This window comes from Arthrobacter sp. CG_A4, from assembly GCF_035985125.1.
Classification (GTDB): Bacteria; Actinomycetota; Actinomycetes; order Actinomycetales; family Micrococcaceae; genus Arthrobacter.
Genome location: NZ_JAXCID010000025.1, coordinates 1 through 56,269, shown reverse-complemented (window position 1 = coordinate 56,269; position 56,269 = coordinate 1). Strand labels below are relative to the sequence as shown.

The window sequence follows — 56,269 nt, the reverse complement described above, 5'->3', positions numbered from 1 at the left end:
CACCGATCTGCGCCTCCGCGTCGCCGTGCAGCCCGGCGGCTGCTCCGGCCTGATCTACCAGCTTTACTTCGACGAGAGGGTCCTCGACGGCGACGCCGTCCGGGACTACGACGGCGTCGAGGTTGTAGTCGACAAGATGAGCGTCCCCTACCTCAGCGGGGCCAGCATCGATTTCGAGGACACCATCTCCAAGCAGGGCTTCACCATCGATAACCCGAACGCCGGCGGCTCCTGCGCCTGCGGCGATTCCTTCCACTAGGGCCGGGAAATCGCCCGGCCCGGGGGCCGCAGGAAGCACAACGAGCGGGCGCAGTAAAAAGGTCCCGACGCACGGCGCGGACTTGTGGGCGAAAACTCGCGGGGAGCGGTAAGCTCTACATCGAGTAGTAAAACTTTTCGTGTGTCCTGACCGCCACTTCGCGGCCCGGGCGACAGCAACAAGTAGGAAGGTCCGTCTGTGAGTTCGCAGAACCGAACCGGCAGCCGACGCAAACAGATCACTACGATCACTGGCTTGGCACTTGCCGGCGCGTTGGCTTTGACTGGATGTTCACCAGAGGTACAGAAAGGGTGGCTGCCCACTGAACGTGGCACCACCAGCAACACTGACCGCATCATGGACCTCTGGGTCAACTCATGGATCGCCGCGCTGGTGGTCGGGATCATTACCTGGGGTCTGATGATCTGGTGCATCGTCGCGTACCGGCGGCGTAAGGGCACTGTTGGGTTCCCCCGGCAGAACAGCTTCAACCTGCCCCTCGAGGTTTTCTACCTCACGATCCCGCTGTTTATGGTCCTGGTGTTCTTCTACTTCACCGACCGCGACCAGCAGGCGATCGACAACCGCGCCCAGCCCGCCGACGTCGTCGTGGACGTCCGCGGCAAGCAGTGGGCCTGGGACTTCAACTACAAAAAGGGCGACGTCATCCGCGAGGATGTCTACTCGGCAGGCGTCCAGACAAATCTCACCGGCGAGGCTGTGGACAAGGAAAAACTGCCCACCCTCTACCTGCCGGTAAACAAGTCTGTCGACCTCGAGCTGAACGCCCGCGATGTCATTCACTCTTTCTGGGTTCCCGCCTTCCTGCAGAAGCGCGACATGATCCCCGGGAAGACCAACTACATGAGGTTCACCCCTACCAAAGAGGGAACCTACGACGGCAAGTGCGCCGAACTCTGCGGCGAGTACCACTCCGAAATGCTGTTCCGCGTAAAAATCGTCTCCGACGCCGAGTTCCAGGCACACCTGGAGAAGCTCCGCCAGGACGGCAACACCGGCGCGCTCGGCGAAGAGTACGACCGCAACCCGGCCCCGACCGAAACCAAGTAAGGGGAGCGACGTGGCAACCACCTATTCTCAGCCCTCCGGGACCCTTGAGGCTCCCGTAGTACCCAAATCCAAGGGACGCATCGTCGTCAACTGGATCACCTCAACCGACCACAAGACCATCGGGTACATGTACCTGATTGCGTCTTTTGTGTTCTTCTGCTTCGGCGGTGTGATGGCGCTGCTGATCCGCGCCGAGCTGTTCGAGCCCGGCATGCAGATCCTGCAGACCAAAGAGCAGTACAACCAGCTGTTCACCATGCACGGCACCGTTATGCTGCTGATGTTCGCTACCCCGCTCTTTGCCGGCTTCGCCAACGTCATCATGCCACTCCAGATAGGTGCCCCGGACGTTGCCTTTCCGCGGCTGAACGCACTGGCCTTCTGGTTCTTCCTCTTCGGCTCCACGATCGCCGTGTCCGGCTTCGTCACCCCGCAGGGTGCGGCGTCGTTTGGCTGGTTCGCCTACGCGCCGCTGTCCAACACGACGTTCAGCCCGGGCGTGGGTGGGGACCTCTGGGTCTTCGGCCTGGCGCTCACCGGCTTCGGAACCATCCTCGGTGCAGTCAACTTCATCACCACCGTCATCTGCATGCGTGCCCCGGGCATGACCATGTGGCGGATGCCGATCTTCACCTGGAACATCCTCGTCACGTCAATCCTGGTCCTGATGGCTTTCCCGCCTCTGGCCGCCGCCCTCTTCGCCCTCGGCGCTGACCGACGCTTCGGTGCCCACATCTTCGACCCGGAGAACGGCGGCGCCGTCCTCTGGCAGCACCTGTTCTGGTTCTTCGGACACCCCGAGGTGTACATCATCGCGCTGCCGTTCTTCGGCATTGTTTCGGAGATTTTCCCGGTCTTCAGCCGCAAGCCGATCTTCGGCTACAAGGGCCTGGTCTACGCAACGATTTCCATCGCGGCCCTCTCCGTGACCGTCTGGGCCCACCACATGTACGTCACGGGTTCGGTCCTGCTGCCGTTCTTCTCCTTTATGACGATGCTGATCGCCGTTCCCACCGGGGTGAAGTTCTTCAACTGGATCGGCACCATGTGGCGGGGATCGATCACCTTCGAAACTCCTATGCTGTGGAGCATCGGCTTCCTGGCGACGTTCCTTTTCGGCGGTCTGACCGGCATCATCCTGGCCTCCCCGCCGCTGGACTTCCACGTTTCGGATTCCTACTTCGTCGTCGCCCACTTCCACTACGTGGTGTTCGGCACCGTGGTGTTCGCGATGTTCGCCGGCTTCTACTTCTGGTGGCCCAAGTTCACCGGCAAGATGCTCAACGAGCGCCTCGGCAAAATCCACTTCTGGATGCTGTTCCTGGGCTTCCATGGCACCTTCCTTATCCAGCACTGGCTCGGCGTCGAGGGCATGCCCCGCCGCTACGCGGACTACATGCCGCAGGACAACTTCACCTGGATGAACCAGTTCTCCACCTACGCCTCCTTCCTGCTCGGCGCCTCGCTGATCCCGTTCTTCTGGAACGTCTACATCACCTGGCGCAGCAACGAACGGGTCACGGTGGATGACCCCTGGGGCTTCGGCGCCTCCCTCGAATGGGCCACCTCCTGCCCGCCCCCGCGCCACAACTTCACCTCACTTCCCCGGATCCGCTCGGAACGTCCTGCACTGGACCTCCACCACCCCGAGCTGTCCCAGTCGTACACCGTTGAATCGCCAGGCCCGGCAGCGGCAGCGCTCGGTAACGCCGATCAGAAGGACACCGCACAGTGAAGATCGAATCCAGGATTTTTGGCTACGGAGCTTTCTTCTTCGTCCCCGTTGCGGTCATTTACGGATTCCTGACCGACTGGACCGAATGGGTTGGATCCCTTGGCATACTGTTGCTGGGCGGCCTCTCCGGCATGGTCGGCGCCTACCTCGCCTTCACGGGCAAGCGTGTCGGCATGCGCCCCGAGGACCGTAGCGACGCCGAGATCCACGAAGGCGCCGGTGAACAGGGTCACTTCAGCCCCTGGAGCTGGTGGCCCCTGGTCCTCGGCCTGGCCTGCGCCGGCGGGTTCCTCGGGATGGCCGTTGGCTTCTGGATTGTCTACATTGCGGCCGGTCTTGCACTCGTCGGATTGGTCGGCTGGGTCTACGAATACAGCCGCGGAGACCACGCGCACTAACGTCCCGTAGGAATTTTTAGCGCTGACGACGGCGGGCCCCACCACAATTGTGGGGCCCGCCGTCGTCCGCGTTGGGAGCGGAGTGCGTTTTCTGGGATCGAGGCGGCACTTTGCCGGACCGGGCCGGCGGTGGTCTAGACCGGACCCGGGTTGTTCTACGCTTAGTGCATGAACGAACGCACCAGGCGGGGCCATGGGGTCTAACGCGGCAGCGATGACCGGCGAGATCGACCGGCAGAGCGGCACACCCATCTATGTCCAGCTCCGGGAAATCCTCCGGGCCCATATTGTGAGCGCCTGCCCGCCGGGTTCGGCACTGCCGTCCGAGCGCGATCTGGCGGGGCGGTTCGGTCTCGCCCGGATGACGGTCCGCCAGGCCATCGACGCCCTCGTGGGCGAGGAGGTGATCGAGCGCGTGGTGGGCCTGGGCACTTTCGTCCGCAAACCCAAGCTCGACCTTCAGGTCAAGCTGACCTCGTACAGCGAGGAAATGCAGCGCCGCGGCATGGTCCCGGCAGCCAAAGTCCTCAGCTTCGAGCAAATTGGCGCCAGTGCCTTCCTGGCCCGCGAGCTGCAGCTGGAGGAGGGGACGCCGCTGGTACGGTTCCGGCGCCTGCTGCTGGCAGACAACGAGCCGATGAGCGTCGACGAGAACTTCATCCCGGCGCATAGAGTGCCGGGACTGCTCGACGGCGAACCGCCCAGCTCGCTCTACAACATGCTGAGCGAACGCTACGGCCTCGTGATGGAGTGGGGCGAGGATATGATCGAGGCGACGGCCGCCTCGCCGTCCACCGCGCGTCTGCTCAACGTCGAGGTGGGATCCCCGCTGCTGAAAATCCAGCGTCACGCCTTTGTGGCCCGGGCGATGGTCGACTACTCGGTGTCCTACTACCGGGCCGACCGGTACAAGCTGTGGGTGCCGTTGCAGCGGCCCGGTGTCCGCCCGACGCGCAACTACGCCTCGGGCTACCGCCAGTAAGCAACGCGAGGTCACTTAGCGCCCATGATCCGATGCGGCATGGGCGCTAACTGACCCCGCGTTGTGGTTTGTGGGGGGTACGCCGGAAGGCCCGGTCCTGGTGGGCCGGGCCTTCCTGTTCTGCCGTGGAGTCTGCTCTGCAGTGGAGCTAGCGGCTGAGGGTCTTTTGGGAGTCTTCGGCCGCAATCGCCTCGTGTCCGCCGTGGTGGCCATGAGCCGCCTCAAGCTCGGCGGGCGTTGCCGGTGCCACGCGGTCTTCGAAGAACAGCTGGGAGAGCTTCGCGCGGCGCTTCTCTTTCCTGTCCACGATCCCGTGAGCGTTCGGTTCAGCCGGGAGCGGCGAGGGGGACTCGAAGCCGACCAGCTTGTAGCGCTTGTACTCGTCCAACGGGGCGTGGACCTCGATGAACTCACCGTGCGGCAGGCGTACGATGCGGCCCGTTTCGCGGCCATGGAGCGCAATTTCGCGGTCCTTGCGCTGTAGGGCCAGTGCCACGCGCTTCGTCACGACGAAGGCGATGACCGGGCCGATGAAGAACAGTGCGCGGAGCCAGTAGGTTACGTCGTTCAGCGACACGTGGAAGTGCGTGGCGATGAGGTCCGAGCCGGCCGCTGCCCACATGACGCAGTACCACACAAAGCCTGCCATGCCGATGGCCGTCCTCGTCGGGGCATTGCGCGGACGGTCCAGGACGTGGTGTTCGCGGTTGTCCTTGGTGATCCAGCGTTCGATCCACGGGTAGGTGAACAGGACGGTGAAGATGATCCCTGCCGGCACAAGGGCCGGGAGGAGCACATTCAGGGTCAGCACCTGGCCGAAGATCACGTACTCCAGGGGGAAGCTTCCGATGACGCCCGGCATCAGGCGCAGGGCCCCATCAACAAACCCGATGTACCAGTCAGGCTGTGTGCCTGCGGATACGGGGGAGGGGTCGTAAGGGCCGTAGTTCCATATCGGGTTGATGGTGAAGAAGCCCGCCATAAGGGCCACGACACCGAAGACGATGAAGAAGAAGCCACCGGCCTTCGCCGCGTAAACCGGGCCGAGGGGGTAACCGACGACGTTGCCGTCGTTGCGTCCCGGACCGGGGTACTGCGTGTGCTTGTGCACCACCACCATAAACAGGTGCATCACGATCATCAGGAGGATGAGCGCCGGAACGAGCAGGATGTGGAGCATGTACAGCCGACCGATGATGACCGTGCCGGGGAACTCCCCGCCGAAAAGGAAGAACGAAATGTACGTGCCGACCACAGGGATGGCCTTGATGACGCCGTCAATGATTCGCAGTCCGTTGCCGGAGAGCAGATCATCGGGGAGAGAGTAACCGGTAAAGCCGGCGGCCATCGAGAGGATGAGCAGGACGCCGCCCACCACCCAGTTCATTTCGCGGGGTTTGCGGAAGGCACCGGTGAAGAACACGCGCAGCATGTGCACGGACACCGAGGCAACGAACAGCAGTGCGGACCAGTGGTGGACCTGGCGCATAAACAGACCGCCGCGGACATCAAAGGAGATGTCCAGCGAGGAGCTGTAGGCCACTGACATCTCGACGTTCTTCAGCGGGGTGTAGGAGCCCGTGTAGTGCGTCTCCGCCATGGACGGATCGAAGAAGAAGGTCAGGAACGTGCCGGAGAGCAACAGGATGACGAAGGAATACAACGCCACTTCACCGAACATAAAGGACCAGTGGTCCGGGAAGACCTTGCGGCCGAATTCGCGGAGGATACCGGATCCGCCGACACGCTCGTCAACATAGTCAGTGATGCGGCCGCCCTTGGTCTTGGCGACGAAGGTGGGGGCATTAGCTGGTGATGTTGCGCTCATGCTCATCACGCTCCCAATAGCTAGGTCCAACAGGTTCTTTGAAGTCGCTGGTAGCGACCAGGTAGCCCTCGGAGTCAACTGCGATCGGCAGCTGCGGGAGTGGCCGGCTGGCCGGGCCAAAGATAACCTTGCATTCCTGGGTCAGGTCGAAGGTTGACTGGTGGCACGGGCACAGCAGGTGGTGGGTCTGCTGCTCGTAAAGAGCGACAGGGCAACCAACGTGGGTGCAAATTTTGGAATAGGCGACGATCCCGTTGTAGCTCCAGTCCTCGCGGCCTGCGGAAGGCTTGAGTGACTCGGGGTTCAGCCGGATCAGCAGAACGACGGCCTTGGCCTTCTCATTCAGTTTGCCTTCAACCAACTTGTTGAGGCCGTCCGGAATGACATGGAAGGCGGAACCGATGGTGACATCCGAGGCCTTGATGGGAGTCCCATCGGGATCGCGGGTCAGGCGCTTGAACTTGCCCTCCTCCGGAGCCCACATGGTGTGAGCAAGTTTGTCGTCCGGGCGCGGGCCAAGGTCACCGAAGACGGCGAGGGCCGGCAGCGGAGCCAGCGCGACGGCGCCCAAGAGGGTGTTGCGGATGAGCGGCCGGCGCTTGATGCCGGTTTCCTCCACGATGTCGTCAACGATGCGGACCGCCGCAAGGCGGTCTTCCTCGGTCCGGATCGGATGGCGCTCTTCCGAGACCTCATGGTCCGGCATCAGGGCCTTCGCCCAGTGCACAATGCCGGTGCCGATGCCGAGCATGGCAAAGGCGGTACCGAGGCCCAAAAGGGCGTTCTGCAGCCGGATGGTGGCGATCGTGGAGTCATCCCCCAGATCGATTGCAAAGTAGGCCACCAGAAATATCAGGGTGCCAACGACCGATGCCCCGAAAAGTAGGGCTACCTGCCGCTCTGCTCGCTTTGCGGCCCTCGGGTCCGTGTCAGCCAGGCGCAAACGGTGCGGGGGAATTCCAGGATCCTGGAACTTCGCCACCTCATTCTGACCAGCCGTAGCTACGGTGCCCGAGTGGTTCGGACTGCCGTCACTATGGTTGCCCATAATTCGCCTCATCCCTCTCTCGTCCCGGCGGTTGCCGGGTTAGCTTTCAGTTCAAACTGCTGACGTGTCAGCAGAAAAATTCATACGGGTGTTGCTGATCCGGTCAGGATGCCCGGGACGTAAGCCAGATAGTGAAGGCGACAATCACGCCGAGGCCTGCAATCCAGACAAACAGACCTTCGGATACCGGTCCCAAAGCTCCGAGATCGGCGCCGCCGGGGGACCCGCTGGCTTCAATCTGCTTCAGGAAGGTGATGATGTCGCGCTTGCCTTCGGGGGTAACGTTCGCGTCGGAAAAGACCGGCATGTTCTGCGGGCCGGTAACCATGGCTTCGTAGATGTGCTTGCCGGAGACGTCCGCGAGGGCCGGGGCGAATTTGCCCCTGGTCAGCGCGCCGCCGGCGGCGGCAGCGTTATGGCACATGGCGCAATTGACGCGGAACAGCTCACCTCCTGCGGCGGCGTCGCCCTTTCCGTCGAGGAGACCTTCCTCGGGGATGGACGGGCCAGGGCCGAGCGAGGCCACATATGCGGACAGCTGATGGGTCTGCTCGTCATTGAACTGGACGGGCTTCTTTTGGGCCTGCGGGCCGTTCATCTGCATGGGCATACGGCCGGTGCCGACCTGAAAGTCAACCGCTGCGGCGCCGACGCCGACGAGCGACGGTCCCGCCTGCGACCCGCTGGCACCTGTCCCGTGGCAGGTGGCGCAGTTGGCGGCGAAGAGTTTGCCGCCTTCTTCCGCATCATTTGCGGTGAAGCTGGTAGTGGCGGCTTTGGCCTGGTTGACGGTGGTGGCGACGGCGTACAGCCCACCAGTGACCAGGAGGCCCATCAGCAGCAGTGCAATTGCTGCCAGTGGGTGACGTCGCTTCTGCGAGAGTGCCTTCACGTGGTGGTTCCTTTTTTCGATCCTGCGGTGGCTCGGGGAGCCGCTTCTATAAATTCTACCTCTTGTAGAAAGAGAACCAGTTCCTGGCTACTTGAGGACGTAGATGACCAGGAAGAGGCCGATCCACACAACGTCGACGAAGTGCCAGTAGTACGAGGTGACGATGGCGGAGGTCGCTTCGAAGTGGCCGAACTTCTTCGCGGCGAAGGAGCGGCCGATGATGAGGAGGAAGGCAACCAGGCCGCCGATAACGTGCAGGCCGTGGAAGCCGGTGGTGATGTAGAAAGCTGAACCATAGGCATTGGAGGAGAGCGAGACGTGCTCGGAAACGAGCAGTGCGTACTCGGTCGCCTGGCCGGCCACGAAGATTGCTCCCATGATGAATGTCAGGGTGAACCATTCGTTCATGCCCCAGCGGGTGAAGCTGAGGGAGCCGCCGCTTCGACGCGGCTGGAGCCGCTCAGCGGCAAAGACACCCATCTGGCAGGTAAACGAACTTGCCACGAGGATGATCGTGTTGACGAGCGCAAAAGGGAAGTTGAGCTTTGCCGTCTCTTCGGCCCACATCTGTCCCGACGTGGAACGGAGTGTGAAGTACATGGCGAAGAGACCGGCGAAGAACATCAACTCACTGGAGAGCCAGACGACGGTTCCAACAGAAACCATGTTCGGGCGGTTCAGCGTCGGGTGCGCCGGGGTACTGGGGGCTTGGGTCGCAGATGTCACATAGACATTATGTCCGTAAAAGTTCCTTCTGCCCAACGCAAACCGCGTTTTCGGAGGACTTTTTCTACAAAGACGCGAATTCGCGCGGAAAAGTTCCCGGGCCCGTTCATATTGGTCATAGCCAGGGGCACCTCGGTAGCATCAGGAGGTGACTTCTCAGGCATCCCCACAGGCGGCCGGCAACTGGCCGCGGCTCATCAACGCACTCATCGGCGGGACGGACCTCACGGCGGGCAATACGGAGTGGGCGATGAACTCGATCATGTCCGGGGAGGCCACCCCCGCGCAGGTTGCCGGCTTTCTGGTGGCGCTGCGCTCCAAGGGGGAGACGGTGGATGAACTGGCCGGTCTGGTCGAGGCGATGATCACAAACGCCAATCCCATAGCTATCGCCGGCGAGAAGCTTGACATCGTGGGCACCGGCGGAGACCAGCAGAACACCGTCAATATCTCCACGATGGCAGCCCTTATTTGTGCAGGCGCGGGCGCGAAAGTGGTCAAGCACGGCAACCGTGCGTCGTCGTCCACGGCCGGCTCCGCCGACGTACTCGAAGCCCTCGGCGTCCGGCTGGACCTGCCGATTCCGCGGGTAGCCCTCAACGCCGAAGAAGCTGGCATCACCTTCTGCTTCGCCCAGGTGTTCCACCCCTCCATGCGTCACGCCGCCGTCGCCCGCCGGGAGCTGGGGGTGCCCACTGCCTTCAACTTTCTCGGCCCCATGGTCAACCCGGCGAATGTCCAGGCCTCCGCGGTGGGTGTCGCCAACGAGCGGATGGCCCCGCTGGTGGCGGGGGTGCTGGCCAAGCGCGGCAGCCGGGGACTGGTGTTCCGCGGCAATGACGGCCTCGATGAGCTGACCACCACCGGCCCGTCCCACGTCTGGGAAATGCGGAGCGGTGCGGTTACGGAAAGTGTGTTTGATCCACGCGTGCTGGGGATCCGTCAGGCGACGCTGGAGGAGTTGCGCGGCGGAGATGCCGCGGCCAATGCCGCCGTCGTGCGGTCGGTACTCGCCGGCGGGCATGGACCTGCCCGCGATGCCGCACTGCTCAATGCTGCTGCCGGTCTCGTGGCTTTCGACCTGGACGCGACGGGCCCGCTGGCGGAGCGGATGGCCGCCGCTATGAAGCGCGCCGAGGACTCCGTCGGATCGGGTGCGGCGGCGGCCGTGCTGGACCGGTGGGTCGCGCTGTCACGCAACTGAGCTGCCGCACGCGGTGGTCCGGCGCTCATTTGTGCCCCGTGCGAGGTGTGTTTACTGTTCGAAGCCCAGGGCGAAGGCTGCGTCGAGGTCGTGCTGCGAGTAGGCGCGGAACGCGATGTGGGTGGTCGTGTGCACCACGGCGGGGACCTTGGAGAGCTTGTCGGCGATGACGTCCGCGAGGTCCTCGTGCTTGGCGACCCTGGCAATGGCGATCAGATCCCATTCGCCGGTGACGGAATAGACCTCGCTGATACCGTGGATCGCGGAGATTTCTTCCGCCGTCTCGGGGATGCGGGAGGCGTCTGTCTTGATCAGGACAAATGCGGTGACCACGTATGAACCTTTCCGGATCTGTTGCGCCGTTGCCGGCCGGCTGACCGCCCAGGCTGATTGCACTTGGCTGATTGCCGCCGGTTGATAGCTGCTGGCGGCCCGGCCCTTTCCCTGCAAGCCTAGTGCATCAGCCCTTGGGTTGGCGGGCCCTGAACCGCCGAAAACCGGCGGCGAGCAGGCGGTAGCCGACCAGGAAAAGACCCACGGCGAGCAGCGCGACGATCACGAACGGCAGTACCACGGTCTGCCCGGTGGCAGCGCGCAGCAGCATGCCGATGGTCACCGTCCCGAGCCAGACGCCGACGCCGGCCGGCCAGGGGGCGAGGGGAGCGCGCCAGACGCGCAGGGCAAGCCAGGAAACGGCAGCCCCGGTGAGGAACGGCCAGGCGGAGGTGAGGACTCCCGCGATGATCTCGCCGCGCTGGTGCGCGTCCCGGCCGATCGCGGCAAAAGTAAGGATAAGCGCAGCGTCGGCTATCGCCGCCAGAACAACTGCACGCCGTCCGGCTACCGGGCCGGAGCCCATTCCGGATCCGGATACGGCTGCGGAGCGATTTGCGGAAGGGCGGGGGAGTGGCGGTGAAGACGAAGGCATAGGTCCTAGCCTAGCCGCGCCGGTTGGTCGCGGCGGGTCAGGCGGTCGTCGTCGCCGTCTTGTGCGGTGAAGCCCGTCAGAACGACGGCGGCAACGCGGTCGGTCCCCGCCACGGCACCCATTCCCCGGACAGTGCTCCATGCCGTTGTGCCGTTGGACCCGCGCGACTATGCTCGGGCTCAAATCCCCGGATCGCCGCCGTCCATCACCCCGCGGCACCGGCCGAACGGAAGACGGTTTGCCGTGAGCGAAAAGATCACCACCTGCCTGTGGTTCGATCATCAGGCGGAGGATGCTGCCGGGTTCTATGTGTCTGTCTTCGACGATGCCAGGGTGCTCGACGTCGCCCGCTATGGCGAGGGTGGTCCCGGACCAGACGGCCAGGCCATCACCGTCCGCTTCGAAATTGACGGCAGAACTTTTACGGCGTTGAACGGGGGACCGGCGTTCACATTCAACGAGTCGGTCTCCTTCGTGATCGACTGCTCCTCGCAGGAAGAAGTGGACCGTTACTGGTCGGCACTGAGCGACGGCGGATCAGAAAGCCAATGCGGCTGGCTGAAGGACAGGTACGGCGTGTCCTGGCAGGTCGTTCCGGCCGTGCTGGGCCAGCTGATTGGCGGCCCCGATCCGGCGGGCTCCCAGCGTGCCATGCAGGCGATGCTGGGGATGCGGAAGCTGGACATCGCAGCGCTGCAGAACGCCTACGAAGGGCGCTAAGCCGGAAGCGGACCGGATCTGCAACGCTTCCGCTGTCGGGAACGCTGGAGAGAACGCTGACGACGTCGGACGGGGCCTCTTCAGAGCCGGCACGGAACGCCGTGACCGAGACAATCATCGTCGAGAGCGGGGACGAGGCGCTGATAGACGGCTGCCTGGGCGGTGCGGCATCGCCTTCACTGTCCTGGTCAGCGGTCTGCAATCCGTCGTCGCGCGGGCGGGCGGGCGCGGGGGGCGGGCGCGTGGGGCGGGGGCATTCCTCCGGTGCTGCCGGCGTCGGGGGGACCTGCGTCGGTCTGGTTGAACTGACAGAAGTGATAACGGGCGCTTGCCGCGCTACGCTTTCGACGCGCGAGAACCGTTGTTCCGGGCGCTCTGTCCGCACGAGGGGAAAGTTCTGCGCCGGCGGAACGGTTGAGGTTTAGCCGCTGCCGACGGCGTCACGGAGCACGGCCGTGAAGCTCACCCTATTCCGTAGTTAACGTAGATGACCTGGCCGTTGGCCCAATGGGAGGCAATTAAACCGAGCACGGCCTGGGCGATATCCTTCGGCGACGCCGTGGCCGCGGAGTCCACGGGCAAAGATCAGGGTGAGTGCCTCTACGGCCGTTGGAAGTTCAATGAAACCAAGGTGGGCCTTGTGCCTGAGTTGCTACTTGACATAATGTTGATTATCGGCGCTTCGGGAAGGCGTGCGGGGAGGGCTGCGAAAGCCGGGGTCGCCAGCACAGTTCACCGCCGTGACGCAGCTATTGTGCAGGCCGGTCCATTGTCTTATCCGGCAGCCTCACTGAGAATGAACCATGAAGGTCTACCTGAGGTCCCTGGAAACTGCTGTCCCGCCAACTGTCCTGATCCAAAGCGAAGCCCGTGATGTGTTTGCTGCCCAGCCGGGCCTGACGAGGCTGGGAACGCGCCTCGTGGCCACCTGCTTTGACTCGGCTGCCATCGACACCCGGTACACGGCCGTCGAGGAGCTGACCAGGGACAGCCGGGCGGAGAATCCGCGGTTTTTCAATTCCGGCACCGGCCTGCTGCTCAGCCCCAGCACGAAGGTCCGCAACGAAATTTTCGCCACCGAGGCAACAAAACTCTTCATCGAAGCCGCACGGAAGGCACTGGGCGCCTGCCCCGGCATCGACTTACTTGACATAACTCACCTCGTGACGGTCTCCTGCACCGGATTCTTCAACCCCGGTCCTGACTACAAAATTGTCCGGGCCCTAGGCCTGAACCCCGCCGTCCAGCGCTACCACCTGGGGTTTATGGGCTGCTACGCCGCGTTCCCTGCCTTGCGCGCCGCCAAGTCCTTCTGCGAGGCGGACCCGAACGCCGTCGTCCTTGTTGTCTGCGCTGAGCTTTGCTCCCTCCACGTCAGGACCTCGAACGATCCGGACACCATCATGGGATCGGCCTTGTTCGCCGACGGCGCCGCTGCGGCCGTGATCACGGCTAGGAACGTCCCGAACGAACCGGCGCTCATGCAGCTGGACCACTTCGAGACGGTCCTCACCCCTGTGGGTGAGGAATCCATGGCGTGGAATATCGGCGACGAAGGTTTCGAGATGGTCCTCGGAAACTACGTCCCGCACATCATCGATGACCACATTATCGGCGCCCTGGAACCCCTGCTCGCCCGGGAAGTCTCCCTCCTCGGACTCCCCTACCGCGACATCCGGCACTGGGCCATCCATCCCGGCGGCCGCAGCATCCTCGACAAGGTCCAGTCCAGGCTGGAGCTGAGCGACGAGCAATTGGTCCCGGCCCGGGAAACTCTCCGCAACTTCGGGAACATGAGCAGCGCCACCGTCCTGTTCGTGCTCCGGCATATCCTGGATCTGCCGCCCGCGGATGGCGACGACGGGGATGAGCGGATCTGTTCCATGGCCTTCGGGCCAGGACTGACCGTGGAAACGGCCCTGTTTACCAAGATCAGGAGTCCGCGCCGCGCCGACGACGGGCAACTCGACGCCGGGCAACTGGACGACGGGCAACGGGACGCCGGTTCCGTTCCTGCGGCGGAGGCTGCTGCCCAGCCGGAATCCGCGCTGGCTTAGGACGCTGGCCTGGATACTATGGAACTCCTGCGGGAACGTGCGGCATTCGCCGTGGAGGAAATGGACCGGCCCGGCTGCGACCCGGTGCGGCTGGAGCGCACCTATGCGCAGTTCGCGCTGGTCAACCGGGTGGTGTCCGGCTGGCGGGGCATCTATCTGAGCCAGCTGCGGCCGCGGCTCCGCGACCGCTCCGCGACCACGCTGCTGGACATCGGCTGCGGCGGCGGGGATGTGCCGGTCATGCTGTCCCGCTGGGCCGCACGGGATGGACTCCGGCTCCAGATCACTGCCATCGACCCGGACCCGCGCGCCAGCCGCTTCGCCGCGAAACGGAACTCCGCCGCAGGCGTGGACTTCCGGCAGGCGACGTCGTCCCAGCTTGCCCGCGAAGGCCGCAGCTATGACCTTGTCGTGTCAAACCATGTGCTGCACCACCTCGCCGCCGACGGGCTGCCGGCATTCCTCGCCGAGTCGGCGGCGCTCTGCCACGGCCGCGTCATCCACAACGACCTCAGGCGCAGTCCGGTTGCCTATGCGCTGTTCTTCGCAGCATCATGGCCGTTCACCGGGTCCTACATCAGGCAGGATGGGCTCACCTCGATCCGGCGCAGCTACACCGCGGCCGAGCTGCGGACCTCCGCTCCCCCGGGCTGGATGGTCGCCCGCACCTCCCCCTACCGGAACCTGCTGATCCTCGACAAGAGTCCCGACACAGGCGCTCCCGGTGGCTGAGGTACTGATCATCGGCGGCGGGCCGGTGGGACTGTTCATGGCGGCCCTGCTGCTGCAGAGCGGAGTGAGCGTCCGGGTGCTCGAACAGCGCACCGGGGGTGAGCGGCACTCCCGGGCCATCGGCATCCATCCGCCGGCGCTGAAAGCATTGGAGCGGATCGGCGTTGCCCGGGAACTGATCGGCCAGGGCGTCCCGATCCGACGCGGTGTCGCCGTCGGCGGTGGGGACCTGCTCGCCGAAATGACGTTCGCCGGCGTGTCGGACAGCTTTCCGTTCGTCCTTTCCCTCCCCCAGACGCGCACCGAGGCGGTCCTCGAACAAAGAGTCCGGGAGCTCGATTCCGGGGCCGTGCACCGCGGCGTCCGGTTCACCGGTATGCGTGAGGACGGCGGACGGGTCACGGTGGAAGGCAGTTCATCCGCCGGTCCGGTCCGGTATTCGGCGGCACTGGTGATCGCCGCCGACGGGGTCCGCTCAGCGGTGCGGACGCAGCAGGGTTCGGCCGTGCGGGCCAAAGACTATCCGGACCGCTACCTGATGGGCGACTTCGCCGACAGCACCAGCTTCGGTCCTGACGCGGCCCTGTTCCTGGAACCCGGCGGCATCGTGGAGTCGTTTCCCCTGCCCGGGAAGCTGCGCCGCTGGGTGGTCCGGCTGGACGGTAGCCCTCCCGGCGGCCCTGCCGACGTCGGCCACGCGGGCGGCGGCCCTGCCGACGGCGGCCACGCGGGCGGCGGCCCTGCCGACGGCGGCCACGCGGGCGCCGCATCCGGCATGGACGCGCGGTGGCTGACGGAGCGCGTCCGGGAACGGACGGGAATCTACGTCGAGCCGGGCAGCAACAGCATGCTCAGCGGCTTCGGTGCCCGTTCGCGGTTGGTCCGGCACATGGTCACCGGCCGCACCGTGCTGATCGGGGACGCCGCGCACGAGGTCAGCCCCATCGGCGGCCAGGGCATGAATTTGGGCTGGCTCGACGCCGTCGCCCTGGCGCCGCTCGTGTGCGACTGGCTGCAGGGTGCCGCCGTGGGCGCCGGGTTGCGGGCCTTCGAGCGGAGCCGGCAACGCGCGGCCGCCAGGGCGGCAGGGCAGTCCGAGCTAAATATGGCGCTGGGCCGGCCCCTGGCGGGAGGACCGCTGCGGGTACGGAACCGCGCCATTGCGGCGGCCGCCGCACTTCCTGCCGTCAACGCCTTCGCGGCCCGCCGGTTCACGATGCAGTGATCGGCCCGGTCAGTGCCTCAAGCCGTTGTGTAGTAGCAGTCGTAGCTGTCCTGGCTGATTATCCTGCCGTCCCGCACCTCAAAGACCGACGCGGTCCTGGCCCGGATTTCCTCGCCCGCATCCCAGTGCGGAAGATCCATCAACAGCGTTGCAGACCACTCCGCCTCCACCACCACGCGGCCGCCGTCACAGCTTGTCCGCCGCACGTCGAAGCGCTGCCCGGAAACGACCTGCCCGCCCGCGTCCGCTCCCGCCAGGGCCTCCGCGCGGTTGCGGGTTGACCCTTGCGGGGCCAGCAGGTGGGGAGCCTCGGTCAGGATAAAGTCAGCGGCGAGGAAGGCCCCGATTTTCTCCGCCCCGCCGCCCGCTTCGATGGCCCGCAGCAGACCCAGCACGCAGTCCAGGGGTGTCTGTGGCGTCATGGACTGAGACTAGCCGATGTCCCTTGGAAACGAGTCGGCGGGCTGCAGCAGGAATACACTGGCCGCATGCGCAGCTGCATCCAGAACGTCCGACGGCGGATAGCAGGACGCCCGCGTCGCCGTCGCACAGCGGCCAGGGCCACGGCAGGAAACGCCACATCGGTCAGGGCCACGGCACTCAGCACTGCCACCGCCCTGGGCCTCCTTGCTGTGGCCGCCGCCTGCAGCGCAGGCACCGGTGAAAGTTCCGGAACCGGCAGCGCAGGTGCACCAGCGACGGCCGCCGTAGCCGCCGTCAGCGCGGAGATCAACCAGCTCCGTGACAACTACGGCAAGCAAATCGTCGCTATCCAGCTCACCAACAACACACCCGGGGCACTGACAGTCCTGGGAGCGGAGCTGGGCAGCGCACTCTTCGCCGCAAGCATCGCGTGGCAGCCTCCGGCCGGCGGAATCGACCTCCCGCCCGGCCAGGCCAAGATCCTCGCGGCGCAGCTCCCCGCACCGGCGTGCGGACCCCGGACAGACCAGTCGCCGGGCGGCGCAACGGTGACCCTCCGCATGGCGGCGGCGCCGGGAACAGGACCCGCCACGACCCTGCCCGCCGCCGATCCGTACGGTGTGCTGGCCCGGAACAACGCGGAAATGTGCCTCGCACAGGCGGCGGCCGCCGTCGCCGCCATCCGGCTGGAACCGGAACTGGAGGTATCCGCCGATGCCCGCAGCGCCGTCGTACGTCTTGCCATCGCCCCCCGGAGCACCCCGGGCGCCGTGAACCCGGGGGCTGCCGGCACGCTGACGATCGACCGGATTGACGGCACCACCCTGCTCGAAGAAGACCCCGCCGCCCCGTGGCCGCGCTCCGTTTCGGTGGTCCCGGGCGGGAAGAGCCAGGAACTCCGGCTGGGGATCCGGCCCGCGCGCTGCGATCCGCATTCGGTGGCTGAGGACAAAGTGGGGACGCTGTTGCCGCTCCGGGTCCATGCCGGCGGGCGGGACGGCGTCCTGAAGATCGACGCGGGCGCACTGCTGCGGGGACGCATTTACGAGTTTGTCAGCACGGCCTGCGGACGCCAGTAGTCTGATGCCATGTCAACAGAGGCCAAGCCCACGGACTTCAGCGCCGCCCGCATCCACGAAACCGTCCAGCAGATTCTCCAGGCCGGCGTGCTCCCGCCGATTGTCCAGGCCGGACATCCGGTCCTCCGGCAAGTGGCCGTGCCGTTCGACGGCCAGTTAAGCGACGCGGAACTGGGCCAGCTGATCGATCTGATGCGCATGGTGATGCACAAGGCGCCGGGCGTCGGCCTGGCCGCCCCGCAGCTCGGCATTCCGCTGCAGCTCGCTGTCATGGAGGACCAGGTTGAGCTCGACGCCGACGTCGCGGCCACCCGGGGCAGGAAACCGCTCGACTTCTTCGCGATGCTGAACCCCGGCTATCAGCCCCTGGGCGTCTCGTCCGCGGCGTTCTACGAAGGATGTCTGTCCCTGAACGGCCTGCAGGCGGCAGTGTCCCGGCCCGAATCCGTCCGGCTCGACTACACCGGCGCCGACGGAACCCGGACGCAGCGCGACTTTAGCGGCTGGCAGGCGCGGATCGTCCAGCACGAGACGGATCACCTGCACGGGATCCTCTACCTGGACCGGGCCGAGCTGCGCTCCATCAGCAGCAACGCCGAGTACTCCGCCCGCTGGGACCAGCCGGATATCGATCATGCCCGGGAGGGTCTCGGATTCCTGCCCGCCGTTCCGGGCGCGTAGCAGCGCAGCGGCCCGCGCCTCAAGCCTGCGGGCCAGGCGCCGGATTCGCCGCGGTCGGGAGATGGCGGGCCCACCATTGCAGGATGTGGTCGAATCGCTCCCTCCGGTGGTGCGGGGTTCCGGACCGTGAGAGCTCATGGTTTTCGCCCGGGAAGACGAGGAACGCGGCCTCGACGCCGAGCTGCTTAAGGGCGGTGAAGTAGCGCTGGCCCTGTTCCACCGGGCACCTTAGGTCCTCCTCGCTGTGGATGACCAGGGCCGGAGTGCGGACCTGATCCACCCGCGCCATCGGGCTCTGGGCTGTCATCTGCTCCGCGGTGCGGCCGGTGTATTCACCGCCGAAGAACCAGCCGATGTCGGAGGAGCCGGTGAAGCTGACGGGGTCCAGGAAACCGCGCTCCACAATGGCCGCCCGGAAACGGTGGTCGTGGCTGATGGTCCAGGCGGTGAGGTAGCCGCCGTAGGAGCCGCCCATGATGCCCAGGGCGCCGGCGTCGAGCTCTCCGAACTTCCCGAGGGCGCCATCCAGGAAGGACAATGCGTCCTGCATATCCAGCGTACCCATCTGCTCCTTGATGGCCCGCCCGTGCGCCTGGCCGTAGCCGGCCGATCCGCGCGGATTGCACATCAGCACGGCGTAGCCCGCCCCGGCATAGACCTGCGCCTCGTCCAGGAGTGCCCCGGTGAATTGAGCGAAGGGTCCGCCATGGATGTTCAGGAGCACCGGATGCGGTCCCTGGCCGGCCGGCATCACGAGCCAGCCATGGACGGGATACCCATCTGCGGAGGGGAAAGTCAGCTCCTGTGGTTCGATGATCCCGGCCTCGGAGCGCAGCGCTGCGGAGAAATCGGTCAGCAGGCGCAACCCGCCGCCGTCGAGCACCGCCACGTCCCCGGCGGTGGCAGAGTCACTGAAACTGAGCACCAGCGACGCGCCGCCGGCGGCTGCACCGGTGATCACGCGGTCTCCGTGCACCAGGAGGGCATGGGTCCCGGTGGCGCCGAACTGGTGCAGCTCGACGGTCCCTTGCGCGGTGTTCATCAGCAGGGCGCCGTCCGGACCGTGCAGCTCAATGCGGCCGGTTGCGCTCAGGTCCATGGTTTCGATGTCGCTCAGCACCATAGCTTCCCCGCCCGCGGCCGGCATCACATACAGCCCGGTGTTTCGGGCCACGAAGTTCTGGCCGGACTCGCCGAGGTCCTGGGCGAGGAAGAACAGCCACTTCCCGTCCCGGGACTCGCGCGCCGCGGTGACGGTCTGCCGGCCGGTGTTGGCCGGGGAGACCGCCTGTGGTTCCCCTCCCCCGGCATCCTGCCCAACCGGGATGCGGTAGACGCCGCTGGCCAGATCGGAGTCGCTGCCCTCGTGCAGCGCGGCGGTGAAGTAGATGCTCTGCCCGTCCGCGCTGAAGCTGGCGCTGTTGTGGTCCGTTGCGGCGGTTGTCAGCTGTGCCGCGGCCGGCAGCAGATTCCCGCTGTCGCCGTCGGCCGCTTCGCCGGGCGCTGCTTCGCCGGCGGCCGGTGCGCTGCGTGCCGTGAGCGCCCGGCCTGTGGGCGCGACCTTCGGTTCCGCGTCGAGGTCCGGGATTTCCACCAGAAAGAGCTGCAGCGGCTTGTCCGCGGTGTAGCCGACGCCGTTCATCCGGTATTGGTAGTCCGTGATCATCCGGGCATTCTCGGCGCCGGCGGAGACGCCGTCGATAGTGCCGTACCGGCCCTGCTCCGGGGTCCGGGCGCTGAACACAATGCTGTGCGAGCCGGGTGACCACGCGAACGCTGAAACCCCCAGCCGGGCATGGGTCACCTGCTGCGGCTCGCCGCCGGCTGACTCGACGACATACAGCTGGGGTTTGCCGCCCGCGGCGGCGCGCAGGAAGGCCAGCACCAGCCCGTCGGGCGAGAAGTCGGGCGCTGTGTCCCGGAATCCCCGCGTCAGGCGGCGCGGTCCACTGCCCGGGGCCAACGGGACATTCCATAGCTGGCCCACGTAGGCGTCGGCGTCGAAATCGGGGCGGGTCACGGACACCACGGCCCGGGACCCGTCCGGTTGCACGGCGGGAGAGGAAACGGAATTCAGCAACGGCAGAAGTTCAGATTTCACCCTTGCGAGCCTATCCCCTGATTCGCAAGCAGTGAAACAGCTCACGTCCACGGCCTGCCCCCGGCGGCCGCTGGTCCCTTCCCTCGGCCGGCCCCGGGAGCCGACCCCGGAGCCGGCCCCGCGGCCGCCCTAGGATGGACAGTATGCTCCCCGCTTCCGCTGCCGCCCTGCTGTGCCCGGTCTGCCGCGGGAGCCTCAGGCTCAGCGACGACGGCGGCCGCAGGCTCCTCTGCCGGGCCGGCCACAGCTTCGATGCCGCCAGGCAGGGATACTTCAACTTCCTGGTCGGCAAGGGGACGGTCTTCGAAGCGGACGCGGCGGACATGGTGGCGGCACGCTTCGATTTCCTCTCCGCCGGCCACTACCGTCCCCTCGCCGAAGCCGTGGCGGCACTCGCGGCGCCGGCCCTGGCCGGGCCCCGTTCGCTGGTGCTCGACGCCGGGACCGGCACCGGCCACTACCTCCGGGCGGTGCTGGACCGGATGGCGGCGGACGGTAGGCCGGCCACGGCCGTCGGGCTGGACATTTCGAAATTCGCGCTCCGCAGGGCGGCCAGGTTGAACCCGGAGGCGGTGAACCTGGCCGCCGACGTCTGGCAGCCGCTGCCGGTGGCCGACGACGCAGTGGACGTGGCCATCGTGGTCTTCGCACCCCGCAACGCGGCGGAGTTCGCCCGTGTGCTCCGCCCCGGCGGACGCCTCGTTGTTGTCACGCCCCGGCCCGGCCACCTTGCGGAGGTCGCCGGACAGACCGGCATGCTCGGGATCGAACCCGCCAAGGATGAGCGGCTCACCGCCGCACTCGAGGGCTCTTTCACCGCGCTGACCACCAATGACCTGGATCTGCAGCTTTCGCTGGGTCCGGACGACGTCGCCAGGCTGGCTCTGATGGGGCCGGCCGGGCACCACCTGGACCGCGGATCCCTGGCTTCCCTGACGGCGGGCCTGCCGCCGCTGACCCACGTGTCGGCCCGCTTCCGGCTTAGCGTTTTCGAGCCGCGTCCCTGAATCTGCGTCGCGCCGCGAGGTAACGACTTGGCCACAGTGGCCGCCAAATTTCCGCTGCCCTCGGCATGCCTTGCCCTTCGGCTTAGGATGGACTCACAGCAACTGAGGGTCTGCACCGCAGCTCCCGGGAGCGAAGGGGGAACAAATGTTTGAATGGCTGGCCGAAAATTTGTGGGCGCTCTGGCTCGCTGTCTTCCTCACCTTTGCGGTGGTGGAGATGCTCACCCTCGACCTCTTCTTCATTATGCTCGGCGGCGGCGCCCTGGCCGGGCTGGTTGCCGACTTTGCCGGCGCGGACTTCTGGCTCCAGATTGTCGCTTTCTGCGTAGTGGCCCTGCTCATGATCGGTTTCGTCAGGCCCGTCGCGTTGAAACACCTCCACAAAGGACCGGCGGAACAACGCAGCAACATCGAACGGCTGATCGGTGAATCAGCCCTCGTTATGGAACCCGTCAGCGCCAGCGGCGGCCTGGTCAAAATCGGCGGCGACATCTGGAGTGCCCGCTCGGAAGCCGGCCTCCTTGCCCCCGGCCAGCGCGCCGTGGTCAGTGCGATCGACGGCGCCACCGCCGTCGTTGCCCCGCAGCCGGAGACGGCGGTCCAATAGCACGCGCAAAGTTTCCCGTGGCCGCGACCGGCACCGGGATCGCGGCGGGACTTCGCCGCAAACCGTAGTTTGACCACATATCTGGGGAAAAGGTGAAGTATGGATATCGCAGTCGCAATTGTGCTGCTGGTGCTCGTTGCGTTCGTAATTATCGTGCTGGTCCGCTCGGTGCGGATTGTCCCGCAGGCGCGGGCCGGCGTCGTCGAACGGCTGGGCAAGTACCAGCGCACGCTGAACCCCGGCCTCACAATCCTGATCCCGTTCGTGGACCGGCTGCTGCCCTTGCTGGACCTGCGTGAACAGGTGGTCTCCTTCCCGCCGCAGCCGGTGATTACCGAGGACAACCTGGTGGTTTCGATTGACACGGTGGTGTACTTCCAGGTCACCGACGCCCGGGCGGCCACCTACGAGATTGCCAACTACATCCAGGCGGTCGAACAGCTCACCACTACCACACTCCGCAACGTCGTCGGCGGACTGAACCTCGAAGAAGCCCTCACCTCCCGGGACCAGATCAACGGCCAGCTCCGCGGCGTGCTGGACGAGGCTACCGGCCGCTGGGGCATCCGTGTCTCCCGGGTGGAGCTCAAGGCGATTGATCCGCCGCACTCCATCCAGGACTCGATGGAGAAGCAGATGCGTGCCGAGCGTGACCGGCGCGCCGCCATCCTGACCGCGGAAGGCACCAAGCAGTCCGCCATCCTCACCGCTGAGGGCCAGCGGCAGTCTTCGATTCTGAAGGCCGAAGGTGACGCGAAGGCCGCGATCCTCCGGGCCGACGGCGAGGCCCAGGCCATCCAGAAGGTGTTCGACGCCATCCACAAGGGCAATCCGGACCAGAAGCTCCTCGCATACCAGTATCTTCAGGTACTGCCGAAGATCGCCGAGGGCACGTCCAACAAACTCTGGATCATCCCGAGCGAGGTCGGTGAGGCACTCAAAGGAATCGGCAACGCCATTGGCGGGCACAAGCCCGGCCAGCCCGCGGATGGCCTATTCGGTCCGGACTCGGACGCCGCACAGCCAAAGACCCCGGTAAGCCCGGCAACTGCGCCGGCAGCCGCGCCAGCAGCCGGCGCTGCTGCTTTCCTTGCCAAGCCGGAGGCCTGATCCCGCAAGGAACCTCATCCCGCAGGAAAGGGGCGGCACCCGCACAGGCGGGCGCCGCCCCTTACTGCGCCGCCCCTTGTCTGTGCCCGGCAGCCGCCGGAAAAACGGCCTGACAGGCTTTACCCGGGGGGCACTGGTCCCGTATAGTTGAATATTTGTCCGGCCGGTTCAACCGGCCGGAACAATTAGGCCTCGCAAAGCGTTTAATCCAGTGATGATTCGTCAGTATCACTCCGGTTATTTCGAGCGATGCAGCGCGATGCAAACAGTAGTCCGGCGAGGCCTCACGGCCCCTGGCTAGCGCAGGGCATGACCCTGCGAACCGAATAGAGTGGAGAAAAGATGAGCGATCGCAGCCTGCGGGGTATGCGCCTTGGCGCACAGAGCATGGAGACCGAATCCGGTGTCGAGCCGGCTCCGCGCCAGCGCGTTGAGTACCGTTGCGCGGACGGCGAGCAGGTATTCGTGACCTTCTCCTCCGAAGCGGAGATCCCCCCGCTGTGGGTGTCGAAGACAGGCAGGGAAGCGTTGCTGGTTGACGGCGAACGTCCCGTGAACAGCAACGAGAAAGCCGTCCGCACGCACTGGGACATGCTCCTGGAGCGGCGCTCCCTCCCTGAACTGGAGCAGATCCTCGAAGACCGTCTCACGATCCTGCGGGAACGCCGCGGCGAACGCCGCTCGGCTTAAGCAGCCGGCGCACCCGCCGTATCAAGCAACGCGGGGTCACCTACAGCCCATCCTGATGCACCGGATGGGCTGTAAGTGACCCCGCGTTGCTTATTTTTTTGTGGCCTTACTTGCCGGCCGCACCGGCGTGCTTGCCGGGGAGCTTGGCGGCGAGGGTGTTCCAGCGGGCGGCGAGACCCCACTTGGTGACGTTGATCATGGCTTCGACCACGATAGTTCCACTCATCTTGGAGTCGCCGAGTTCGCGCTCCACAAAGGTGATGGGGCGTTCCTCGATGGTCAGTCCGAGCTTGGCGACTCGCCAGACGAGGTCCACCTGGAAGCCGTAGCCCACCGAGTCGACGGCGTCGAGGTTCAGCTTCTCCAGGGTGCTCCGGCGGAACGCGCGGAAGCCTCCCGTGACGTCCTTGATTTGGAGGCCGAGCATCAGCCGGGCGTAGGTGCTGCCCACCCGCGAGATCGCCTGGCGGTACAGGGGCCAGTTGACCACGCTGCCGCCGGGAACCCAGCGCGAGCCCATGGCGAGGTCGGCGCCCTGCTCCACGGCTTCGATCAGCTGCGGGAGCTGTTCCGGCTGGTGCGAGCCGTCGGCGTCCATCTCGACGAGGATGTCGTACCCGGCGTCGAGGCCCCACCGGAAGCCGGCGATGTACGCGGCTCCGAGGCCGGCTTTGCCTTCACGGTGCAGGACGTGGACCTGGCTGTCCTCGGCGGCGCAGCGGTCCGCGAGCTGCCCGGTGCCGTCGGGGCTGTTATCGTCGACCACCAGGACGTCGGAGCCAGGCACGGCCGAGCGCAGGCGCCCTAGAGTCTTGGGCAACGATTCCAGCTCGTTGTAGGTGGGGATGATCGTGAGGACACGCACAGCGAGGCCTTTCCTTGAAGGGAGCGGTCAGAGCGCCAGCCCGTCAGCCGAGAGCAGGCGCAACTCCCCATTATAGGGAGTCGCCGGACCCTTCGAGTCCGCATCCGGTTCCGTGGGCAGGTCCACCCGCCACGGGCCAGTTCCGGCAGGGCGCGAGAAGCGCCGCCGGGACCGTTTTCTGCTGCGAAGTGGACCCGCCCCCTGGGAATACCCATGGCCACAACCTAGGTGGCTGCCGCGCTTGCGGCAACCTGGATATGGCCGGGGGGACCTCCGGAGCCTGCGCTGTACGCAACCCTCCGTGCCCCTCAATGCTACGGCCCCGCCATGATCTGTCAACCGGACCGTGACCTGCCGTTTCATCCGTCGCCGCAGGTCAGGACCGCCGCCGGGGCGGCGCAACTTTCTATGCCATCAGGCGCCGAAGGTACCGTTGGAAAACAGTTCGCGGCCGTCCCCGACGGTCAGCAGGCAGGCAGGGTCGGCACCCCTGTCCAGGGCCGGCAGCAGGGGCGTCCGGGACCGGGGGTCCGTGCTCCAGGACTGGACGCGGCCGTCGGCAACCTGGACCATCAGTTCCTCGACCTCCCAGACGGCGAAGCTGGCCGGTGCCCCGGGAACCAGCTGGCCGGCCATCGGGTTGCGGTAGCGCGCGGCTCGCCAACCGGCCCGCGTGTGGCCCAGATACGCGGCGCGGGCGGAGATCTGCTCGGAGGGGTTATTGTGCTGCAGACAGGCGCGCACGCTGGACCACGGCCGGAGCGGCGTCACCGGGCTGTCGCTGCCGAAGCAGATCGGCACGCCGGCTGCGTAGAAGGAGCCGAAGGGGTTCATGCCCGTGCGGCGCGAGCCGAGGCGCTGCTCGTACAGCCCGCCCCCGCCCCCCCAGGCGGAGTCGAAGCACGGCTGCGCGCTGACGGTCACCGAGTACCTGGCCAGCCGGCTGATGGCGTCCGCATCGGCCAGCTCGACGTGCTCGAAGCGGTGGCCCGCGGCGCGGACCTTCTGCTCGCCGACGTCGGCCGCCGCCTGGTCCAGTGCGTCCAGCGCCGCGTCAAGGCCGGCGTCGCCGATGATGTGGAAGCCGGCCTGGATCCCCAGCAGCGAGCACGCCGCCAGGTGCGCGGCCGCTTCCGGGACGGAGAGGTACAGGCTGCCGCGCTCCCCCGGAGCATCGCTGTAGTCCGCCCGCAGGGCCGCTGTCCGCGAACCGATGGAGCCGTCGATGTTCAGGTCCCCGGCGAGGCCCAGCACGGACACGCCGAGACCGTCGAGGATGGATCGGGCCTGTTCCGCGGAGCCGGCCAGCTGGCCCCAATAGGGCAGAATCTCCGGAACCGCGTCCGGCCCCGCGTTCCAGGCCACGGCGAGCTGAAGGTCCTCGATGCTGCCGATGTGCGGGGCGGCCATCTCGGCCACCGCCACATAGCCGTTGGCGGCAGCTTCGGCCAGGGCCTGCTGCTGGTAGCCGCGGAGCGCCGCAGCAGGCAACCGCCGGGCCGCGAGCCGGGCGGCGGTGTGCGCGGCCCGCTTAACCTGGCTGTCCCCGCTGAACCCGTTGAGGTCTTCGAGGCCGGCCGCCGCCGCCAGTGACGAGGATACGAGCGCCGAGTGGACGTCCACGCGGGAGAGGTAGACCAACCGGTCGCCGGCGGCGCGTTCCAGTTCTTCGCGGTTGGGCAGTGCCGGGTCCGGCCACAGCGTTTCGTCCCAGCCATGGCCCAGCACGGTGCCGGGCGCTGTGGAGCCTGCGACGGCGTCGAGGAGTTCCCGGGCGGAGCGGACACCGCCGAGCTGCAGTGAGTCCAGCGCGATCCCGGTCTCCGTCAGGTGCACATGCGAATCGACGAATCCGGGTGCCAGGAGTGCCCCGCGCAGGTCGACGACGTTCATGGCGGAATCGGCAATCGACGTGGCGGCCTGCTCGGAACCGACCCAGGCGACGGTGTCGCCGTCGACCAGCAGCGCGGTCGCAAACGGATCGGCGGCGGTGTAGACCGAACCGTTGCGGTAGAGCGTCACCTGGCGCGGTGCGGGGGTGGCCGGGGAATCGGTCATGGTGCGGGGGCTCCTTGTAGCTGGGGCCGGCGCAGCGCCGGCGGTGTTCGAAGCGGACGGATGGTTCCGGGCGGGCGGGCCGGCAGTGCCGCTAGTGCCCGGCGGCCGGCAGTGCCCGGCGGATGTCAGGCCACTGAGGAATACGCGACGACGCCGCGCTTGACCAGCTTGATCGCGTCCCCGCAGAGCCTCGAGACGCGCGGGTCCGGGGACGGGATCTTGGCGAGCTGGTCCAGCAGATCGATGACCTGTTTCACCCAGCGGACAAAGTCTCCCGCAGCCAGGTCCGTCCCGCTGAGGACCTCCTGGAGGTGCCGTCCCTTGGCCCACTTGAAGATCGGCCACACCAGGCCCAGTTCAGGCTCTCCGGTCAGCGGCAGCTTGGCGGCTTCCTCGACGTCCTCCAGGATGGACCATTCCCGCACCACGGTATCGATCGCGGATTCCAGCGAGACGCTGGGCATCTTGGGCCGGAGTCCGCGGTCCTCGCGCTTGGCCTGGAACACCAGGATGCTGGCCAGCGCCGCGATTTCGGCGGCGTCGAGATCAGTGAAAGCGCCCATCCGCACGGACTGCGAAATGAGCAGGTCCTTCTCGCCGTAGATGCGGCGCAGCCGCTGCCCGTCCGGGCTGATGGTGAGCACACCGGCGTCGGAGGTCTCCAGATAGCCGTAGTTGCCCAGCACCCCGCAGACCCGGTCGAAGGTCTTCGCGATGGTGTTGGTGCGGCCCTGGATCTGGCGGACCAGTCCGTCCGTTTCCTGGCGGAGCTTCCACCAACGCTCGGACCAGCGCGCGTGGTCTTCGCGTTCGCTGCACCCGTGGCAGGGGTGGGCCCGGAGCTGGCGGCGCAGTTCGGCGATCTTCTTCTCCTGGTCCGGCAGTGCAGCGGCTCGGCCGAAGTCCTCGTCCCGGCTCGGCGGCGCGGGCGGCCGGTTGTCCCGGATGGCGTTCCGGACCGAGGATGCAAGGTCCCGCCGGGATTTGGGCACCTTGGCGTTGAAGGACTTCGGGATCCGGATCCGGGCTATCGGCGCGAGCGGGCCTTCGACGTCCTGGCTGCCGATCCGCCGCAGCTGGTTGTCCAGGGTCATCACGGCGGGCCGGGGCTCGCGGGAGTGGTGGTCGGAGCTGAGCACGACGGCGAGGCCGGGCGCCCGGCCGGTGGGCACATCCACCACATCGCCGGGCAGCAGCCGGCTCAGGGAATCCTCGGTGCGGGACTTTTTGGCCCGGGACGTGGTGTTGGAGGCGCTCTTTTCGGCGTCGGAGAGCGCCCGCCGCAGCCGGGAGTAATCGGTGAAGTCACCCAGATGGCAGGTCATCGACCGGCTGAAACCGGAAAGGGACTCTTCGCGGCCCTTCACCTGCCTGGCCAGCCCCACTACGGAGCGGTCCGCCTGGAACTGCGCAAAGGACGACTCGAGGATCTCCCGCGCCCGGGAACGGCCGAACTGGGCCAGCAGGTTGATAGACATGTTGTACGTCGGACGGAAGCTCGAGTTCAGCGGGTAGGTCCGCCGGGAGGCAAGGCCAGCGACCGAGGCCGGGTCGGTGCCGGGCTGCCAGAGGACCACGGCATGGCCCTCGACGTCGATCCCGCGGCGGCCGGCGCGGCCGGTCAGCTGGGTGTACTCCCCCGCTGTGATGTTCACGTGCGCCTCGCCGTTGAACTTGTCCAGCTTCTCCAGCACAACGGACCGGGCCGGCATGTTGACGCCGAGCGCCAGGGTCTCGGTTGCGAACACCGCCTTGACGAGGCCGCCGACGAAGAGCTTCTCCACGACTTCCTTGAAGGTGGGGAGCATACCGGCGTGGTGCGCGGCAAGGCCCCGGAGCAGGCCGTCGCGCCAGCTCCAGAAGCCCAGGACGTCCAGATCGTCGGAGGGGATGTCCTGCGCGGCCTCATCGACGCGCCGGGCGATGTCAAGTTGTTCCTTCTCGGTGGTCAGCCACAGTCCGGCGGAGACGCATTGGGCGACGGCGGCGTCGCAGCCGGCGCGCGAGAAGATGAAGGTGATCGCAGGCAGGAGATCCTGCCGGTCCAGGCTCGCGATGACCTGGGGGCGGCTGGCCTTGCGGACGGGGCTGCGCGGTCCGTCCTGCGGTTCCTCACGCTGGTGCTGCTGGCGCCGCTGGCTGCGCCCGCCGTGGCCGAAGCGCCCGCGGAAGCTCATCTGGCTCTCGGCCCGCGCCATGGAGAGCAGTTCCGGGTTGACCTCGAAGCCCGGGCGGGCGCCGGGGTCGGCGGTGGCCGCGGTCACCGGGAGTTCGGCGTTTCCGGCGGGGGCAATCTCATCGAAACTCGTGTCACCGGCGAAAAGGTCCACGATTTTCCGTCCCACCATAACGTGCTGCCAGAGCGGGACGGGGCGGTGTTCGGAGACGATCACATCGGTCTGTCCGCGCACCGTGTCAAGCCATGCACCGAATTCCTCGGCGTTGGACACGGTGGCGCTCAGCGAGGCGACCTGGACTTCGCTGGGCAGGTGGATGATGACCTCTTCCCAGACGGCGCCGCGGAAGCGGTCGGCGAGGTAGTGGACCTCGTCCATCACGACGAAGCCGAGGTCGTCCAGGGTATCGGACTCCGCGTAGAGCATGTTCCGGAGCACTTCGGTGGTCATCACGACGACGGGCGCGTCGCCGTTGATGCTGGTGTCACCGGTCAGCAGCCCCACCTGGGCGGCGCCGTACTTTTCGGCCAGCTCGGCGTACTTCTGATTGCTCAGGGCCTTGATGGGGGTGGTGTAGAAGGCCTTGAGCCCGCGCTGGAGGGCCAGGTAGATGGCGAACTCCCCGACGATCGTTTTGCCTGCCCCGGTGGGGGCGGCCACGAGGACTCCGCGGCCGGCCTGCAGTGAGAGGCAGGCCTCGCGCTGGAAGTCATCGAGGTCGAATGCAAGAGTACTGATGAATCCGCCCAGGTAAGTCCTGGCTTCGGCGGCCCGCTCGGCACTGGCACGATAGCGTTCGGACGGGGATTCCGGCCCGGGAAGTGAAGACATGCTTCCAGCCTAGTGCGCGAACGGCTAGAGGTTCTCCAGCTCGGAGCTGGGGGTTGGCTGGTCCGCGGTGGCTTCGGTTTCCACGGCACGCTTAACGGCTCGGCGTTCCCGCCGCCGGTCGTTCAGCAGGCACAGGCCGATGGCGGCGAAGAAAAGGATCAGCATGGGGCCGGCAAGGTAAAACATGCTCATGGCGTCCGCACCCGGGGCGGCCATGGCGGCGAACAGGCAGACGAGGAAGACCGTGATCCGCCAGCTCTTGACGAGCTGCTTGCCCTTGATGATCCCGGCCAGGTTGAGACCGACCAGTACCACCGGCAGCAGGAAGGCAATGCCGAAGGCCAGCAGCAGCCTGAGCACGAACGACAGGTAGATCTGCGCGCTGATGAAGTTGGAGCCGCCCGAGGGCGTGAAGTCGGTCAGGACCCGCACCGCGTTGGGAAGCACGAGCCAGGCGAGAAGTACGCCGCCGATGAAGAGAGGCACGGCCGCGGCGACAAAGGACAGCGCCAGCCGGCGTTCCTTCTTGTGCAGGCCGGGGACGATGAATGCCCAGAGCTGGTAGAGCCAGACCGGGCTGGCTACGATCAGGCCCAGGAACACTGAGACCTGGATCATCAGGTCGAAAGAACTGGCGACGCCGTCGAAGTTCAGCGTCGCCTGCCGGCCTTCACGCTCGTTCAGGTCACGGATCGGTTTGATCAGTGCAGCGAGCATCGGCTGATAGACGAAGAAGCCGGCCGCGGTTCCCACAATGACGGCGATCGCCGCTTTGAAGAGGCGGTTCCGCAGCTCTTTCAGGTGGTCAAGGAGCGCCATCCTCCCCTCGGGGTTCGATCGGCGGCTCATGGATACTGCCATGTGGTCTTAGGCGCGGTTCGGAGGCGGAACGTCGGTTCCGTCGGCCGTGCGGGACTCCGTGCCGGCGGACTTCGGGTGGTTCACCACCCGGCCCTCGACGGGGTCGGAGTCATCCTTGGCGTCGGTGGCGCCGTCCTTCTTCATCTCGCGGACTTCCGATTTGAAAATGCGCATTGACTGGCCAAGGCTTCGAGCCATGCCGGGCAGCTTCGGCGCCGCGAAAAGCACCAATGCCAGAACGATGATGATGATCAAATGCCAGCCTTCAAGCCTCATGTCAGGAGGTCCTTTCGTTTGATTACATCCTATGTCTAACTGAATTCGATGTCGCGCAACGCCTGGGGCTGGCCCCGGTCCTTCCTGCGCCGGATGCGCCGCAGCCGCCGGTCGTCCTGCCGGGCCAGCTTCGACACGTGGTATTCATGCCGCAGCCGGGCGGGTTCAGCAAAAACGGCCGCGCCGGGCTCCGGCAGCGGCCCGGGTATGCTGTCGGCGGCGGACCCCGGCGGCCCGGCAAGTGCGGACCCCGGCGGACTGGCGGCGGCGGACGGGAAGCTGGAGAACCGTTCCCCCGCCGCGCCAAGTTCCTTCACCGTCGTCATGAACTGCCGGAACAAACGGACGCCGAGCACGACGAAGAACAACAGTGACAGCGCGACGAGCGCTATCCAGATTACGATCCAGGACCACCAAGGCATGCTGCACAGTCTATCCGGGGTGCCGGTCAGTCGTCGTATTGGGCCAGGGCCGCCGCCAGCCAGGCCCGGGAAGCCTCCGCGAGGGCTTCCGGCTGTACGATCCGGGCGGTTCCGCCGTGCTGGGCCACAAACATCGGCAGCCAGTCCGTGCTGCCGAAACGGATTTCGGCCAGCATCCCGCCGCCGGGGAGCGGAGCGGTGTGTTCGGCGTAGTAATCGTCGGCGAGCCCGGCGCCGCGGCGGGTCAGTTCGACCACGACGACAGTGTCGTCGTCGTTCGGGGTGAAAAGCTTCACCGGGAAGCTGTCCGCCGGCCTGGCGTCCGCGGAGACCGGCAGACCGGTGGGCTGCAGCTCCTCGATCCGGTCCAGCCGGAAGTTGCGCAGCCCTTGTGCCGAATGGCAGTACGCCTCGAGGTACCAGGTGTTGTCCAGTGAGTAGAGCCGAAGAGGGTCCACATCGCGTTCGGACACGGTATCCCGTTGCGGCGAGAAGTAACGGAGGCGCAGTTGGGCACCGCTGGCGATGGCGTCGCGGGCCGTTTCCAGCGTGGCCGAGTTGCCGGGAGCCACTGCGGGGCCGGAGAGCTGCGCGGCCTGCCGGCCTTCCTCCCCCGCCGCGGCCATGAGTTTGAGCGTCACCGACTCCAGCGCGTTCCCCTCGGCCAGCTCCGGCAGGCCGTTCAGGGTCTCCAGCCCGGTCAACAGGGCGCAGGCCTCGTCCACCGCAAAACGCACCGGCCGGTTCAGCTCGAGGTCCTGGATGATGTAGACGTGGTCGTCGTCCCATCGGATGTCAAGCAGGTCATCCGGGTAGCCCCCCGGCAGCCCGGAGCAGATCAGGATGCGCAGGTCATCTTCGAGTTCCTGGCGGGTGATGCCGAACTTCGCGGCGACGTCGCGGATGTGCAGTCCCTGGTTGTGGACCAGGAACGGGACCAGTTGGAGCATCCGCTTGAGCTGGTCCTCGGAGGTGCGTTTACGGCCGCGCTTGGCGTTACCGGTACCGCCAGCCGGGAAGGCGACCGGCGGGGCGGGCGTGGCGGCGAAGGCCGCGGCGGCGGCCAGCCGGCGCCGCACAGCGGTCACGAGCTCCGGCGGGGCCGCCACAGTCACGTGCGGGCCGTAGGAGGCCAGTTCCTCGCCGAGGGTCTCCGCATCGCGGTACGGCACGCCGAGGCGGTCCCGGCCGGCGTCGGGCTGTGCGGCCCCGGGCTCCGTGCCCGGTGCGGCCCCGGGCTCCGTGCCCGGTTCGGTGCCGGGGGCCGCCAGTGCGCGTTTGCGCAGTCCCAGCAGCTTCCCCTGCACAACGTCGACGACGGCGGTCCGGACCGGCAGTTCCGCCAGACCCGCGAGCTCGGCGCGGACGTTGAACGCGGTGGGCGCGGTGATGCCCTGCTTCTCCAATACGGTCACGGCGGAGGTGATGCGGGAGAGCCGGAAGAAACGCCGGTCGCCGCGGGTCCGGTCATGGCCCACAAGATACCACTGGCCGAAGCGGCTGCCCAGGCCCCACGGCTCCACCAGGCGTTCCTCCTCCTTGCCGGTGCTCCCGGCGAGGTAGCCGAAGCTGACCGAGTGCCGGGCGTGCATGGCGGCGACGAGGTCCTCGAAGGCCTGCCCGGCGGGCCGGATGCGCGGCTGGACCCCGGCGGGGAGTTCGGCGTCGACCAGGCCGCCGGCCGCCTGCAGCTTTCGCATCGCGTTCACGGCTGCGGAACCGAGGGCGGCATGTTCCCAGAGCTGGGCCGCCAGGATGAGGACCGTGCACTCCTCGGCGGTGAGACTGACGTCGGGAAGCCGGTTGGATTCCTTGCCGATGCGGTACCGGCTGGTGGCCGGATCGTCCGAGCCCCAGCCCGTGTCCATCACCGTTTCAATCTCGAAGCCGAAGTGGCGCAGCTCGCCCTTGTCGCGTTCGAACATCCGGCCGAAGGCGACGTCGGAGCTGGTGGTGTCGTGGTAGACCTTGTCGCGAAGCTCGCTGCGGCGCAGCCCGTACTTCGTGTTCAGCAGGGCGATGAGCAGGTTCAGGAGGCGTTCTGTACGTGAGGCGGACACCCCGCAAGGCTACTAAAGTCCGGGCGTGAAAATGACGAAAGCGCGGTAACAGCCGGAAGAACTTCTCCGATTGTTACCGCGCCTGGTCGTTCTGTCCCGCTGCTGGGCGGGTGGGTGGGCGGGTGGGGACTAGCGGACGCCGACGAGGTCGACGACGAAGATCAGGGCCTCGTTCGGGCCGATCGCTCCGCCGGCCCCGCGGGAGCCGTAGGCGAGCTCGGAGGGGATTTCCAGCCGGCGTCGGCCGCCGACCTTCATGCCCAGCAGGCCCTGGTCCCAGCCTTGGATGACCTGGCCGACGCCCACCTTGAAGTCCAGCGGTGCGCCGCGGCCCCAGGAGGCGTCGAATTCTTCGCCGGTGGACCAGGCCACTCCGACGTAGTGGGTGGAGACGGTGTCGCCGGCTTTGGCCTCGGCGCCGTCGCCCTTGATCAGTTCGGTGATGACGAGTTCGGTGGGAACGTCGCCCTGCGGGAAGTCAATTTCCGGCTTCTGGCGGTCAAGATCGCGCTGTCCAAATGACATGGGTACTCCTCTTTGCGTGGCTGGGGGTGCAGTGTTGCGGGTGAGCAGGCGCCTGTTGGCGGTGGATCTCTACTTCTTGGCCTTGATCTCGATGACGAACACCAGGGCTCCTGCGGGCTTGCCCTGGGCTGCGGCGTTTGTGCCATAGGCAAGGTCTTCAGGGATGGTCAAGAGGATTTTGGAGCCGACCTTCTGATCGGCCAAGCCCAGGGCCCAACCTTTGATGACGCCGGTGAGGGGGAAAGTGACGGCTTCGCCACGATCGTAGCTGGAGTCAAACTTGCTTCCATCCTCCCAACGCCATCCGGTGTAATTGGCTTCAATGCTGTCGGTCGGGGCTATCTTTTCGCCGGTGCCCTCAGATAGGACCTTTACGGACAAGCCAGCCGGAGGATCGATCTTCGGGATCTCAACAGAGGGGACGCCCTTGTCGTCAACAGTGACCTTGGGGAGTTTCCCTTCCTTGTCCAGTTTTTCAGTTTCTTCCTGGCTCATGGGCTTCGGCGCATCCTTAGCGGCCAGTACCTTTACAACGACGAGCTGGGACGGCTGCGCCTCGGCGCCCTCGGCTGCGGCCTGGCCGGGGATGGCCAGGGCAATGTGAGAGCCGATCTTGGCGCCTACAAAGGCGTTGTAAATCATGGTATCGCTGGTCTTTAGCTCGTCGTCCAAAGGCAGGGACTGCGGAGCGTCCTTGAAACTATCCTCCAGGGTGGAACCGTCCTTGCCATTGAAGGCAACGATCGAGATCGACGCAGTCTGGCCAGCCTTGACCCGATCACCGTCGCCCTCCTTGACCAACTTGACGGTGGGTTCCTTGACCTCAAGGGGCTGGGTGAACTTCACGCCGGGCGCTGTCTTGTCGCCGTTCTCGGTGAGTTCGAGGGAGTCCAGTTTGGCGGTCTCGCCCGCAGACTGGCTGCTGGGCTCGGGGGCGGCGGGCTCGCCACCGCCGCAAGCGGTCAGCAGCAGCAGCCCGGGAAGAAGAATTGCTAATAGTCGGCGCACGTAAAACTTTCGTCGAGGCAGGGTGGACGCAATGCGCACGGTTTCCCGCGGCAAAGAAAACGTCGGCCGCACGGCGGCCTCTACCAGACTAACGCGGAAAGCTGGGTATCAGCCCATAGAGTCCAGCAGAGCATCCACCCGCTCGTCAACGCTGCGGAACGGGTCCTTGCACAGCAGGGTCTGGTGGGCGCGGTCGTTAAGCTTCAGGTGCACCCAGTCCACGGTGTAATCGCGGCCCAGTTCCTGGGCCCGCCGGACGAAGTCTCCGCGGAGTTTTGCCCGGGTGGTCTGCGGCGGGGCGTCCACGGCGTCCTTGATCGCCGTGTCATCCACCAGCCGGCGGACCGCACCGCGGTTCTGCAGCAGGTAGTACAGTCCGCGGGTCCGCGAAATATCGTGGTACGTCAGGTCCAGCTGCGCGATCCGCGGGGCATCGAGACCCAGCCCGTGGCGTTCGCGGTAGCTGTCCATCAGCTTCTTCTTAATCGCCCAGTCCACTTCGGTGTCGATCGTGCTGGTATCCCCGCTTTCGATCGCGTCCAGGGTGCGCTCCCACAGGTCCAGGATCACTGGAACGTGGGCGTTGTGGGCGCCGTTCTCGGCCACGAACGCCGTGACCTTGGCCAGATACTCGCGCTGGATCTCCAGTGCGGTGAGCTGCCGGCCGTTGGCGAGCCGGACCAGGGCGCGGCCGGTGAGGTCGTGGGAAATTTCGCGGATGCTGCGGATGGGGTTTTCCATCCGCATGTCGCGCATGATCACGCCGGCTTCGATCATGCGCAGGATCAGGTCCACGGTTCCCACCTTGAGCAGGGCCGTGGTTTCGGACATGTTGGAGTCGCCGACAATCACGTGCAGCCTCCGGTAGAACTCGGCGTCCGCGTGCGGCTCATCGCGGGTGTTGATGATGGGCCGCGACCGTGTCGTGGCGGAGGAGACGCCCTCCCAGATATGGTCCGCCCGCTGGGAGAACGCGAAGGTGGCGCCGTGCGGGGTCTTCAGGATCTTGCCTGCGCCGGCGATGAGCTGGCGTGTCACGAGGAACGGGATCAGGATTTCGGCGAGCCGGGAAAATTCTCCGCGCCGCGGGATCAAATAGTTCTCGTGGCTGCCGTAGGAGTTGCCGGCGGAGTCGGTGTTGTTTTTGAAGAGGTACACCGTACCGTTGAAGCCCTCCGCTGCGAGCCGTTCCTGCGCCTCGTCCACGAGATCGTCCAGGATCAGCTCCCCGGCCTTGTCGTGCGCGATCAGCTGGCTGAGGTCGTCGCATTCGGCCGTGGCGTACTCCGGGTGTGAGCCGACGTCGAGGTAGAGGCGTGAGCCGTTCGTCAGGAACACATTGGAGGACCGGCCCCAGCTGACCACCTTGCGGAAGAGGTAGCGGGCCACCTCTTCGGGGGCCAGCGGCCGGGACTCCGGACTCGAATAGGAAATCCCGAACTCGGTTTCGATGCCGAAAATGCGCTTGTCCATTTCAGTTCTCCTCAGCCAGCAATGCCACGATGTCCGGGTCCTCGAGCCGGCGGAAGGCCCGTCGTGCGCCGCGGCTGCTTTCCGAACCGCGGTCCAGCACCGCGATTTCCACGGCCGACGGCGGCAGTGTAGCGGTTTCCTTGTCCGCCACTAGCCCGGCCAGGGCGAGCCGGACGGCGCCGGCGAAGTCGAGTTCGACCTGCCAGCCCGCAGCGACGACTTCGGACACCTTGTCCGCCTGGCCGCCCATCACGATGAAGCCTTGCTCGTCGGCGATGGATCCGTCGAAGGTCAGCCGGTAGAGGTGGTCCGCGTCGGGGGCCGGGCCGACCTCCGCCACGGCCAGTTCCACTTCGAAGGGTTTCTGCTCCGCGGTGAACACGGCGCCCAGGCTTTGCGCATAGACGCTGGCAAGTCCCCGGGCCGTGACGTCCTCGCGGTCGTAGGAGTAGCCGCGCACATCCGCGTAGCGCACGCCCGCCTGGCGCAGGCTCTCGAACTCGTTGTACTTGCCGACGGCCGCGAAGGCGATCTTGTCGTAAATCTCGCCGATCTTGTGCAGCGACGGCGACGCGTTTTCCGCCACGAGGGCGATCCCCTCCCGGCAGCTGATGACCACCACCGAGCGCCCCCGCGCAATGCCTTTCCGTGCGAAGTCCGCACGGTCCTTCATCAGCTGTTCGGGTGAAACATAAAACTGCTGGGTCATCTCAGGCCTCCCGCCGGGCCACGGCCCTGGATTCTATGATGCTGCCGGCCACCGCCGCGAGCTCGCGTTCCGGGACCCGGAAGGCGCCGGTCCGGTTTACGCGGTAGACCACCGGCCAGAGCTGCCGGACGGGATCAGGGCCGCCGGTGGCGGAATCGTCGTCGGCGGCGTCATAGAGCGCTTCGACGGCGACGGCGACGGCGTCCTGTTCGGAAAGGTTGGGCCGCCAGAGTTTCTTGAGCGCCCCGCGGGCGAACACGGAGCCGGATCCCACCGTGTGGTGCTCCTGTTCCTCGTAGCGGCCGCCGGTGACGTCGTAGGAGAACAGCCGGCCAAGCCCTGCGGGGCGGTCGAAGCCGGCGAACAGCGGAACGACGGCAAGGCCCTGCATGGCCATCGGCAGGTTGCCGCGGATCATGGCACCGAGCCGGTTGGCCTTGCCGTCCAGGCTCAGCAGGGTGCCCTCGATTTTTTCGTAGTGCTCGAGTTCAACCTGGAACAGCCTGGTGATGTCGAGGGCGATGCCGGCTGTTCCGGCGATGCCGAGCAAGGAATACTGGTCGGCGGGGAACACCTTTTCGATGTGGCGGCTGGCAATGACGTTGCCCATGGTGGCGCGGCGGTCCCCCGCCATCAGCACTCCCCCGGCGTAGGTCAGCGTCACGATCGTGGTCCCGTGGGGCACCTGCAGGGGCGCGCCGGCAGGCCCGGTGAACGCGCCGGCCGGCATCTGGCCGACGGACAGGTGGCCGGGCGGCTGTTGGCCGAACGGCAGGAGGTCCGGGCGTTCCCGCTGCAGGTGCGCGGTGAAGGAGGACGTGGCGTTCGCCGCTACCTGGTTGGCCGTGGTTTCCTGCACTGGTGCACTCCCTCAACTAAAGTGGATCAACGACTTCCGGAACCTCAGCCCCGGTCCCGGGCCCGGGACGCGTACGGCCGGCGGCGGGCCTACTCTCCGCCCTTCTGGACGAACGCCCGGACGAACTCTTCGGCATTGGATTCGAGGACGCCGTCAATCTCATCGAGCAGGTCATCGACGCCCTGGGTGGCGGCCGACGCCTGTCCCCCCGCGGGTGCGGGCGGGGCGGCGGGGACGTCCTCGTCAACCTCGGTGTCGCGTGACTGCGGCTGCTGCTGCTCCTGGCCTGCCATTGTTGTCTCCTTCTGTCCGTCCCCTGTCTGCGAAGGGACATCCTGTAAGCAATATTGCCACGCCGGCGGCGCTGCCGGGGTGCTTTGTCCTTAGGAACCGGGGCCGGGCTCCAGGAGTTCCGAGAGGAACGTTCCAGCCTCACGGTGCCGGGAAAACAGGGCGCCGGTGAGGGCCTCGGTTCCGCGCAGCGGCTCCCGGGTGGGGACCCGCTGCAGCTTGCCGCGCCCCGGCACATCGAAAATCACGGAGTCCCAGCTCGCACCGACCACATCGGTGCCGAAGCGGCTGACGCAGCGGCCGCGGAAGTAGGCCCTGGTGTCCGACGGCGGTTCGGTCACCGCCCGGGCGATGACCGCGTCGTCGACGATCCGCTGCATCCGCTCCCGGGCCAGCAGCCGGTGGTAGAGGCCCTTTTCCGGCCGGATGTCCGCCCATTGCAGGTCAACGAGGCCCAGCCGCGCGTGGCCCCAGCCCAGTCCGTCGCGTTCCCTGTACCCCTCAAGCAGGGACAGCTTGGCCAGCCACTCCACCGAGGAGACGGCCCCGGCACGGTCGCCGCCCAGTTCTGTCAGCGTCGCGGACCAGTGCGCCAGCACAGCGTGGGTGTGCCCGTCGCCGTCCACTGCGTCGGCGACGCCGGTGTCCTGGGCGTGCTTCGCAGCGGCCTCGAAGTAGATCCACTGCAGGTCCAGGGCGGTGATCCGGCGTCCGTCCAGCAACCGCAGGGTGGCGGTGAGCGAGGTGTCATGGCTGACCGCCTGCAGCGCCGCTACCGGTTCGTGGACCTCGAGCCTGGGCGCCAGTCCGGCCTCGACCAGGCTCAGCACCATCGCCGTGGTGCCGAACTTGAGGTAGTTCGAGGCCTGGCTGAGATTCGCGTCGCCGATGATGACATGGAGGCGGCGGTACTTGTCCGCGGTGGCATGGGGCTCGTCGCGGGTGTTGATGATGGGACGGCGGATGGTGGTCTCCAGGCCCACCTCCGTCTCGAAGAAATCCGCGCGCTGGCTGATCTGGTAACCCGGACGGGAGGCGTCCTGGCCCATGCCCACCCGCCCAGAGCCGCAGATGATCTGGCGCGTGACGAAGAACGGGGTCAGGCCGCGGACAATATCGCCGAACGGTACGGCGCGGGGCATGAGGTAGTTTTCATGGGAACCGTAGGAGACCGATTTGTTGTCCGTGTTGTTCTTGTACAGATTGATCGGCGGCAGGTCCGGATCGGCGGCAATCCGTCGTACTGCGGCAAGGGCCACGAGGTCACCGGCAGCGTCCCAGGTGACCACGTCGCGGGGGTTCGTGATTTCCGGGCTGGAGTACTCCGGGTGGGCATGGTCGACGTAGAGCCGCGCCCCGTTGCCCAGCACCATGTTCATCAGCAGGGTGCCGGACTCGTCCTCGCCGTCGTGCTCCAGCTCTTCGCGCCCGTAGGCGAGGGCTACCGCCTCCGCGTCGAGAACCGGTGGCTGGTCGGTCAGCTGTTCGGGATCCGCCGCGCCGCGCTCCAAGGTCCAGCCGCGGGCGTCGTGCAGCGGCTCCTCATCGGTATAGTCCCAGCGCGTTTCGGCACCACCCGCGGCGCGCTGCCGTGTCACCTGGGCATAGGCCTGGATCACCCGCGCGGACATCATGGTGGCGTTGGCCCCCGGTGCCGACGGCGCGTGGATGCCGTATTCAGTTTCGGAACCCATCACCCGCATGGCACCCCCCACGGGCAGGCCGCCGGAAACACCGGCCGGCCGGCCGGACTCAGGCCGTGCAGCGGGCCCTGTCACAGGTACTGGCCCGTGCTGGGCATCGTCTCAATCGACTTGCCGGGCTCCTGGCCCGCCTTGCCCTGGACAATGGTGCGGATGTACGTGATGCGCTCGCCCTTCTTGCCCGAGATGCGTGCCCAGTCATCCGGATTGGTGGTGTTCGGCATGTCCTCGTGCTCACGGAACTCGTCGATGACGGCACGCAGCAGATGGTCGATCCGGATACCCTTCTGGCCGACGGTCAGCAGGTCCTTGATGGCATACTTCTTGGCCCGGTCCACCACATTCTGCACGACGGCGCCGGAGTTGAAGTCCTTGAAGTAGAGCATCTCGGTGTCGCCGTTGGCATACGTCACCTCGAGGTATTCGTTGGACTTGGCGGTCGAGTACATCGCCTCGACCGTGCGCTGGACCATGGCGTCCACGGTGGCCTGGACGTCGCCGCCGTGCTCCGCGAGGTCCGACTCATGGAACGGCAGGTCAGTGGTGATGTATTTGTTGAAGATGTCCGCAGCGGCCTCCGCGTCGGGGCGCTGGATCTTGACCTTGACGTCAAGGCGGCCCGGCCGCAGGATAGCCGGGTCGATCATGTCTTCGCGGTTGGAGGCGCCGATCACGATCACGTTGTCGAGCCGTTCCACGCCGTCGATCTCGCTGAGCAGCTGCGGCACGATGGTGGTTTCGACGTCGGAGGAGATGCCGGTGCCGCGGGTGCGGAACAGCGAGTCCATCTCGTCGAAGAACACCACCACGGGGCTGCCCTCGGAGGCCTTTTCCCGGGCGCGGGCGAAAATCAGCCGGATGTGCCGCTCGGTCTCGCCGACGTACTTGTCGAGGAGCTCCGGGCCCTTGATGTTCAGGAAGTAGCTCTTCATGTCCGACTTGCCGGTGCGCTCGGCGGCGCGGGCCGCAAGGGAATTCGCGACGGCCTTGGCGATGAGCGTCTTGCCGCAGCCGGGCGGGCCGTAGAGCAGGATGCCCTTGGGCGCCTTGAGCCCGTGCTCGCGGTACAGGTCCGGGTGCAGGAAGGGCAGTTCGACGGCGTCGCGGATCTGCTCGATCTGCGGGCCGAGCCCGCCGATGTCCTGGTAGGTGATGTCCGGCACTTCTTCGAGAACGAGGTTTTCCACTTCGGAGCGCGGAATCTTCTCCAGCGCGTAGCCGGTGCGGGAGTCGATCGAGAGGGCGTCACCGACCCGGAGCTTCTGCGCGAGCAGAGCCCCGGAGAGCCGGATGACGCGTTCCTCGTCGGCGCGGCCCACCACGAGGGCACGGTCCGGCCCCAGCATTTCCTTGAGCGTAACGAGGTCACCGGCCCGCTCGTAGCCCAGACCGGCGACCACCAGCAGCCCCTCGTTGAGGAGCACCTCCTGACCGACCGCGAGCTGGCTCAGATTCACCAGCGGGCTGATCCCCACCCGCATCTTGCGGCCGGCGTTGAAGATGTCCACGGATTCCTCGGTGGCGGCCTGCCCGCTGTTGCCCGGGGCGGGCTGGCGTTTCGGATTCAACTGCAGCACGGTGCCGAAGCTGTACGGCGGCTGGCCCTCCTGATCGAGGGCGTTCTTGAGCCGGAGGATTTCGGCCTTGGCCGCCTCCAGCATGGACACCAGCCTGGAATTGCCCTGCGTCGCTGCGGCGAGCTGACGGTCAATGTGCCGGAGCTTGTCCCGGAGAATGTTGACCTGCCGTTCGGCGACGGACAGTTCGTTGGCGGCGTGACGGACACCGTCGGCGGCCGCCCCCGTTTCCGCGGCCAGTTCCGCCCCTGGTTCCACGGCCGGTTCCGCCCCTGGTTCCACGGCCGGTTCCGCGGCCAGTGCCGCACGTGCTGCTGCGTCGTCTGCCGGGGTACGGCCCGGGTCAGTCTTCGGAGTGTCCATCGTGCATCAGCCCCTTCCTGCGCTTCTGTTAAGACACTAGCCCCAAGAAGCGGGGTGCCGCTGGAGACTTCCGAAATGCGGACTAGTTCTTAATATCCGGATCGTCCTTAACATTGGTCCCCGCGATGGCGTCCCGGGCCGCGCGGCGCAGCTTCTTGTCCGAGACGGCGCGCTCCCCCACGGCGCCCGGCGTCCAGGCATTGACATCCTCTGCGTTGAAATCCGTCTTGGACGGGCGGCGCTTCACGGAGATGCCGGTGACGCCGTCGGCCAGCCGCCGGGTGACCAGCAGGAAGCCGGTGTGGGCCACCATCCGGTGGTCCGGGCGCACCGCCAGGCCTTCCAGGTGCCAGCCGCGGACCATGGATTCCCAGGCGTCGGGTTCGGTGAAGCGCCCGTCGGCGCGGATGGCCTCGGCGGTCCGGGACAGCTGCGTCACCGTGGCGACGTAGCTGATCCAGACGCCGCCCGGGGCCAGGACGGTGGCGACGGCGTCGAGGCACTCCCAGGGTGCCAGCATGTCCAGGACGACGCGGTCCACGGAGCCGGGTGCCTCGGTGCGGACTACTTCCGCCTGGAAATCGCCGAGCGAAATCTGCCAGGCCGGGTGCGGTCCGCCGAAGATGGTCTCGACGTTGCCGCGGGCAATATCCGCAAATTCTTCCCGTCGTTCAAAGGAATGCAGGTAACCGTTGTCCCCCACCGCGCGCAACAGCGAGATGGACAATGCACCCGACCCGACGCCTGCCTCGACGACGCGTGCGCCCGGGAAAATGTCAGCCATGGTGACGATCTGGCCGGCATCCTTGGGATAGACCACCGCCGCGCCGCGGGGCATCGAGAGCACGAAGTCCGACAATAAGGGCCGGAGCGTCTGGTACTGCTGGCCGACGTTGTTGACCACCACGGAGCCGTCCGGCTTGCCAATGATCTCGTCATGGTTCAGGAAGCCGCGGTGCGTGTGGAACGCCCCGCCGGTTTCGAGGCTGATGGTGTTCATGCGGCCGCGCTCATCGGTCAGTTGCACGCGCTCCCCTTCACGGAACGGTCCGCGGCGGCGGGCGGCGCCGACCGGCGTCGGGGTGGCACCCGCGGTGGTGGCACCGGCGGGGCTGGCAGAAGTGCCGCTGCCCTCCGTAACATCGGCCGGGCTGGTGTTGGCGGCGGTGTCGCTGCTCATAAAAATATTCCTCGCTCCTGTAAAGCTGTGTGGCCGCGGAGTTGCCGGCGGTCCGGCTGCTTATGCCCGGGGCAGCACCCCGGACCGGCGATGTACGGCCGGCAGGTAACTCTACCGGCTTCGGCCCGGCATCCGCCTGCCGCCGCCGGGATTCTTGCCGGTCAGGGCCTTTAACACGGCTGATTGCCGGAGCAGCCCGGTGACGGCTCCGTCACGGTCGACGACGGCGTATTCCTCGCCTTCCAGCCGGGACAGGTACTGGATCAGTTCCTGCCCTGTGGACCATTCGGGTACATAAGCGCCGGCGCCGAGGGCGTACGAGACGGCGGTGACCGGCGTGGTCCCGGCCGCGTGCCCCGGCACGGAGGCGACGGCGCCGGCGTCGACCACGGCGACCGGATGCCCGTCCGTGCGGCACAGCACTACGGCGGGGCCCGCGCCGGTGGCGGCGTCCCGTGGAAGGCGCAGCACCTCGGCCACCGTGGCGGATTCCGGCAGGCCGACGGCGGGTTCGGCGAGGGTGCCGGCGTTGACCAGGTGCAGGCGGCCCCGGACCCGCGCCTGCTGGATCGATGCCGTCGCCCCCATCCAGAGGAAACCGCAGACCAGGAGGGTGATGATTATCAGGGAGAAGTCCGGGCGGCCGCCGCCGAGCAGGGGCAGGGCAACGAACCAGCCAACGAGCGCGATCACGATGATCCGGCCGCTCCAGCCGGCCGCGATGGTGCCCTTCTCCTGGCTGCCGGTGGCTTTCCACACCGCGGATTCCACCAGCCGGCCGCCGTCGAGCGGCAGGCCGGGCAGCACGTTGAAGATGCCGATCAGCAGGTTGGCCCAGACGAAGATGTTGGCAAGGATCCCGGCGACTCCGGTCAGATCGGCCCCGGTGAGCAGGAGCCAGCCGGCCGCTGCCAGGACGAAGTTGGCGGCAGGACCGGCCAGGGCGACCAGGACGGAACGGCCCGGGGACGAGGTGAAACTCTCGAACTGGGTGTGGCCGCCCCACAGGTTAAGCACGATCTTTTGCGTGGGCCAGTGGAAGATCTTGGCCGTCAGGGCGTGGGCGAGCTCGTGCACCAGCACCGAGATCAGCAGCAGGACCGCGTACGTGAATGCCACGACATAGGCGGTGAAGCCCAGCTCGGGATTCCTGGATTCGAGCACGGGTCCGTAGACGACGACGGTGAACGCCGCGATGATGAACCACGAGTATGCGAGGACCACCGGAATGCCCATGATGCGTCCGAGCGAGATGCCTTCTTTGCGGGTCTGGGCCGTGCTGCCCTGGGTATCGGTGTCAGCCAAGGGCCAGACTCCTCACGGCGGCGGTTTCCGGACCGGCTACCGGGCCGGTAGCCGGACTGGTTTCCGGGCCGGAGGCCGCATCCCGGAGCTCATGCCGCAGGGCCACCAGCTCCTCAAGATCGGCCACGGTGCGTCCGGCCAGGGTCTCCCAGGTGGTCCGGCGCGGATCGTGCGGCAGCGGCATAAGGTGCGGGATGGCGATTGTCACCACGCCGGAGGCCATCGCGGCGGCCACCCCCGGGATGGAGTCCTCCAGTGCCACGCAGTGCCGGACGCCCAGCTCCGGATCCTGTTGCCGGAGCAGTTCCACGGCCGTCAGGTAGGCCTCGGGGTGCGGCTTGCCGTGCGTGACGGTGTCACCGGTCACGAGGAAGTCGAAGTAGGGCTTCGGCAGGCTGGCCACGATCTCGCGGGCCAGCGGGGCCTCGGACATGGTCACGAGGGCGCAGCGGATGCCCGCGGTGTGCAGCTCATCCAACAGTTCGCGCGCGCCGGGCCGCCACGGCACGGAGGTCCGGACCAGGCTGATGACGTGGGATGTGAGGATATCGATGATTTCCCGGCGCTCCAGCCCGACGCCGGCCTCCTGCAGGATCCCGGCGGAGAAGACGAGGGACTGGCCCACGAGCTGCATGGCCTTTTCGTGCGACCATTCTCCGCCGTGGGCGGCCACCAGGGCGTGTTCGGCGTCGATCCAGTACGGTTCGGTGTCGACGATGGTGCCATCCATGTCCCATAACGCGGCCTTGAGCAGTGGTCGGGAGGCTGTGGATTGCATGCCTCCCAGTCTACGGGGAGCCCGGTTACGGCGCCCGGGAGTACGCCGACGGCGAATATCGCGCCCGCATGGTCCGTTCCGGCGCTTCATTCCATGCCCGGGCCGGGTGCTTGGACGTAGGGTGAGGAGATGAATAGCTTCGAGGGAGACCCCACGGAAACGGGCGCTGCGCCCGAGCCGGAACGGCTGCTGCGGCCCGTGCCCGCGGGCCAGCGCATCACCGTGATGCTCGCCGCCTTCGAGGGCTGGAACGATGCCGGGGAGGCCGCGAGCGATTCCTTGCGCTACCTGAACAAGCTCTGGGGCGCCAAGAAGGTCGGTTCGGTCGACGCCGACGAGTACTACGATTTCCAGTTCACCCGGCCCACGATCCGCCGCAACTCCGCCGGTGAACGGAAGATCAAGTGGCCGTCCACCCGCATTTTTATGGCCAGCGTGCCCGGTTCGAATGTGGACGTCATTTTCGTCCAGGGCACGGAGCCGTCCTACAAATGGCGTGCCTACACCGCCGAACTCCTGGTCCATGCGGAGGCGCTGAACGTTGACTATGTGATCCTGGTCGGTGCCCTGCTCGCTGATGTTCCGCACAGCAGGCCGATTCCGGTGAGTGCGTCCACGGACGACCCTGCCCTGCGGGAGCGGATGGAGCTGGAGGTCTCGCAGTACGAGGGCCCGGTGGGAATAGTCGGCGTCCTCGCGGAAGTTGCCATGCTGGCCGGGCTGCCGACGGTGTCGCTCTGGGCCGCCGTGCCGCACTACGTGGCGCAGGCTCCCTCCCCCAAGGCCCAGCTGGCGCTGCTGCACCGGATCGAAGAGCTGCTGCAGGTTCCGCTGAATACCCAGGACCTGGTCGAGGAGTCCGATGCGTGGGGGCGCGGCGTCGACGAGCTCGCCACCGACGACCCGGAAATCGCGGCGTACGTGCGACAGCTGGAGGAAGCGAAGGACACCGCGGACCTTCCCGAGGCCAGCGGCGAGTCGATCGCGCGGGAGTTTGAGCGTTATCTCAAGCGCAGGGGTAAGGACAAGCCCTAAAGCTCGACGCCGAGGATCGCGTCGACGGCGTCGCTCACCAGCGCCGCATCAGCGGCACTGGCGGGGCCGCCGGCGTCGAGCGCGGCCCGGGCCCAGCCGTCCACGGAGGCGAGGGCGCCGGGGGCGTCCAGGTCATTGCAGAGTTCGGCACGCAGCCGGGCTACCAGCGGAGCGGCCGAGCCGGCCGGCGTGACCGCGAGGGCCGCACGCCAGGAACGCAGCCGGTCCTTGGCTTCGGCGAAGCCGGCGTCGGTCCAGGACCAGTCGGTGCGGTAGTGGTGGGCCAGGATGGCCAGCCGGATCGCCGCCGGGTCCTCGCCGGCGGCCCGGAGCCTGGACACGAGGACCAGGTTGCCCTTGGACTTGCTCATCTTCTCGCCGTCCAGCCCCACCATGCCAGCGTGGGCGAAATGACGGGCCAGCGGCACACCGGCCAGCGAATAGGCGTGGCCGGCGCCCATCTCATGATGCGGGAAGATCAGGTCCGAGCCGCCGCCCTGCACGGTGAACGGCGCCGGCAGGTACTTCTGGGCGATGACGGTACATTCGATGTGCCAGCCGGGCCTGCCTTCCCCCAGCCCGCCGCCGGGCCAGCTGGGCTCACCTTGCCGGGCAACGCGCCACAGCAGCGGATCCAGCGCCTGGCGTTTGCCCGCACGGCCCGGATCGCCGCCGCGCTCGGCAAAGAGCTCAAGCATTTCGGCGTCGGACAGGCCGGAGACGGCACCCAGGGTCCAGGCGTCGGGCGCCGCGGCGGAGTGCTTGCCGGCGGCCTCGACGTCGTAGTACACATCGCCGTCGGGCTCCCCGTCGCTGCCGGCCACGCGGTAGGCAAGGCCCCTGAGCAGCAGCTGCTCGATCGCGGGCACGATCATCGGGACGGCTTCGACGGCGCCCACATAGTGGTCAGGGGCCAGCACATTGAGGGCTTCCATATCGGTCCGGAAGAGCGTGATCTGGCTGGCGGCCAGTTCGCGCCAGTCCACGCCGGTAGCCGTCGCCCGCTCCAGCAGGGGATCGTCGACGTCGGTCACGTTCTGCACGTAGGCGACCTGCTGCCTGCCGTCCCGCCAGGCGCGGTTGAGGAGGTCGAAGGCGACGTAGCTGGCCGCATGTCCCATGTGGGTTGCGTCATAGGGGGTGATTCCGCAGACATACATGGACTGTTGGCCCGTGGCTTCCAACGTCACGACGGCGCCCTTGACGGTGTCGAAGAGGCGCAGGGCAGGCATGCTGCCGGGGAGCTGGGGAACGGGGCGGGAGATCCAGGATTTCACAGCCCCAGCCTAGTGCCAGTGGTCATTTTCGCTAATTCGGCGGGGGTTTCGGCGGGGTCCGGACCATATTCGCGCCGGCGGGACATGCCCATTCTTCGCACCCGGGACCGGGCATAATGACACTATGTCCACCCGCCGGCTCCGGAGCGGGGCATGTCCCTTCGGGCCGGGGTCCAGTCCAGGGGGACATGCCCATTCTTCGCACCCGGGACTGTGCATAATGACACTATGTCCATTCGCTGGCCCCGGCGCGGGGCATGTCCCTGGGCCCGGCCATACCGCCAAGGGACCCGGATTCCCGACGGACTAGCGAAAATGCCCGCTAAGCGCTGATGACATTGAAACCGAGCAGCAGGTACAGGGCGAGGCCCAGGAAGATCCGGTACCAGACGAACAGGCTGTAGCCGCGGGTGGAGACGTACTTCAGGAACCAGCCGATGATGATGTAGCCCACCACGAAGGCGATGGCGGTGGCGAGGGCCGTCTCCGGCAGGCCGTAGGGGCCCGTGATGCCGTCCTTGGAGACCACCTTGTAGAGCTGGTACAGCCCGCTGCCGAAGACTGCGGGGATGGCCAGCAGGAAGGAGTAGCGTGCGGCCGCTTCCCTGGTGTAGCCCATGAGCAGCCCGGCTGTGATCGTGCCGCCGGAGCGGGATACCCCGGGGATGAGGGCCATGGCCTGGGCCAGCCCGTAGTAGATGCCGTGTTTGTACGTGAGCTGGGTGAGGTCGCGTTCCTGGCGCCCGACGGCGTCGGCGACTGCCAGGATCATGCCGAAGACGATCAGGGTGGTGGCGACGATCCAGAGGTTGCGGAGCACGGACTCGATCTGGTCCTGGAAGAGGAGGCCGAGGACAATGATCGGGAGGCTGCCGAGGATCACGAGCCAGCCCATCCGGGCGTCCGGATCCTGCCGGGAGACCTTTCCGGCGAGCGAACCGGCCCACGCCCTGACGATCCGCACGATGTCGTGCCGGAAGTACACGATCACCGCGGTTTCCGTGCCCAGCTGCGTGATAGCCGTGAAGGCCGCTCCGGGGTCGGCTGCGTTCGGCAGGAAGGAGCCGACGATCCGCAGATGGGCGCTTGAGGAAATAGGGAGGAATTCGGTCAGTCCCTGCACAAGGCCCAGCAGGGCCGCTTCAAACCAGTTCACGTTCATAGACCCTACGTCATGAAGCCAACAGAATCCCCGTAAGCTGGCTGACATGCAGCAGCGTTATCTCGGCAACAGTGGGTTGCGTGTGTCCGCCCTTTCCCTCGGCACCATGTCCTGGGCCCGGGAAACAGATGAGCAGGACGCCTCCGGGCTGCTCCGCGTCTTCGTGGATGGCGGCGGGACCCTGATCGATACCGCGGCGTCCTACGCCGACGGCCAGGCCGAGGCGATGCTGGGCGGAATGCTCGGCGACGTCGTCGCCCGTTCCGAAGTGGTGATTTCCACTAAAGCCGGGCTGACGACGTCGGAGGGCCGCCGCAGTGTGGACACCTCTCGGAACGGGATGCTCTCCGGCCTCGATGCGAGCCTGGCCAGGCTCGGCACCGACTACGTGGACCTCTGGCTCGCCCACGCCTGGGACCCCAACGTGCCGTTGGAGGAAACCCTGTCTGCGCTTGAGTACGCGGTCCGCTCCGGCCGGGCACGGTACGCGGGCGTCTCCAACTTCAACGGCTGGCAGACCGCCAAGGCCGCCGCGACCGCGGGCTTCCCTCTGATCGCGAACCAGTCCGAGTACTCCTTAGTGAACCGAACGGCCGAAGCCGAGCTGATTCCGGCGATCGAGGACGCCGGACTGGGCCTGATGGCGTGGGCGCCGGTGGGCCGCGGGGTGCTGAGCGGAAAGTACCGCGGGCACATCCCGGCGGATTCCCGGGCCGCTCATTCGCGGCTGGCCAGCTACGTGGAGCCGTACCTTGAGGGTGCCGCATCGAGTGTTGTCGAAGCCGTGGCGATGGCGGCGAAAGGGCTCGGACGGACCGCCCTGGACGTTTCGCTCAGCTGGCTGCTGTCCCGGCACGGCGTTGCCACCGCGATTGTGGGCGCACGGACTCCCGTGCAGCTGAAAGAAGTCCTGGATTCGACGCTGGCGGCGCTGCCGCCGGAGATTGCCCAGGCGCTGGAGGACGTGTCCCGGCCAACCTGAGCCGGAACTCCCGCGTGGGTCGGATTCACAGGGTCCTTCAGGCGCACAGGGTTCGTGGGTTTCCGGGGAGCTTGGGGATCAGTCCAGGAGTATCTCAAGTTCTTCGTCGTCGACGTCTTCATCTTCGTCGTCGTCGCTGTCGTCCTCGATGACCTGCAGGGGTGTCACTTCCCCATACGCTTCGTAGAGCGAGTCGTCGTAGACTTCGAAGGCATCAGCCACGGTGAAATACGCGGCTTCTACCGCCGGGTCCCCGTCGCCCCTGCGTGCGGCGACGGTTGAGAGGTGTTCTTCCAGGGCAGCCGTCAGGGACTGAAGCGCGACACGCGGATCGATGCTCATGACTTCACGTTAGCCGGAAAAGGATGAAAATGGAGAGCGATGAAGGAACATTTTCTGAGTAGTTCAGTCCAGCGGGAGCGGGACTACCTGAGGCAATACGAGTACCTCGTATTGACGGTAAGCCCTGATGATTCCCTGCCCGACGCCCGCCGCCGGCTGGTGGAACATTCCGAGTACGGCAAGTGGGAGCTGGAGCGCAGCATCCTTTATCTGGGCGGCGGCCGCCGCTTCTGGCTCCGCCGCAAAGTCACGCAGGTCCAGCGGACCGTGTAGGTGGAGGCGCCAGCGGACCGTGTAGGTGGAGGCGCCGGCGGACCGTGCGGCCGGCGCCCGCGCCGTGCGGCCGGAGCCCGCGCCGCTTCAGGCCCGTTAGGGTGTCTCCAGCGGTCCCAGCCAGGCGGTTGCCACCGTATTGTGCGCTGATTCGTCGTTGGAGGGGTGGAACATTCCCGCCAGCACATCCCGGTACAGCCGTTCCAGCTCGGACCCGCGGGAGTAGCTTGACCCCCCGGACACCCGGATCGCCAGGTCCACCACCGTGCGGGCGGTCTCGGTCGCGCTGACCTTGAGGCCTGCCAGCTTCGGGAACCACTGGCTGCCGTGATCGGCCAGCCCGTCGACGTCGGACGCCACGCTCGACAGCTGGGGGTACAGCGCATCCATGGCCATCGCGGCGTCCGCCACCTTCCAGCGGATATCGGGGTCCTGGGCGTAGCTGCGCCCGCCGTTCTTGAACGACGTCCGGCGCGTGACCGCCTCCACCCCGAGGTCCAGGGCGCGTTCGCCAATGCCCGTGTACACGGCCGCCAGCAGCGTCTCGAAGCACACGAAGATGGCGAAGATCAGTGGATCCGCGTTCGGGCCGACCGGCAGTTTCCGGAAGATCCGGTCCGCCGGAACGACGGCGCCGGCCAGCACCGTGGTGTTCGACTGGCTGGCCCGCATGCCCAAGGTGTCCCAGTCCGCCAGGATCTCGTAGCCGGGGGCGCCCCGGGTGATGAAGCCGTGCACCAGTTCACCTTCACCGTCCCTGGCCGTGGCGTCCTTGCCGAAGATTCCCAGCCGGGTCCACACCGGCGAGAGACTCGTGAAGATTTTCCGGCCGGTGAAGGAATATCCGCCGTCCGGCTGCGGCTCGGCGGTGGTCCGGGAGTCGAAGAGTACCGAGTCGTTTCCCGCCTCGGAGTTGCCGAACGCGAAGATTTCCCCCTGCGCGGCTTCTGCGAGGACGAAGTCCAGCGAGGAATCGCCCCGGGCAGCCAGGACATGCGCGACGCCGGTCCACACCAGATGCATGTTGATCGCCAGTGCGGTAGCCGGGGCCGCCGTCGCAAGCCTGCGCTGAAGCCGGGCTGCCGCCGCGAGCCCAAGTCCCAGACCGCCGTCGGACTCCGGGACGAAAATCCTCAGGTAGCCGGCCGCCGTCAGCTCCACCAGGTCCTCGTGGCAGAACGCGTTCTCGCGGTCGTAGCCGGCGGCGCGGCCGCGGATCCGGTCCAGCAAGGCATCGGGAAGGACGTCTTCAGGGGTCATCAGGCAGCGTCGTCTCAATAGTTGGTCAGCAGGGTATCCAGCACCCGCGCACCGAACTTCAGCGATTCGGTGGGGACGCGTTCGTCCACGCCGTGGAACATGCCGGTGAAGTCCAGTTCGTCCGGCAGCTGCAGCGGGGCGAAGCCATAGCCGGTGATGCCCAGCCGGCTCAGCGATTTGTTGTCGGTGCCACCGGAGAGAGTGTACGGCAGGACCTTGGCGCCGGGATCCTCGGCGTGCAGGGCATCGATCATCGAATCGACGAGGTTACCGGCGAAGGGGACCTCGAGCGAGACGTCATTGTGGACGTAGCTGACGTCCACACCCTTGCCGGCCAGATCCCGGACGACTTCCAGGACGCGCTGTTCCTGGCCGGGCAGCGTCCGACAGTCGATGAGGGCCTCGGCCGATTCCGGGATGACGTTGTGTTTGTAACCGCCTTTGAGGAGGGTGGGGTTAGTGGTGTTTTGCAGGGTGGCGCCGACGAAGCGGGCCACTGTGCCGAGCTCCTTGAGGATCTTGTCCGGATCGTCCGGATCGAACTCGACGCCCGTGAGTTCCGTCACGCCGTCGAGGAACTGGCGGGTGGTGGGGGTCAGTTCGATGGGCCACCGGTACTCCCCGATTCGGGAGACGGCGCTCGCGAGCCGCGTGACGGCGTTGTCCGTGTTGATCTGGGAGCCGTGACCGGCACGGCCGTGGGCGACGAGGCGGAGCCAGGAAAGCCCCTTCTCCGCCGTCTGCAGCAGGTAGGTCCGCTGGCCGCCGATGGTGGCCGAGAAGCCGCCCACCTCTGAGATCGCTTCGGTGGCGCCATCGAAGAGCTCGGGCCGCTTCTCGACGGCGTAGCGGGCACCGTAGGCGCCGCCGGCTTCCTCATCGGCGAAGAACGCGAAGATCAGGTCCCGCTTGGGTTTGCGGCCGGTCCGGGCGAAATTCCGCAGCACGGAGAGGATCATCGCGTCCATATCCTTCATGTCCACGGCCCCGCGGCCCCAGATCATGCCGTCCCGGAGTTCGGCGCCGAACGGGTCAACGGACCATTGATCGCGGAGTGCCGGGACCACATCCAGGTGTCCGTGGACCACGAGGGCGCTGGCGGACGGGTCCTCTCCTGCAAGCCTGGTAACAACGTTGGCCCGGCCCGGAGCCGACTCGAAGATTTCGGCGTCCAGGCCGACCTCGGCCATCAGCCCCGCGGTGTACTCGGCGGCCGCGCGCTCGCCCGGCCCGGTGCCGTCGCCGTAGTTGGAAGTATCGATCCGGATCAGTTCCTGGCAGATCCGGACGACTTCATCCTCGGGGCGTACTTCAGTCATGGATAACTCCTCGTGGCAGCGGCACAATTGCTGGCTTCAGCCTACCCACAAGCTCCGATTATTTGTTTGGCGAATAGTCATGCTAGAGTTTTTCTCGCTGCTTCGGAGGAAACCGAAACGCTGAAAGGCGAAAAGTTCACCGAATTACCACCTGCGCGGGTGGCGGAATGGCAGACGCGCTAGCTTGAGGTGCTAGTCCTCGAAAGGGGGTGGGGGTTCAAGTCCCCCTCCGCGCACGCTAAAAGAAGGCCCAGGAAACCACGGTTTCCTGGGCCTTTTTCGTGTTGTGCGTGGCCGGCGCTTCCGGGACCGCGACGGCGTCGCGCTACTTGTAGAGGACCCGCTGGACCTGCAGGACCTCCGACGTCGAAACGACGTTGACCCGGACATATTCATTGACGCTGGCCTCACCCTCGACCGTGACCCTGGTGAGGTTGGACGCGGCGCCGGAAATTCCGTAGAAGGACAGCCACTTCGAGTTCGTCAGCGGCTTGTCCTTGGCGTAGCTGTGGGAATCGCCGTTGAACAGGAAAACCCGCTTGCTGAACGCCTTGCTCTCACTGGCGATAGCCCGGACGATGGTCTGGAAAGCGTTCCGGTACCCTGTGTTCTGGGTTCCGGGAGCAAACATGTCCGCCTGGGTCATCAGGACCACAGCCCTGCTGTTGTTGGCCTTCGCGGTTGCAAACGCGCTCTTGACCTGGGCGACGGCAGCGTTTACCCGGGCCTTTTCCTCGGCTACTTGTTCCACGGTGGCCTTGGTGAAGCCTAGTCCGCTCCATGGCCGGAGGTCATTCTCCGATCCCACGATGTGGAGGGTCGAAATGGTCAGCCCGCCCGCGGCGAAGGACACATTCTCCTTGTAGCCGGACTGGGCGGTTACGGAGATCGGGTTCTGGCCCAGGGTCCGGCCGGCCGTCGGGAAAAAGACGGACCGGATGGCCGAAAGCCGCTCCAGCGTATTGGCCTTGCCGATGCTGGCCCGGTGGCAGTCCGCCCACTCGTTGTCGCCCGGGGTGTACACCAGCGGGTCGGTAAATTTGTTGAAGTTCGCCTTGATCTTCTGGTAGTAGGAGTCGGAGCAGACTCCCGCTCCGATGTCGCCGAGGTGTCCGACCATGCGCACATCGGAATCCGCATTAATCTGTGCTATCCGTTTCGGGAAGAGGCTCAGTTGAGTGCTGCCGTAAGGAGTGTCACCAATGACGGCGAAACTGTAGGTGGTGGCAGCGACGGCATTGCCTACGGCGCTCCCGGCGATCCCCATCGCCAAGGCCAGTCCGGCCCCGGCTGTCCGCATAACTCTGTTCATTGGTTTCTCCCCACGGCATCGGACATGCCTGCGCAACGGATCGTTTGCTGGCATTTGGCGCCAGAATAGCCCGATCAATCCGGGATGGAACGAGTAGGCGCTACTTGCCCGGTGGTGAAAAAATACCTGGACGATACTTTGGGGGATTTCTGCAGATCACTCGTGACGGGGACGGAACTGCAGCCGGAACGTAACCGGGGACTTTCCCGGCAGCACCTACTCCCGCGGACGAATCGCGTTACGTATGGCTTCCAGCAGCGACCGGAAGCCGGGATCCTTGGGCAGGCTGTCGAGGAGGACGGTCCCGTGCGGCCCGGACAGGGGTATGCGCCAGTTCGGGTATTCGGTACTGGTCCCGGGCTGGTTCTGGGTCCGGGTCTCACCGACCGCATCAACCAGCGCCACCCCCAGCAACGAGGACGGCGTCAGCGCGGTAAACGCGTAGAGAGCTTCGATGATCCGCCGGACATCCGTGCCCGCGGCACCCGCGGCCGGAAGCAGCCCGCGTTCGCGCACGAGGTCCAAGACCTTCTCCTGCTCGGCGGCGGACTCGGCGCGTTCCTCTTCCACCCGGCGCTGCAGCAGACCCAGCCGCTCGCGGAGGCTGATGTGTTCACCGGCCAGGTACCCCGCCGTCGGCGGCAAATCGTGGGTGTTGACGCTGGTCAGGCACTGCTGACGGTACCTTTCCGGCGGAAGTGGGCCGTCGGCGTCGTGCTCGAACCAGAGGATCGAGGTGCCGAAGATCCCCCGCTCGGCCAGATAGTCACGGACCCAGGGCTCATAGACGCCCAGGTCTTCACCAATGACGATCGCCCCGGCGCGTTGCGCCTCCAGGGCCAGGATGCCGATGAGCGCCTCATGGTCGTAGTGGACGTAGGTGCCCTCCCCCGGCCCCGCACCTGCCGGAATCCACCACAGCCGGAACAGTCCCAGGATGTGGTCCACGCGGATCCCGCCGGCATGGCGCAGCACGGTCCTGAGCATGTCCCGGTAGGCGGCATATCCCGACTCCGCCAGCCGGTCCGGGTGCCACGGCGGCTGGGTCCAGTTCTGGCCCTGCTGGTTGAACATGTCCGGGGGCGCGCCGACCGTGACGTCGCGGGCCAGCACCCCGGCGAACGACCAGGCGTCCGCGCCGCCAGGTTTCACCCCTACCGCAAGGTCGTGGATGACGCCGATCTCCATGCCGCACTGCTTCGCTGCGCGCTGCGCTGCTTCGAGTTGGACGTCGCAGCACCACTGCAGCCAGCGGTGGAACTCGATCCGGCCCGCGAGCAGGACCCGTTGCTCCCGGCAGTACGCGGTGTCCGGTCCGGATGCCTCCGCGGCCCACTGCGGGGCCCCCGGGGCCAGCGTCTCGGCCAGGGCGCACCAGAGGGCGAAGTCGTCCAGACCTGGCCCCTGTTCGGTACAGAAATCGGCAAACGCGCGTGCGCGGGCGGGATCGCGCGGGACCCCGAACACCAGCTCCAGGGCGGCCAGTTTGGCGCCGTACGCGGGGTTCCGGTCCAGCAGCCCGGAGGAGTGGTTGGCGCCGTGCTGTTGATGCGCCAGCCTTTCCACCTCGGCCCGGCCGGACGCGCCTAGGTAGCCGTACTCGGTGATAACTTCCACCCGGAGGTAAAGGGGGTTGAAGAAGCGCCTTGTGGTGGGCAGGTACGGTGAGTCTTCGACAGGCGGCCGGGGCTCGGCGGCGTGCAATGGATTGACCAGCAGGAAACCGGCGCCCTCCTGCCCCGAAATCGTGGCCAGGTCCGTGAGGTCCGCGAAGTCACCGATCCCCCAGGACCGGGAGGACCGGACGGAATAGAGCTGCGCGGTCAGTCCCCAGTTCCGCCGGCCCGCCAGCCGCGCGGTGGTGCCGAGGCTCCGCGGGGTGACGACGAGCGGGCACCGGGCGACCGTGCCGTCGTGCTCAGCCAACAGAGTGTGCCAGCCGAGCGGCACCCGGTCCGGGACGGCGAAGGTCGCCCGGCCGGTGAGGACGCCGTCGACGTCCACCGGCGCGTCCCAGTTGTCCCGCTGCGCTACCTCGTAGCTGCCGCCGTCTTCGGCGTCGATCCAGACGCGGACGGCGCTTCCATGCGGCAGATGGACATTGAGGCGGAGCTCCTGCCCTTCACGGGCGACGACGACCGGCGGCAGCAGGCGCCGCCATGGTGCCAGCCTGGCGTCGTTCAAGGACCGTTCCGTCCCGGCCGCTTCCCCGGCCGGGACGCCCAGAGCCGCGAGGACGCTCCGCAGGGTGGTGTCCGAAACGGTGCGCTCGACGCCGTCCCAGCCCCAGTAGGAGGTTCCGACGCCGTGGGCCGCGGCAAGTTCCCGCAGCCGTCCGTCTGCGGTCTGTGCGTTGCTGTGGTGCGTACTGTCCGTCATGGGGCAACTCTAGGTGCGTGGGTCGGTAGCGGTTCGCCGGTTCCGCAGGTTTGCGTCGTGACGGCGCGGAGGCCGGGTCTCCTTTCTGGAAGGGGGCCCGGCCT

General features: G+C 66.7%; 53 protein-coding genes and 1 tRNA gene (1 of these 54 cut by a window edge). 21 read left to right on the top strand and 33 right to left on the bottom strand.

Annotation, left to right across the window (positions count from 1 at the left end):
• The 5 genes from RCH07_RS11990 to RCH07_RS11970 all read left to right on the top strand — a co-directional run.
• Positions 1 to 259, top strand: the 3' portion of a protein-coding gene (locus RCH07_RS11990; protein WP_326967696.1) for a HesB/IscA family protein. 131 nt of this gene lie to the left of the window's left edge; 259 of the gene's 390 nt are visible here — the last part of the coding sequence; its start codon lies off the left edge, out of view; it ends in the stop codon at positions 257 to 259.
• 198 nt (positions 260 to 457) lie between these two features.
• Positions 458 to 1,330: an aa3-type cytochrome oxidase subunit II gene (gene ctaC, locus RCH07_RS11985; RefSeq protein WP_326967695.1), complete on the top strand. Its 873-nt coding sequence runs from the start codon at positions 458 to 460 to the stop codon at positions 1,328 to 1,330.
• Positions 1,331 to 1,340: 10 nt separating this feature from the next.
• Entirely contained in the window at positions 1,341 to 3,065 is a 1,725-nt protein-coding gene (ctaD, locus tag RCH07_RS11980) for an aa3-type cytochrome oxidase subunit I (protein WP_326967694.1), read from the top strand.
• Positions 3,062 to 3,463, top strand: coding sequence for a cytochrome c oxidase subunit 4 (locus tag RCH07_RS11975; protein ID WP_326967693.1), 402 nt, complete (start codon positions 3,062 to 3,064; stop codon positions 3,461 to 3,463). Before ctaD ends, RCH07_RS11975 begins: the two co-directional genes overlap by 4 nt.
• A 193-nt stretch (positions 3,464 to 3,656) precedes the next feature.
• Positions 3,657 to 4,445, top strand: coding sequence for a GntR family transcriptional regulator (locus RCH07_RS11970; protein ID WP_326967692.1), 789 nt, complete (start codon positions 3,657 to 3,659; stop codon positions 4,443 to 4,445).
• A gap of 148 nt (positions 4,446 to 4,593) precedes the next feature.
• Here the strand turns inward: RCH07_RS11970 and qcrB are convergent, their stop codons facing one another.
• The 4 genes from qcrB to ctaE all read right to left on the bottom strand — a co-directional run bounded on the left by qcrB (position 4,594) and on the right by ctaE (position 8,975).
• A complete protein-coding gene (qcrB, locus tag RCH07_RS11965) occupies positions 4,594 to 6,273 on the bottom strand; it encodes a cytochrome bc1 complex cytochrome b subunit (RefSeq protein ID WP_326967691.1) in 1,680 nt (559 codons plus the stop codon).
• Positions 6,251 to 7,321, bottom strand: a complete 1,071-nt coding sequence (gene qcrA / locus RCH07_RS11960) for a cytochrome bc1 complex Rieske iron-sulfur subunit (RefSeq protein WP_326967690.1) — start codon at positions 7,319 to 7,321, stop codon at positions 6,251 to 6,253. Before qcrA ends, qcrB begins: the two co-directional genes overlap by 23 nt.
• 103 nt (positions 7,322 to 7,424) lie before the next feature.
• Positions 7,425 to 8,213, bottom strand: coding sequence for a cytochrome bc1 complex diheme cytochrome c subunit (qcrC, locus tag RCH07_RS11955; protein WP_326967689.1), 789 nt, complete (start codon positions 8,211 to 8,213; stop codon positions 7,425 to 7,427).
• Positions 8,214 to 8,300: 87 nt separating this feature from the next.
• Positions 8,301 to 8,975: an aa3-type cytochrome oxidase subunit III gene (gene ctaE / locus RCH07_RS11950; protein WP_442784824.1), complete on the bottom strand. Its 675-nt coding sequence runs from the start codon at positions 8,973 to 8,975 to the stop codon at positions 8,301 to 8,303.
• 112 nt (positions 8,976 to 9,087) lie between these two features.
• Between ctaE and trpD the strand changes: the two genes are divergently transcribed.
• Positions 9,088 to 10,143: an anthranilate phosphoribosyltransferase gene (gene trpD, locus RCH07_RS11945; protein ID WP_326967687.1), complete on the top strand. Its 1,056-nt coding sequence runs from the start codon at positions 9,088 to 9,090 to the stop codon at positions 10,141 to 10,143.
• A 51-nt stretch (positions 10,144 to 10,194) separates the two neighbouring features.
• Here the strand turns inward: trpD and RCH07_RS11940 are convergent, their stop codons facing one another.
• Complete coding sequence (locus RCH07_RS11940; protein ID WP_326967686.1) at positions 10,195 to 10,476, bottom strand: Lrp/AsnC family transcriptional regulator; 282 nt, start codon at positions 10,474 to 10,476, stop codon at positions 10,195 to 10,197.
• 127 nt (positions 10,477 to 10,603) lie between these two features.
• Positions 10,604 to 11,002, bottom strand: a complete 399-nt coding sequence (locus RCH07_RS11935) for a DUF3054 domain-containing protein (protein ID WP_326967685.1) — start codon at positions 11,000 to 11,002, stop codon at positions 10,604 to 10,606.
• Positions 11,003 to 11,314: 312 nt separating this feature from the next.
• Here RCH07_RS11935 and RCH07_RS11930 point away from each other — a divergent pair, with 312 nt between their 5' ends.
• The 4 genes from RCH07_RS11930 (at position 11,315) to RCH07_RS11915 (ending at position 15,805) form a co-directional block, all read left to right on the top strand.
• Positions 11,315 to 11,791: a VOC family protein gene (locus RCH07_RS11930; protein ID WP_326967684.1), complete on the top strand. Its 477-nt coding sequence runs from the start codon at positions 11,315 to 11,317 to the stop codon at positions 11,789 to 11,791.
• An 803-nt stretch (positions 11,792 to 12,594) separates the two neighbouring features.
• The gene (locus tag RCH07_RS11925; protein WP_326967683.1) at positions 12,595 to 13,848 is read left to right on the top strand and encodes a type III polyketide synthase; all 1,254 of its coding nucleotides are present in this window, start codon (positions 12,595 to 12,597) and stop codon (positions 13,846 to 13,848) included.
• Between the two features lie 18 nt (positions 13,849 to 13,866).
• A complete protein-coding gene (locus tag RCH07_RS11920; protein ID WP_326967682.1) occupies positions 13,867 to 14,580 on the top strand; it encodes a class I SAM-dependent methyltransferase in 714 nt (237 codons plus the stop codon).
• Positions 14,573 to 15,805, top strand: a complete 1,233-nt coding sequence (locus RCH07_RS11915; RefSeq protein WP_326967681.1) for an FAD-dependent oxidoreductase — start codon at positions 14,573 to 14,575, stop codon at positions 15,803 to 15,805. Before RCH07_RS11920 ends, RCH07_RS11915 begins: the two co-directional genes overlap by 8 nt.
• Before the next feature lie 17 nt (positions 15,806 to 15,822).
• On the opposite strand, the gene RCH07_RS11910 is transcribed toward RCH07_RS11915, so the two are convergent.
• Positions 15,823 to 16,227 carry a nuclear transport factor 2 family protein gene (locus RCH07_RS11910; protein WP_326967680.1) on the bottom strand — a complete coding sequence of 135 codons (405 nt, stop codon included), beginning with the start codon at positions 16,225 to 16,227 and terminating at the stop codon, positions 15,823 to 15,825.
• 66 nt (positions 16,228 to 16,293) lie between these two features.
• Between RCH07_RS11910 and RCH07_RS11905 the strand changes: the two genes are divergently transcribed.
• Both RCH07_RS11905 and RCH07_RS11900 read left to right on the top strand, forming a co-directional pair.
• Positions 16,294 to 17,307, top strand: coding sequence for a hypothetical protein (locus tag RCH07_RS11905; protein ID WP_326967679.1), 1,014 nt, complete (start codon positions 16,294 to 16,296; stop codon positions 17,305 to 17,307).
• Positions 17,308 to 17,316: 9 nt separating this feature from the next.
• The gene (locus tag RCH07_RS11900; protein WP_326967678.1) at positions 17,317 to 17,988 is read left to right on the top strand and encodes a peptide deformylase; all 672 of its coding nucleotides are present in this window, start codon (positions 17,317 to 17,319) and stop codon (positions 17,986 to 17,988) included.
• A gap of 19 nt (positions 17,989 to 18,007) precedes the next feature.
• On the opposite strand, the gene RCH07_RS11895 is transcribed toward RCH07_RS11900, so the two are convergent.
• Entirely contained in the window at positions 18,008 to 20,089 is a 2,082-nt protein-coding gene (locus RCH07_RS11895) for a S9 family peptidase (protein ID WP_326967677.1), read from the bottom strand.
• 143 nt (positions 20,090 to 20,232) lie between these two features.
• On the opposite strand from RCH07_RS11895, the gene RCH07_RS11890 reads away from it, so the two are divergent.
• The 4 genes from RCH07_RS11890 (at position 20,233) to RCH07_RS11875 (ending at position 23,503) form a co-directional block, all read left to right on the top strand.
• A complete protein-coding gene (locus tag RCH07_RS11890; protein ID WP_326967676.1) occupies positions 20,233 to 21,096 on the top strand; it encodes a methyltransferase domain-containing protein in 864 nt (287 codons plus the stop codon).
• 145 nt (positions 21,097 to 21,241) lie between these two features.
• Complete coding sequence (locus RCH07_RS11885; protein ID WP_326967675.1) at positions 21,242 to 21,703, top strand: NfeD family protein; 462 nt, start codon at positions 21,242 to 21,244, stop codon at positions 21,701 to 21,703.
• Between the two features lie 99 nt (positions 21,704 to 21,802).
• Positions 21,803 to 22,813 (top strand): SPFH domain-containing protein, encoded by a 1,011-nt coding sequence (locus RCH07_RS11880; RefSeq protein ID WP_326967674.1) that lies wholly within the window; start codon positions 21,803 to 21,805, stop codon positions 22,811 to 22,813.
• 342 nt (positions 22,814 to 23,155) lie between these two features.
• Entirely contained in the window at positions 23,156 to 23,503 is a 348-nt protein-coding gene (locus tag RCH07_RS11875) for an RNA polymerase-binding protein RbpA (RefSeq protein WP_326967673.1), read from the top strand.
• Positions 23,504 to 23,609: 106 nt separating this feature from the next.
• Here the strand turns inward: RCH07_RS11875 and RCH07_RS11870 are convergent, their stop codons facing one another.
• The 18 genes from RCH07_RS11870 to RCH07_RS11785 form a co-directional block, all read right to left on the bottom strand.
• The gene (locus RCH07_RS11870; protein ID WP_326967672.1) at positions 23,610 to 24,368 is read right to left on the bottom strand and encodes a polyprenol monophosphomannose synthase; all 759 of its coding nucleotides are present in this window, start codon (positions 24,366 to 24,368) and stop codon (positions 23,610 to 23,612) included.
• A 414-nt stretch (positions 24,369 to 24,782) separates the two neighbouring features.
• Positions 24,783 to 26,426, bottom strand: a complete 1,644-nt coding sequence (locus RCH07_RS11865; protein WP_326967671.1) for an amidohydrolase — start codon at positions 26,424 to 26,426, stop codon at positions 24,783 to 24,785.
• A 125-nt stretch (positions 26,427 to 26,551) separates the two neighbouring features.
• The gene (locus tag RCH07_RS11860; RefSeq protein WP_326967670.1) at positions 26,552 to 29,434 is read right to left on the bottom strand and encodes a DEAD/DEAH box helicase; all 2,883 of its coding nucleotides are present in this window, start codon (positions 29,432 to 29,434) and stop codon (positions 26,552 to 26,554) included.
• A gap of 24 nt (positions 29,435 to 29,458) precedes the next feature.
• Positions 29,459 to 30,253, bottom strand: a complete 795-nt coding sequence (gene tatC / locus RCH07_RS11855) for a twin-arginine translocase subunit TatC (RefSeq protein ID WP_326967701.1) — start codon at positions 30,251 to 30,253, stop codon at positions 29,459 to 29,461.
• A gap of 48 nt (positions 30,254 to 30,301) precedes the next feature.
• The gene (gene tatA / locus RCH07_RS11850) at positions 30,302 to 30,571 is read right to left on the bottom strand and encodes a Sec-independent protein translocase subunit TatA (RefSeq protein WP_326967669.1); all 270 of its coding nucleotides are present in this window, start codon (positions 30,569 to 30,571) and stop codon (positions 30,302 to 30,304) included.
• 35 nt (positions 30,572 to 30,606) lie between these two features.
• The gene (locus RCH07_RS11845) at positions 30,607 to 30,993 is read right to left on the bottom strand and encodes a hypothetical protein (RefSeq protein ID WP_326967668.1); all 387 of its coding nucleotides are present in this window, start codon (positions 30,991 to 30,993) and stop codon (positions 30,607 to 30,609) included.
• A 26-nt stretch (positions 30,994 to 31,019) separates the two neighbouring features.
• Entirely contained in the window at positions 31,020 to 33,053 is a 2,034-nt protein-coding gene (locus RCH07_RS11840; RefSeq protein WP_326967667.1) for a helix-turn-helix transcriptional regulator, read from the bottom strand.
• 129 nt (positions 33,054 to 33,182) lie between these two features.
• The gene (locus tag RCH07_RS11835; protein WP_326967666.1) at positions 33,183 to 33,578 is read right to left on the bottom strand and encodes an FKBP-type peptidyl-prolyl cis-trans isomerase; all 396 of its coding nucleotides are present in this window, start codon (positions 33,576 to 33,578) and stop codon (positions 33,183 to 33,185) included.
• 69 nt (positions 33,579 to 33,647) lie between these two features.
• Complete coding sequence (locus RCH07_RS11830; protein ID WP_326967700.1) at positions 33,648 to 34,586, bottom strand: FKBP-type peptidyl-prolyl cis-trans isomerase; 939 nt, start codon at positions 34,584 to 34,586, stop codon at positions 33,648 to 33,650.
• Between the two features lie 108 nt (positions 34,587 to 34,694).
• Positions 34,695 to 36,059 (bottom strand): Pup--protein ligase, encoded by a 1,365-nt coding sequence (gene pafA / locus RCH07_RS11825; protein WP_326967665.1) that lies wholly within the window; start codon positions 36,057 to 36,059, stop codon positions 34,695 to 34,697.
• A gap of 1 nt (position 36,060) precedes the next feature.
• Positions 36,061 to 36,768 (bottom strand): proteasome subunit alpha, encoded by a 708-nt coding sequence (gene prcA, locus RCH07_RS11820; protein ID WP_326967664.1) that lies wholly within the window; start codon positions 36,766 to 36,768, stop codon positions 36,061 to 36,063.
• 1 nt (position 36,769) lies between these two features.
• The gene (gene prcB, locus RCH07_RS11815; protein ID WP_326967663.1) at positions 36,770 to 37,627 is read right to left on the bottom strand and encodes a proteasome subunit beta; all 858 of its coding nucleotides are present in this window, start codon (positions 37,625 to 37,627) and stop codon (positions 36,770 to 36,772) included.
• Between the two features lie 89 nt (positions 37,628 to 37,716).
• The gene (locus RCH07_RS11810; protein ID WP_326967662.1) at positions 37,717 to 37,920 is read right to left on the bottom strand and encodes a ubiquitin-like protein Pup; all 204 of its coding nucleotides are present in this window, start codon (positions 37,918 to 37,920) and stop codon (positions 37,717 to 37,719) included.
• Between the two features lie 90 nt (positions 37,921 to 38,010).
• Positions 38,011 to 39,621 carry a depupylase/deamidase Dop gene (gene dop / locus RCH07_RS11805; RefSeq protein ID WP_326967661.1) on the bottom strand — a complete coding sequence of 537 codons (1,611 nt, stop codon included), beginning with the start codon at positions 39,619 to 39,621 and terminating at the stop codon, positions 38,011 to 38,013.
• Positions 39,622 to 39,692: 71 nt separating this feature from the next.
• Positions 39,693 to 41,561 (bottom strand): proteasome ATPase, encoded by a 1,869-nt coding sequence (arc, locus tag RCH07_RS11800; protein WP_326967660.1) that lies wholly within the window; start codon positions 41,559 to 41,561, stop codon positions 39,693 to 39,695.
• 82 nt (positions 41,562 to 41,643) lie between these two features.
• Positions 41,644 to 42,741 carry a tRNA (adenine-N1)-methyltransferase gene (locus tag RCH07_RS11795; RefSeq protein WP_326967659.1) on the bottom strand — a complete coding sequence of 366 codons (1,098 nt, stop codon included), beginning with the start codon at positions 42,739 to 42,741 and terminating at the stop codon, positions 41,644 to 41,646.
• 111 nt (positions 42,742 to 42,852) lie between these two features.
• Positions 42,853 to 44,046, bottom strand: a complete 1,194-nt coding sequence (locus RCH07_RS11790; RefSeq protein WP_442784823.1) for a site-2 protease family protein — start codon at positions 44,044 to 44,046, stop codon at positions 42,853 to 42,855.
• Complete coding sequence (locus tag RCH07_RS11785; protein ID WP_326967658.1) at positions 44,039 to 44,824, bottom strand: HAD family hydrolase; 786 nt, start codon at positions 44,822 to 44,824, stop codon at positions 44,039 to 44,041. Before RCH07_RS11785 ends, RCH07_RS11790 begins: the two co-directional genes overlap by 8 nt.
• A gap of 129 nt (positions 44,825 to 44,953) precedes the next feature.
• Here RCH07_RS11785 and RCH07_RS11780 point away from each other — a divergent pair, with 129 nt between their 5' ends.
• Positions 44,954 to 45,859, top strand: a complete 906-nt coding sequence (locus tag RCH07_RS11780) for a PAC2 family protein (protein ID WP_326967657.1) — start codon at positions 44,954 to 44,956, stop codon at positions 45,857 to 45,859.
• Here the strand turns inward: RCH07_RS11780 and mshC are convergent.
• Both mshC and RCH07_RS11770 read right to left on the bottom strand, forming a co-directional pair.
• On the bottom strand, positions 45,856 to 47,136 hold the full coding sequence (gene mshC, locus RCH07_RS11775; RefSeq protein WP_326967656.1) for a cysteine--1-D-myo-inosityl 2-amino-2-deoxy-alpha-D-glucopyranoside ligase: 1,281 nt from the start codon (positions 47,134 to 47,136) through the stop codon (positions 45,856 to 45,858). The two genes, RCH07_RS11780 and mshC, sit on opposite strands and share 4 nt — an antisense overlap.
• Positions 47,137 to 47,458: 322 nt before the next feature.
• Entirely contained in the window at positions 47,459 to 48,292 is an 834-nt protein-coding gene (locus RCH07_RS11770) for an undecaprenyl-diphosphate phosphatase (protein ID WP_326967655.1), read from the bottom strand.
• Positions 48,293 to 48,344: 52 nt separating this feature from the next.
• Between RCH07_RS11770 and RCH07_RS11765 the strand changes: the two genes are divergently transcribed.
• Positions 48,345 to 49,280: an aldo/keto reductase gene (locus tag RCH07_RS11765; protein ID WP_326967654.1), complete on the top strand. Its 936-nt coding sequence runs from the start codon at positions 48,345 to 48,347 to the stop codon at positions 49,278 to 49,280.
• Between the two features lie 78 nt (positions 49,281 to 49,358).
• On the opposite strand, the gene RCH07_RS11760 is transcribed toward RCH07_RS11765, so the two are convergent.
• Positions 49,359 to 49,622 (bottom strand): hypothetical protein, encoded by a 264-nt coding sequence (locus RCH07_RS11760; RefSeq protein ID WP_326967653.1) that lies wholly within the window; start codon positions 49,620 to 49,622, stop codon positions 49,359 to 49,361.
• 39 nt (positions 49,623 to 49,661) lie between these two features.
• On the opposite strand from RCH07_RS11760, the gene RCH07_RS11755 reads away from it, so the two are divergent.
• The gene (locus tag RCH07_RS11755) at positions 49,662 to 49,895 is read left to right on the top strand and encodes a DUF5703 family protein (protein WP_326967652.1); all 234 of its coding nucleotides are present in this window, start codon (positions 49,662 to 49,664) and stop codon (positions 49,893 to 49,895) included.
• Between the two features lie 96 nt (positions 49,896 to 49,991).
• On the opposite strand, the gene RCH07_RS11750 is transcribed toward RCH07_RS11755, so the two are convergent.
• The gene (locus tag RCH07_RS11750) at positions 49,992 to 51,155 is read right to left on the bottom strand and encodes an acyl-CoA dehydrogenase family protein (RefSeq protein WP_326967651.1); all 1,164 of its coding nucleotides are present in this window, start codon (positions 51,153 to 51,155) and stop codon (positions 49,992 to 49,994) included.
• Between the two features lie 14 nt (positions 51,156 to 51,169).
• On the bottom strand, positions 51,170 to 52,474 hold the full coding sequence (locus tag RCH07_RS11745; protein ID WP_326967650.1) for a M20/M25/M40 family metallo-hydrolase: 1,305 nt from the start codon (positions 52,472 to 52,474) through the stop codon (positions 51,170 to 51,172).
• Positions 52,475 to 52,486: 12 nt separating this feature from the next.
• Between RCH07_RS11745 and RCH07_RS11740 the strand changes: the two genes are divergently transcribed.
• On the top strand, positions 52,487 to 52,657 hold the full coding sequence (locus tag RCH07_RS11740; protein WP_326967649.1) for a hypothetical protein: 171 nt from the start codon (positions 52,487 to 52,489) through the stop codon (positions 52,655 to 52,657).
• A tRNA-Leu gene (locus RCH07_RS11735) sits at positions 52,628 to 52,710 on the top strand. Before RCH07_RS11740 ends, RCH07_RS11735 begins: the two co-directional genes overlap by 30 nt.
• Positions 52,711 to 52,799: 89 nt before the next feature.
• Here the strand turns inward: RCH07_RS11735 and RCH07_RS11730 are convergent.
• Both RCH07_RS11730 and malQ read right to left on the bottom strand, forming a co-directional pair.
• Positions 52,800 to 53,786, bottom strand: a complete 987-nt coding sequence (locus RCH07_RS11730; protein WP_326967648.1) for a hypothetical protein — start codon at positions 53,784 to 53,786, stop codon at positions 52,800 to 52,802.
• A 216-nt stretch (positions 53,787 to 54,002) separates the two neighbouring features.
• On the bottom strand, positions 54,003 to 56,165 hold the full coding sequence (gene malQ / locus RCH07_RS11725) for a 4-alpha-glucanotransferase (protein WP_326967647.1): 2,163 nt from the start codon (positions 56,163 to 56,165) through the stop codon (positions 54,003 to 54,005).
• Between the last annotated feature and the right edge of the window lie 104 nt (positions 56,166 to 56,269).

What these genes read in the sequence shown, in the direction of transcription:
- RCH07_RS11970 (WP_326967692.1), top strand. Translation starts at nt 3,657, where the DNA reads ATGGGGTCTAACGCGGCAGCGATGACCGGCGAGATCGACCGGCAGAGC.
- qcrB (WP_326967691.1), bottom strand. Translation starts at nt 6,273, where the DNA reads ATGAGCGCAACATCACCAGCTAATGCCCCCACCTTCGTCGCCAAGACC.
- qcrA (WP_326967690.1), bottom strand. Translation starts at nt 7,321, where the DNA reads ATGGGCAACCATAGTGACGGCAGTCCGAACCACTCGGGCACCGTAGCT.
- RCH07_RS11935 (WP_326967685.1), bottom strand. Translation starts at nt 11,002, where the DNA reads ATGGGCTCCGGCCCGGTAGCCGGACGGCGTGCAGTTGTTCTGGCGGCG.
- RCH07_RS11925 (WP_326967683.1), top strand. Translation starts at nt 12,595, where the DNA reads ATGAAGGTCTACCTGAGGTCCCTGGAAACTGCTGTCCCGCCAACTGTC.
- RCH07_RS11920 (WP_326967682.1), top strand. Translation starts at nt 13,867, where the DNA reads ATGGAACTCCTGCGGGAACGTGCGGCATTCGCCGTGGAGGAAATGGAC.
- RCH07_RS11910 (WP_326967680.1), bottom strand. Translation starts at nt 16,227, where the DNA reads ATGACGCCACAGACACCCCTGGACTGCGTGCTGGGTCTGCTGCGGGCC.
- RCH07_RS11905 (WP_326967679.1), top strand. Translation starts at nt 16,294, where the DNA reads ATGCGCAGCTGCATCCAGAACGTCCGACGGCGGATAGCAGGACGCCCG.
- RCH07_RS11900 (WP_326967678.1), top strand. Translation starts at nt 17,317, where the DNA reads ATGTCAACAGAGGCCAAGCCCACGGACTTCAGCGCCGCCCGCATCCAC.
- RCH07_RS11890 (WP_326967676.1), top strand. Translation starts at nt 20,233, where the DNA reads ATGCTCCCCGCTTCCGCTGCCGCCCTGCTGTGCCCGGTCTGCCGCGGG.
- RCH07_RS11885 (WP_326967675.1), top strand. Translation starts at nt 21,242, where the DNA reads ATGTTTGAATGGCTGGCCGAAAATTTGTGGGCGCTCTGGCTCGCTGTC.
- RCH07_RS11880 (WP_326967674.1), top strand. Translation starts at nt 21,803, where the DNA reads ATGGATATCGCAGTCGCAATTGTGCTGCTGGTGCTCGTTGCGTTCGTA.
- RCH07_RS11875 (WP_326967673.1), top strand. Translation starts at nt 23,156, where the DNA reads ATGAGCGATCGCAGCCTGCGGGGTATGCGCCTTGGCGCACAGAGCATG.
- RCH07_RS11865 (WP_326967671.1), bottom strand. Translation starts at nt 26,426, where the DNA reads ATGACCGATTCCCCGGCCACCCCCGCACCGCGCCAGGTGACGCTCTAC.
- RCH07_RS11860 (WP_326967670.1), bottom strand. Translation starts at nt 29,434, where the DNA reads ATGTCTTCACTTCCCGGGCCGGAATCCCCGTCCGAACGCTATCGTGCC.
- tatC (WP_326967701.1), bottom strand. Translation starts at nt 30,253, where the DNA reads ATGGCGCTCCTTGACCACCTGAAAGAGCTGCGGAACCGCCTCTTCAAA.
- tatA (WP_326967669.1), bottom strand. Translation starts at nt 30,571, where the DNA reads ATGAGGCTTGAAGGCTGGCATTTGATCATCATCATCGTTCTGGCATTG.
- RCH07_RS11845 (WP_326967668.1), bottom strand. Translation starts at nt 30,993, where the DNA reads ATGCCTTGGTGGTCCTGGATCGTAATCTGGATAGCGCTCGTCGCGCTG.
- RCH07_RS11835 (WP_326967666.1), bottom strand. Translation starts at nt 33,578, where the DNA reads ATGTCATTTGGACAGCGCGATCTTGACCGCCAGAAGCCGGAAATTGAC.
- pafA (WP_326967665.1), bottom strand. Translation starts at nt 36,059, where the DNA reads ATGGACAAGCGCATTTTCGGCATCGAAACCGAGTTCGGGATTTCCTAT.
- prcA (WP_326967664.1), bottom strand. Translation starts at nt 36,768, where the DNA reads ATGACCCAGCAGTTTTATGTTTCACCCGAACAGCTGATGAAGGACCGT.
- RCH07_RS11810 (WP_326967662.1), bottom strand. Translation starts at nt 37,920, where the DNA reads ATGGCAGGCCAGGAGCAGCAGCAGCCGCAGTCACGCGACACCGAGGTT.
- dop (WP_326967661.1), bottom strand. Translation starts at nt 39,621, where the DNA reads ATGCGGGTGATGGGTTCCGAAACTGAATACGGCATCCACGCGCCGTCG.
- arc (WP_326967660.1), bottom strand. Translation starts at nt 41,561, where the DNA reads ATGGACACTCCGAAGACTGACCCGGGCCGTACCCCGGCAGACGACGCA.
- RCH07_RS11795 (WP_326967659.1), bottom strand. Translation starts at nt 42,741, where the DNA reads ATGAGCAGCGACACCGCCGCCAACACCAGCCCGGCCGATGTTACGGAG.
- RCH07_RS11785 (WP_326967658.1), bottom strand. Translation starts at nt 44,824, where the DNA reads ATGCAATCCACAGCCTCCCGACCACTGCTCAAGGCCGCGTTATGGGAC.
- RCH07_RS11780 (WP_326967657.1), top strand. Translation starts at nt 44,954, where the DNA reads ATGAATAGCTTCGAGGGAGACCCCACGGAAACGGGCGCTGCGCCCGAG.
- RCH07_RS11765 (WP_326967654.1), top strand. Translation starts at nt 48,345, where the DNA reads ATGCAGCAGCGTTATCTCGGCAACAGTGGGTTGCGTGTGTCCGCCCTT.
- RCH07_RS11760 (WP_326967653.1), bottom strand. Translation starts at nt 49,622, where the DNA reads ATGAGCATCGATCCGCGTGTCGCGCTTCAGTCCCTGACGGCTGCCCTG.
- RCH07_RS11755 (WP_326967652.1), top strand. Translation starts at nt 49,662, where the DNA reads ATGAAGGAACATTTTCTGAGTAGTTCAGTCCAGCGGGAGCGGGACTAC.
- RCH07_RS11750 (WP_326967651.1), bottom strand. Translation starts at nt 51,155, where the DNA reads ATGACCCCTGAAGACGTCCTTCCCGATGCCTTGCTGGACCGGATCCGC.
- RCH07_RS11745 (WP_326967650.1), bottom strand. Translation starts at nt 52,474, where the DNA reads ATGACTGAAGTACGCCCCGAGGATGAAGTCGTCCGGATCTGCCAGGAA.
- RCH07_RS11730 (WP_326967648.1), bottom strand. Translation starts at nt 53,786, where the DNA reads ATGAACAGAGTTATGCGGACAGCCGGGGCCGGACTGGCCTTGGCGATG.
- malQ (WP_326967647.1), bottom strand. Translation starts at nt 56,165, where the DNA reads ATGACGGACAGTACGCACCACAGCAACGCACAGACCGCAGACGGACGG.